Below are 55,346 nucleotides of genomic sequence, written 5' to 3'. Positions count from 1 at the left end.
CATCGCGAGCGCCAGCCCGTCAGCCTGCGGGAACCTGCGCCCGGTTCGCGCGCTGAAGAGGATGTACGCCGCCCAGCAGCCACCGGCGGCGACCGCGTACGCCGCGCCGACCGGATCCAGCCGGTCGAAACCGCCCCCACTGAGCAGCGCGACGCCGCCGAGCGCGAGCGCGGCCCACACGATGCTCATGGCACGGCGGGACGCGAACACGGAGAGCGCGAGCGGGCCGAGCACCTCAAGGGTCACCGCCACGCCCAGCGGGATACGGTCCAGCGCCTGGTAGAAGAGGCCGTTCATGCCCGCCATGGCGAGGCCGAAGGCGGCGATGGTGCCCCAGTCCGCGCGTGCGTACCCGCGCACTCGCGGTCGGCAGACGACCAGCAGGATCACGGCCGCGACGGCGAGGCGCAGGGCGACGACACCCGCCGCTCCCGTGCTCGGCATGATCGTGACCGCGACAGCGGACCCGAACTGCACGGACAGCCCACCGGCCACCACCATCGCCACCGGCCCGAGCCGAGCCCCGAGACGCCCTCCAGTGCCCTCAGTGGGGGCGGGGGCGGGGAGGGCGCCGGGTATCGACGGAGCGGGGGCAGGGGCGGGCGCGTCGCCGGGGGCGGCGGAGGTGGGCTGATCCATGCGCTCCACGGTAAGTGGACCAGGACCGTTTCCGGCCCACACCCCTGACCGAGGTGGCGCGCATTACACCACCTTCCGGTCTCCCTCCGGCGGCTCCTCCACCAGCCCGTCCGCCAGTACCTCCGCCAGGTGCCTCGCTCGGCGGCCCGCCAGGTGTTCCAGCTGCGTACGGCAGGAGAAGCCGTCGGCCAGGAGCTCCGTTCCCGGGGCGGCGTCGCGCACCGACGGAAGCAGCTGTTCCTCCGCGCAGGCGACCGATACGTCGTAGTGGCCGCGCTCGAAACCGAAGTTTCCGGCGAGGCCGCAGCAGCCGCCGCTCAGTGCGCCGGTGAGGCCGGCCTTCTCGCGCAGCCGCCGTTCCGCCGCGTCGCCCAGTACGGCGTGCTGGTGGCAGTGCGTCTGGCCCGCGACCTGGCGGCCGATCCGGGGTGGCTGCCAATGCGGGGCGTACTCCTCCAGTACCTGCGCGAAGGTGCGTACCGAGGAAGCGAGAGTGGCCGCTCTCGGGTCGTCCGGCAGGAGCTCGGGGAGGTCCGTCTTGAGGGCGGCCGCGCAGCTCGGTTCCAGGACTACGACGGGCAGTCCGGCGGCGCGTTCCATGCCGTCCAGGGTGTGGCGCATGACCGCGCGGGCCCTGGCGAGCTGTCCTGTCGAGACGTACGTCAGACCGCAGCACAGCTGCCGGGGTGGCATCGCGACCCGCAGACCGGCCGCTTCCAGTACGCGCACCGCCGCTCGGCCGACGTCCGGGGAGAGGTGGTTGGTGAACGTGTCGGGCCACAGGACGACCGTTGTGGCCCCCGGCTGCGGCGGTCGTTCACGCTCGCCCCCATTCCGCGCTCGCCACCAGCTCCTGAAGGTGCTCGGTGCGGGGGTGGGCAGGTCGCGTTCCGGTGCGATGCCGCCGAGGCGCTTCACGAGAGCGGTCAGCGGGCGTACCCGGGAAGCGATCCCGACCACACCCGCGAACGGAGCCGCCGCGCGCAGCCACACGGGAAGCCACCCCATCGCGTAGTGCGCCGCGGGGCGCACGCGGCCCTTGTAGTGGTGGTGCAGGAATTCCGCCTTGTACGTCGCCATGTCGACGCCCACCGGACAGTCGCTCCTGCATCCCTTGCACGACAGGCACAGGTCGAGGGCGTCCCGCACTTCCTCGGAACGCCAGCCGTCCGTGACGACCTCTCCGGCGAGCATTTCGTGCAGCAGACGCGCGCGCCCGCGCGTGGAGTGCTGTTCGTCTCCGGTGGCGCGGAAAGAGGGGCACATGACGCCCGCTCCCGACGCCGCCTCGGTGCGGCACTTCGCGACGCCCACACAGCGGCGTACGGCGGCCGAGAAATCGCCCCCGTCCTGCGGGTAGGCGAAGGTGACGTCGACGGGCTCCTTGGGGAGCACCGCGAAGCGGAGGTTCTCGTCCAGCCGGGCGGGGCGGGCGAGCATGCCGGGGTTCATTCCGCCGGCCGGGTCCCACACATCCTTGAAGCGGCCGAAGAGGGCGACGAGTTCGTTCCCGTACATCTTCGGAAGCAGTTCGGCGCGGGCCTGTCCGTCGCCGTGTTCACCGGAGAGCGAGCCGCCGTGCGCGACGACCAGTTCCGCCTGTTCCTCTGAGAACGCACGGAAGCGACGTACGCCAGTCTCGCTGAGCAGGTCGAAGTCGATACGGACATGGATGCAGCCGTCGCCGAAGTGGCCGTAGGGCGTGCCGCGCAGACCGTGCTCGGCGAGCAGGGACCTGAAGTCCCGCAGGTACGCGCCGAGCCGTGCGGGCGGTACGGCGCAGTCCTCCCAGCCGGGCCAGGCCTCGCTCCCGTCGGGCATCCGGGTCGCCGTACCGCTGGCGTCCTCGCGGATGCGCCACAGGGCGCGCTGTCCGGCCGCGTCCGTGACGACCGTTCCGTCGAGCGCCTGGGCGGCCTTCAGCAGGTGCTCGGCGCGGGAGAGGGCTTCGGCCGGCGTATCCCCGCCCATCTCCACGAACAGCCAGGCGGAGCCGCGCGGGAGCAGCGTCCGTTCCTTCTCGGGAACGAGGTCTTCGGCCATCCCTTCCACGGTGAGCGGGCCGTACGGAAGGAGTGCGGGAGCGGCCTCGGCGGCGGCGCTCTCACCGGCGTACCCGAGAACGGCGAGTGCGCGTGCACGGGGTGCTTCCACCAGGCGTACGGTCGCCTCGCTCACCACCCCGAGCGTGCCCTCGCTTCCGCAGAACGCACGGGCGAGGTTCACGCCGTTCTCGGGAAGCAGCGCGTCCAGTGCGTATCCCGAGATGCGGCGCGGCAGTTCGGGGAATCCGGTCCGCAGGAGCGCCAGGTTGCCGTTCACGAGTGCGCGCAGTCCTTCGGGTGCGTCGCTCTGCCAGCCCTGTCCGAGGCGCAGCACGTCGCCGCCGCCGTAACGGACGACCGAGACGTCGTAGAGGTTGTCGGCCGTCGTTCCCCACGCCACCGAGTGCGAGCCGCACGAGTTGTTCCCGATCATGCCGCCGAGCGTGCAGCGGCTGTGCGTGGACGGATCGGGCCCGAAGGTCAGCCCGTACGCCCCCGCCGCGGCCCGCAGGTCGTCGAGGACGACACCGGGCTGAACCACGGCAGTACGGACGTCCGGATCCAGGTCGGTGATGGCGCGCATGTGGCGGGTGAAGTCGAGGACGACGCCCGTGCCGGTCGCCTGGCCGGCGATCGACGTGCCGCCGCCGCGCGGCACGACGGGCACCCCGTGCGCCCGGCAGACGGCGAGCGCGGCGGCCACGTCGGCGGCGTCGTACGGGGCGACGACACCGAGCGGCACGCGCCGGTAATTGGAGGCGTCCATCGTCATCAGGGCGCGCGCCGCCGCGTCGAAGGCGACCTCCCCGCGCACGGCACGGCGCAACTCGCGCGCCAGCGCCGCCGTGTCGTTCCTGGGCCGCGCTTTGCCCTGCCTGTCCCGCCCGTTCCGCTGCTCAGCCATGCGCTCAAGGATGCCGATGACTCACTATTCCCGGCGAGGCCGCAGACGCGCGCTCGGGCTCGGGCTCGGTACGCCGAACGGGTGAAGCTCGGCGCAGCAGCAACGGGGCCGGTGGTGCCTGCGGCGCATTTCCCCTACCCGCCCCTTCCCGCTGTGACACTTTGCGGCTCCGCCGCGTGGGGGCTCCGCCCCAGACCCCGCTCCTCAAACGCCGGAGGGGCTGAAAGGGGTCTCGCATCTCACGGGCCGGAGCACGCGTCTCACCCGCCGGACGCGCACCTCCAGCACCTCCACGGACCGGCTACGCTCCGGAGCGTGGCTGAGATCCAGATTCCCGCTGACATGAAGCCCGCCGACGGCCGTTTCGGCGCGGGCCCCTCCAAGGTGCGTACGGAGGCGCTGGACGCCCTGGCCGCGACCGGCACCTCCCTCCTCGGTACGTCCCACCGCCAGGCCCCGGTCAAGAACCTGGTCGGCTCGGTGCGTGACGGCGTACGCGACCTCTTCCAGCTCCCCGAGGGCTACGAGGTGATCCTGGGCAACGGCGGTTCCACCGCCTTCTGGGACATCGCGACCCACGGCCTGATCGAGCAGAAGTCCCAGCACCTGAACTTCGGCGAGTTCTCGTCGAAGTTCGCGAAGGCCGCCAAGCTGGCGCCCTGGCTGGACGACCCGACCGTGATCGCCTCCGACCCCGGCACGCACCCGGACCCGCAGGCCGAGGCGGGCGTCGACGTGTACGCGTTCACGCACAACGAGACCTCGACCGGTGTCGCGGCCCCGATCAAGCGAGTCGAGGGTGCCGACGCCGGCTCCCTCGTCGTGGTCGACGCCACCTCCGGCGCCGGCGGCCTCCCGGTCGACATCACCGAGACCGACGTCTACTACTTCGCCCCGCAGAAGTCCTTCGCCTCCGACGGCGGCCTGTGGATCGCGGTCTTCTCCCCCGCCGCCCTGGAGCGCGCCGCGCGCGTCCACGCGTCCGGCCGCCACATCCCGGAGTTCTTCAGCCTGCCCACGGCGATCGACAACTCCCTCAAGAACCAGACGTACAACACCCCCGCGCTGGCGACCCTCTTCCTGCTGAACAACCAGCTTGAGTGGATCAACACCCAGGGCGGCCTCGACTGGTCGACCCGCCGCACCGCGACCTCCGCGGCCAACCTCTACGGCTGGGCCGACGAGTCCAAGTACGCAACCCCGTTCGTCACGGACCCGGCGAAGCGTTCGCAGGTCATCGGCACGATCGACTTCTCGGACGAGATCGACGCGACGGCGGTCGCCAAGGCGCTGCGCGCCAACGGCATCGTCGACACGGAGCCGTACCGCAAGCTGGGCCGCAACCAGCTGCGCGTGGCGATGTTCCCGGCGATCGACCCGGCCGACGTCCAGGCCCTGACGGCCTGCGTCGACTACGTGATCGAGAAGCTGTAGCAGCTCAGCAGCTCACGTGTGACACGTGTGAGGGGCCCGTCCGACACCGTCGGACGGGCCCCTTTTCCGCGCTCGGCCGATAACCGCCCTATCCAGGTTCCGCCCCGCTGCCTACAGTCCGAAGGGTTCCGGCGCTTTGAACACCGGCCGACACCGCTTGAATATTTGACATGTACACATCATGTCCCATGACAGTTCCTTCGGTTGAACCCCCCAAGTTCGCCCGACGACCGATCGGAGCACCATGCCCAAACCCACCAGCACGCCCGCACACCGAGCGTTATTCGTCGGCGGTGCGGCCGCCGCGCTGCTCGCCTCCACGCTGTTCGCACACAACGCCTCCGCGGCCACGGACCACGGGATCGTCGCACCGCCCGACAAGATCGTCATCGAGGTCGCGACCGTCAACGGATCGGGCTGCCGCCAGGGGACAGCGGCTGTCGCCGTCTCCCCGGACAACACGGCCTTCACCGTTACGTACAGCGACTACCTCGCCCAAGTGGGCGTGGGCGCGAAGCCGACCGACTTCCGCAAGAACTGCCAGCTCAACCTGATCGTGCACGTCCCGCACGGCTTCACCTACGCGGTCGCCAGCGCGGACTACCGCGGCTACGCCCGCCTCCAGGCGGGCGCCACCGCCGTCCAGAAAGCGTCGTACTACTTCCAGGGCTCCCCCGACACGGCGTCCAGGACCCACCCGTACACCGGGCCGTACGACAACAACTGGCAGGCGACCGACGAAACCGACTGGGGCCAGCTGGTCTGGGCGCCCTGCGGGGTGAAACGGAACTTCAACATCAACACCGAGCTGCGCGTGAGCGCGGGCACCTCCGACCCGACGAAGACGACCAGCTTCATCGCCATGGACTCGACGGACGGCGAGATCAAGACCATCTACCGGCTCGCCTGGAAGGAATGCCCGGCGTAGCCACGGCGGGGTGGGCCCGCCCCCTCCCGGGTCCACCCCCCACTTCCCGCTCCCCCAACGGCCCCCGCTTCAGCGACTCAGCGACTCAGCGACTCAGTGCCTGGAACCGCCGCACAGCCAGCGGCAGGAACACCGCCGTGATCACCACCGGCCAGACCACCGCCATCAGCACCGCGTTCTCCTCGATCCACGTGCCACCGCTCACCGGCTGCCCGAACAGCTCGCGCGTCGCCGTCACCGTCGACGAAACGGGATTCCAGGCCGCGACCGGTCCCAGCCAGCTCGGCATCAGGGACGGCGCCACGAAGATGCTGGAGATCATCGTCAGCGGGAAGGCCACCGCGTAGAGCCCGCCGGCCGCCTCCGCGTTGGGGAGGAGCAGCCCCAGCCAGACCCCCACCCAGATCAGGCTCAGGCGCAGCAGCAGAAGCAGCGCGAAGGCCCCCACGGCGGCGACTGCGCCGCCCTCCGCCTCCCAGCCGATGAGCAGCGCCGTCACCGCCAGGATCGTCAACTCGGCGCAGGCGACGAGCAGATCGGACACGCCGCGCCCCGACGCCACCGCCGACGGCGCCATCGGCATGGAGCGGAACCGGTCGATGACGCCCTTCGAGGCATCGTTGACCACGGCCATCGTCGTACCCATGAACCCGAAGGCCATGGTGGAGGCGAACATGCCGGGCATCAGGAACTCCCGGTAGTCCCCGCCGCCGGGCACCGCCATCGCCTCGCCGAAGACGAACCCGTACAGCAGCACGGAGATGATCGGGAAGCCGAGCTGCCAGATGATGGCGATGGGCTGGCGCTGGTAGTGGGTGAGACTGCGCCTGGTTACGTTCCAGCAGTCGGCCAGCGCCCAGTACAGCCGTCGCTCGGAAGTGCTAGCACTACAACTACTCATGCCGCTGCTGCCTCCAGTTCCGCACGGTGTCCGGTCAAGCGCATGAATACGTCGTCGAGGCTCGGCCTGCGCAGTCCGATGTCCTCCACCGCGATCCCCTCGTCCTGAAGGGTCCGCGCCACCTCCGTCAGAGCCGCCACCCGGTCGCCGACCTGCGCGTGCACCCGCAGCGCCGCGCCGTCCGTCTCCGGTTCGGTTTCCGAGACCCGCGCGATCACCTTCGCGGCGACCGCGAGGTCCGCCGCCTGCGCGACGACGACTTCGATACGGTCGCCGCCGACCCGGTTCTTCAGTCCGTCCGGGGTGTCGTCGGCGATGGCCCGCCCCCGGTCGATGACGGTGATGTGCGAGGCGAGCTTGTCGGCCTCGTCCAGGTACTGGGTCGTCAGGAGTACGGTCGTACCCCCGGCCACCAAGGCCCGTACCGCATCCCACACTTCGCCGCGCCCGCGCGGATCGAGCCCGGTCGTCGGCTCGTCGAGGAAGAGCACCTGCGGGGCGAGGATCATCGACGCGGCGAGGTCGAGCCGGCGCCGCATCCCGCCGCTGTACGCGCCCACGCCCTTGTCCGCCGCCTCGACCAGGTCGAACTGCTCCAGCAGTTCACCGGCCCGCACCCTCGACCACTTCCCGCCCAGGTGGAAGAGGCGGCCGAACATTTCGAGGTTCTGCCGCCCCGTCAGCACCTCGTCGACGGCGGCGTACTGGCCGGTGAGGCCGATCCGGCGGCGTACGAGCCGGGGATCGCGGGTCACGTCCACGCCCGCGACCTCCGCGCGCCCGCCGTCGAACTTGAGCAGCGTGGCGAGAACGCGCACGGCGGTCGTCTTGCCCGCGCCGTTGGGGCCGAGCAGGCCGTGGACGGTGCCGGCGCGGACGGCGAGATCGAAGCCGTCGAGGGCGAGCTTTTCCGCGCCCCCCTTCGCTAGGCCCTTCGCACGCTTCGCGCCCTTTTCGGCGTACCTCTTCTGGAGTCCTTCCGCCCGAACGGCGTAATCGATGGCACTCACAAGGGGCTCCCCTTCCCGTTCACGACTTAACTGAGTACGGCGTACTCTGATGAGAGTACACCGTACTCAGTTCCTGTCCAGAAGATTAGGGTGACCCCATGAAGAAGACGACCGGGACCGGCGAAACGAGCAGCGGCAGCGGCGACATCGGCCGCAGCCTCGAACTCCTCTGGGGTACGGGCGACCGCCCCAGCCGCGGCCCCAAGCCCGGCCTGACGCTGGACCGCATCGTCGCGGCTGCCGTAGCGATCGCGGACGCCGAGGGCATGGACGCCGTATCGATGCGCCGCCTGTCCGCCGACCTCGGGACCGGCACCATGTCGCTGTACCGCTACGTACCGGGGAAGGCCGAGCTGCTCGACCTGATGCTCGACCGCGTACAGGGCGAGCCGCTCGACTCCGTCGACGCCCGAGAGCCGGTGGACTGGCGGACGGCGGTCGAGTCCATGGCCCGCACGCACCTCGATCTCCTGCGGCGCCACCCGTGGCTGCTCAAGATCAACCAGGCGCGTACGGTCCTCGGCCCGAGCGCCGTGCGCGGCCTCGAAGTGTCGCTGGCGGCGATCAAGGGCATGGGGCTACGGGACGCCGAACTGATCTCCGTGATCATCACGGTGCAGAGCTTCGTCATCGGAATCGCCCGCATGGAGGCCCAGTCCGCGGAGGCGGCCAAGGAGACGGGGCTGAGTCACGAAGACTTCTGGGAAGGCCAGCGGCCGTACCTCGAAAGGGCCATGGCGAGCGGCGAGTTCCCGCTGATGGCGGCACTCGCCGAGGACTCGTTCTCCACCGACTTCGACCACTTCGATTTCGGCCTGCGCCGACTGATCGCCGGCTTCGAGACCTTGGTTGCGGAACGCGCGGCACGCGCGGAGGGCGCGGAGGGCGCGGAGGGCGCCGAGAGAAGCTGACCTGACGGGCGACGGGGGCCCCGCCGTCAGTCGCCCCGCCGTCAGTCAGGGCGTGCCGGGCGCCACGGCCGGCTCGCTCTGCCCCTCGTCCCGCTGCGCCACCCGCGCGTTCAAGATCAGCACCACACCCGCCGCCAGAACCCAGAGCCCCAACAGCACAGGCGTGGCCCAGGCGCTGAACGGCGCGCCCAGCGACAGCACCGCCACCACGAACCCGAACCACCCGAGCCACCCCGGCACGGCCCGCGACTCACGCGCCACGCGCCACACCGCGAACAGCAGCACCGCCGCGCCCACCATCGCCGCGATCGTCGCGCCGTACGCCAGATCCAGGAGCAGGATCGCGATGAGCGCCGTCTCGGGGCCGACACGGAACACATCGGAGCTGTTCGCCGTGATCGCGAACATGTTCCCGGCGATCGCCGAAACCATCAGCGAAACGGTGAACACGATGCCGCCCACCAGCACGAGGTGCGAGCGGTTGCCCGCCAGGCGAGACAGGGCGACGAGGAAGAACATGAACAGCAGACCCGCGGCCAGCAGCATCAGGGCCGACGTTTCCGCCAGCACCTGATTGCTGTCCTTCGAGTAGAAGTTCACGACATTCCTGATCGCGCCCCGCCCGCTCGTGTCCGGAGTACGCATCCACAGGATGTGCCCGGCGATCAGCAGCCCTCCGGCCACCAGCCCGGCGATCCCTGGCCACAGGTCGCGGTGCGGGGCGGGTTCCGGATGAGAGGCGAAAGGGGAAGGCGAAGAGGAAGGGGTTTGTGCGCTGTGCGACGCCATGATCGTGGCCTCCCACGTGACGTGAGCATCCCCGAGCCGTCCGGTCCCATTTTGTCACCAAGGGCTGCCGACGCACGCGGAGCCGCCAATCAGAACCGTGCGTGAGCCGTGATGTCCGCGTCGAACTGGTCGATCATCGCGGGCGTCACCGTCGGCCGGCACTGCGCGATGGCCGCCAGATAGTCGTCCGTACTCGCGCCGAGCGCGCGCGGATCGCCCGTACCGGCTCCGATCTCCTCCAGATCGCGCTCGAACGCGGCCTGTGCGGCGATACGGGCCGCGTGCTCGATGTCGGCGGGCGTGAACAGCTCGCTCGCCCCCACCAGCCGCGCCACGTCCACATCCGCCCGGCCGTCCGTGTAACGGGCCCAGATCGCCGCCCGCGCCGCCGTGTCGGGCGTACCGATCGGGATCAGGTAATCGAACCTGCCGGGCCGCAGGAACGCGGGATCGAGCGACCGGATGGAGTTGGTGGCGCACACCAGCAGCCGCTCGTCGCCCTCCCGGAAGCCCGGTATGAGCTTGAGCAGCTCATTGGTCACGCCGTGCATACCGCCGGGCTGCGCAGGCTCGGTCCGTACGGGCGCGATCTCCTCCACCTCGTCGATGAAGACGAGCACCCGCTCAAGCTCGGCGATACGGGCGAACGCGTCGCGCAGCGCCGCCGCCAGATTGCCCTCGTCGGCCAGCCGCGACGGCAGCAGCTCGACGAACGGCCACCCGAGCTTGGAAGCGATGCCTCTCGCGAACGTCGTTTTGCCGGTCCCGGGAGGCCCGAAAAGCGCAACGGCGCGCGGCGGCCGGACCCCGTGCCGGGCGGCTCGCTCCGGCTGCGCGAGCGGCAGTACGACGCGCCGCTCGATCAGGTCCTTCTCCGCCTCCATGCCAGCCACCTTGGCCCAGAGGTCGCTGGGCAGGAAGCGCCCGCCGAGATCCTCCAGGAGGCTGGCGGACGGCCCGTGGAGCGGCTCGACCTTCTCGAAGTACGCCACGGCGGGCTGGCGCGTGTATCCCGCGTTGAGCAGCCCCTCGCCGAGCAGATCCTCTTCGGGCAGTACGTACGCGATACGCCCCACCCGGGCGGCGACGAGCCGCCGCTCCAGCTCCACGAGGAGCGCGCTCGCCAGGCCCCGGCCGCGCCACGCCGAGGAGATCGCGATACGCATCACCCAGGCACGCTCGCCGGCCACGCACGCGAGCGCCGCGCCGATGGGAACGCCCTGGTGCACGGCGACGACGGCGGGCTGCCGTGAGGTGAGCGCACCGATGCACTCGGCGAGCGAGAAGACGGACTCCTGCCCGAGCTCGGCCGTGGTGTCGATCAGGTGGACCACTGCGGCGAGATCGCTCTCGCGGTAGTCGTGGATGAGCCAGTTCACCGATACCGCCCCTCGTAGGTGCTGGTGCTGTTCCGGTGAGGCTAGGGGCGACGGTGCGGCGGGTCGTGCGCCACTGTGCACAATCCAGGGCGAGAAGTCGGACGATCCGTCCGTAGCCAGGACTGTGGACTGCACGAGTACAAAAAAACCGATGGCCCCCCGGCCCGCTTTCGCGGGACGGAAGGCCATCGGCTCGTGATGATGCCGGTCATACGACCGAGACCGTACGACTACTCAGGCAGGTACCCCTGCTGACCGCCGCCGCTCATCTTGCCCTCCTGCTGGCTCTGATCCCGCAGCCGGTCGGCCTTGTCGATCAGCTTCTGCCGTTCCTGCGGATCGGTCGCGCGCTCCGCGGCCTCCCTCAGCTGGTCGGCCTTCTGGCGCATCTGCTCCACGCGGCCACGGGAATCGCCTGTAACGCTCATCGTCACTCCTTGACGGTAGGAAGAGCGGGTCCCCTTCAGCGAAACAGGGCATGGTCACCCCCGCACGTCGAACGGTCACGCTGCGTTACGCCACCACCTATGACCGCCGCCGCAGCAGCCGCCTGAGCCCGACAAACGCGGCAATCACACCACCGAGCACAACGACCCCAAGAGTGACGTCGCCGCTACCAGCACCGTCACCATCCCCACCACGGCCACCGCCACCGCCACCGCCCCTTTCGCCGTCATCGGAACTCCCCCCTTCCCCCGACGGCGACTTGGCTCCGGACTCCTTCTTCCCCTTGACCTCCACCCGCTCGACGTCACTCCCGACGCCCTCCGAGCCGAACATCATGGCCGTGCCGTCGGCCGTGTACGTCACCGACTCGGCCTGCCCCTGGAACGGCGCGCCCACCCCCCGGTCGGCCCCGAGCCGCCCGCTGTCCTTCCAGTCGTACGCACGGGCGCTGAAGTAGGAGCGCAGCACCAGCTCCTTCCCGTCCGGCGAGAACGCCCCGTCCGTCACCCAGGGCACCTTGCCCACCCGCCGGAAGACGTTCGTGCCGCCGGCCGACAGCCGGGCGGGCCCCTCGTACAACCCGCCGCCGTCCTCGTTCTTGCTGGCGATGTAGACGCGGCCGGTCTTGGGATGCACCATCAGCGCTTCGGCGTTGCGGGGCCCGTCGGCGTACTTGACGGTGAACTGGGCAGCGTCGACCGTCGCGTTGGTGAGCCGCTTGGGCTCGGGGAAGCGGTAGATCCACACGTGGCTCCAACTGCCGTCGAGGTTGTCGCCGATGTCACCGACGTACACGTTCCCGTCGGGCCCGATGGAGATCGCTTCGACGTCGCGCGGCGCGCCGACCCCGCGCATGGTGAGGGTCGCGACCGTATCGCCGCTCTTGGAGTCCACTGCGTAGATGAACGCGCCGTCGTCGCTGTCGTTGTGCGTCCAGTAGATGCCGGGGTGGATGCGGCTGGCGGCCAGGCCACTGGACTCGGTGATCCGTGGGTCCTTGATCGTGAAGCCGTCGTCGGCGGTGGCGGTGGCGGTACCGGCCGCCGCGAGGAGGAGAACGGCAGCGGCGGCACTGGGGGCGACGACGTACGCGAGCGGGCGGTACGAGAGCAGGCGGTACGAGAGCAGGCGGTACGAGAGCAGGCGCATGGCCCCAAGTGTTCATCATCACGTCGCAGGCCACGGCGGTGATCCGGGATGATGGCGCAATGCGCTTCCTGTTCGTCGGCGACTCCATGACCATCGGGCGCGCCGGCGACTTCACGTGGCGCTATCGCATGTGGCAGCACCTGGTGACGTCGTACGGCGGCCCCTTCCAGATCGTCGGCCCCCGCACTGAGCTGTACGACACTTTCGCGAACGCACCGCTGTCGTACGAGTACGCCGACCCGGCCTTTCCGGCGCACGCCCGCCGCCACCTGTCGGGGTGGGGGGAAGGCTGGCTGCACATGGCGCCGTTGATAGGGGAGACGGTCGCGTCGACGAAGGCGGACGTGTTGCTGGTCTCGCTGGGCCTGATAGACCTCGGCTTCTACACGGACGCGGCCCAGACCGCCGACAACGCGGAACGCTTCATAGCGGAGGCGCGCGCGGCCAATCCGGGGGTGCGGATGGTGATCCACCCGGTGATTCCCAACGTCCGGGCGGAGTCCGACGCCCCGTTCGCGGCGGAGTGCGACCGCTTCAACGAGCTTCTGACGAAGGCGGTAGCGAATCTGGACGCGCCCGGCACGTCCCCGCTGCTGCTGGCGGCACCTCACCCGACGTACGACATCCACCAGGACACGTACGACGGCACGCACCCGGGCCCGACGGGCGAACACAAACTGGCGGCGGCTTTCGCGGACGCGATGTACGGGGGGTGGGGGTTGGGAGGGCGGTACGCCTGCGCGCCCGCTGGTTTGTTGAGCGGGGCGTAGCGCGGTCGCCTTGCGTATCCGGGGGCGTTGGGTTGCTTCTGCTGGTGGGGCCGCCCTTTTCGGGAGTTTCGCGGTTCCGGGCCGGGTGTAAAGGGCGCTCCTGCGTCGCGTCGCCTGCGGCGATTACGCTCCGCTCCACCCTTGACACCCACCCCTCCACCGCTGGTTCTTTACGGGGGGCGGCCCCCGGGGGCGGGCCCGGCGCAAGCTGATCTGCTGGCTCGACTATCACTGCCGAGTGGCGGGCTCGGTGAGTGGGGCGCACCACGTCTAGGGGACGGTGCGGCCCCAGACTCAGCGACTGCGGGAACGGCCGTTGGTGTGACACCCCCATCCCGGACGCACACGACCACCCACGACGGCGGCCGATTGGCGTGTCCGGTCGACCTGCGGACTGGCCGGTCCGCAGGCGGGGCGCATGAGTTGAATGGGGTGACTCGGGCAGGTGTGGCGTCCACCCCGGCCAGTGGCCGGTTGGACCGCAAGCACGTTGCTGGTGTGGGTGGGTGGTGATGGCGTCCGAGCCACGGGTGTGGGTTGAAACGCGCCCGTGAGGGCGGGAAGCGATACAACTGAGGCAGGTGGGGCTGGAGTGGCGTTGAGGCTCATCAAGTGCCGGGTTAATAGCGCTCAAGGGCCACGATCCGTCGGCTGAGGCGACCGAGCCCCCGCCAGCGACGAGGGTGGGGCCGCCAACCGAGCTCCCCCCGGCCACTCCGATGGCCCGCCACCCCAGCGGCACCTGCCCCACCGGCCGCCCCAACCGTCGTCCGTTCAGTCTCACCACCCTTCCCGCCTACGGGTGGAAACGCTCCACTGATAGCTGGAAGCGATACGGCAGGGACTAGTGAGGTTGGAGGGGCAATGGGATTCATCAAGTGTTGAGTTAGTCGCGTTCCCCCGCCCGCAACGGACCGTTGAAGGGGTGGAAGCCCACAGAAGCCGCCCCAACCGAGGTCGGCCGGGGCGGGTGGGACTGGCGGGGCGTCGGGAACCGACATCCGCCGGATTAGTCGCACTCCCAAGCCCATACGGACCGTTGAAATGCGATCAACCATCGCCTTCTTCCGGGTTCGTCGCGCCCGCCATACCAACGGCATCAACGGTGCAAGCGGACCCAGTTGAATGGCTCGCGCTGACCGCCGAAGGCACCATTCCGCGCTTTTCGGTTGCATGGACGGGGGTCAGCCGGTCTGGAACCACGTACAGGTCGCGAGCACTGTGGGGACCGGGCATGCCAGGGCGCCCACGAGAAGCAGGCGGCTCGCCGTAGACAGCCGGCGGATGCCGGGTGCGAAAAACACAGCGACAAGTGCGGCAGCAGAGCCGGTGACGGTCAGGGCACATCGCAGAAGGAAGCTCCCGACGTGTGCACCGGCCGCCAGGCTCATGAGACACATCAGCCAGGCCAGCGACGCAAAAGTGACCGCCCAAAGGACGCTTGCCAGCACAGCGACGACGGGTCGCCCCTTGCGAAGTTGCTGTGCCGGCTGCCGTGGCCCGTAGAGGGTGGCGTACGTGTGGGGGTTCACCGTCGGTTCCTTCCGGTGAGGGTATGCACGATCCTCACTTCACGGACACCGCCATCGTATGGGCACTGGTTCGTGGTCTAACTCCCGACCGTGGCGGCCGTTACCAGGGTGACCGCGACCATCGCTGCCTGCATGTCGCGGATAGCAGCGCGGACGCTCTCGGCCGCCCATTGCCCGGCGGCCACCTCCGCCATCCGCGTGGTGACCTGCTTGCGCGGGCTGTCGGGAAAGGCCAGGCGGTGCAGCTTGGCGGAGTGGATCAGCGCGATCAGGCCCGCCGTCCGTGTGTCGGGCTCGGCGCCGCCCAGTACGACGGCACGGAGCCGTTCCCGCAACTCAGCCTCGACGGCGCCATCGGCCTCGGGATAGCGGCGTATCGGGAACACTCCGAGTGTCTTGCGCTTCTCCTCCCCGACCACTCCGCGCTCGCACAAGCTCTCCAGAGCCGCACCGACGGCCTTCGTTTGGTCCTTCGCGAGCCACTCCGTCACCCGTCGCTTCTTGCGCCCGCGCAGCCAGGTCTCGATCAGTGCCGTCCGGCTGTCGAGCAGTTGCTCCCCGGTCGGCTTCGTGTCTGTCAGTTCGAGGTACTTATCTGCAACGGATACCCGTCCGGCCAGGACCAGTTCCAGCAGGATCCCTCCTGAAACTGCCCACCCAGCGGCTTGCCGTTGCTTCGCCGACCCGGACTCGTCGTCCAGAGACAGCAGCATGATTTCCTCGGCCAGTGTGATCGCCACAGCCCTACCCCCGTTTACGCCCAGTGATCGCCTTCTCACGAGAAGACGCCCGTAACCGCTAAGGGGTTCCGGAACTCGCGGCCATGGGGGCCCAACTCCGCGCACCGGCTGCGGTTCGGCTCGGTTCAGCCTGATGAAGAATGGGAGCATGCTGCCTCCACGACTGTTGTGGCGTGACCCTCGGCCCATCCCCCGGTTCAACCGGCAGGAGCCGTTGACGGAGATCGTCCGTGATCCAGACTTCTACGAGGCGACCGATGAGGACGACTGCTCGGCGTACCGATACTTCTGCCAGGCCCATGACCGTTACTACTCGCACGAGGCCTGTGGGGAAGGCCCACACCTCATCGCCCTGCGCTGTGAAGATCACGGCCTTGAGAACATGTGGCCGCAGCCGCTGATGCTGAGGTTCTGCGAGGGGTTCACGCCCTCGCTGAGCGAAGCGCAATTGGCCTGGGCGCGGTCGGAAGATGACGCTGCCTAAGGTTCCCCGTAACGGCTGGTCACTAGCTGTCCCCTCCGGGGCGGCCCTGGTCACGGCCGATGGAGGACCAGTGCAGGATCTGGACCAGGCCGACCCAGTTCTCCTCGTTCGCCTCGGTGTGGACGGCGCGGACCCTCCAGCGGCCGGCGGGCAGTGAAACCGGTGCCTGCGCGGGCAACCCGCCACCGGGGTACTCGACGTTCAGTTCGGCACCTGCCTCGGCGGAGTCCATGAGCACGGCCGGGCCGTCCGTCACCCATGTGCCGCACTCCTCCCACTCGGTGGCGGGATCCGCGAGAACGGCCTCGGCCGCGGCCTTCAGCCCAGCCTCGGAGTCGGCCGCAAGCCAGCGGAGGAAGGCCCGATGCTCGGGCAGATAGCAGCTGTTAGCGGGCTCGTCACCCAACACCAACGCCTGCGCACCGCTCTCACCAACGGTGATCACACCGGCTAGATCGTCCACAGCACAGGCCCGGTCGTAATCGTCCGCCGCCGTCGCGTCCCCCGCGAACACCCCGTTCTCCGTGCCCCCGCGCCATGCGTCCAGCGCGGAGACGGGGATGACGATCAGAGGGCCGCCCATCGACTCCACCCAGACAGGAGGGGCGTGGACCGTATCGGCTGCGTTGGACGAGGAGGAGCTCATGCCGCCAGTGTGCCCTCGGCCACTGACAACGCCTCGCCGCTGGCGGAGATGTCCCTCTGTGGTCGGGCTGGAACGCTGCCTGGCGGTCGCAGCCGGGCCACTGCCTCCCGCCTGTTCGCTGCGAGAATGCCGTCCATGCCTTACAAAGACCACGCGACCCCGGAGCAACTCACGGAGAAGTTCCGGGACTTGGGCGATGAGCCCTGGCACCGTGCATTGCGTGACTACGTCCTGATGGTGCTCGAAGCGAACCCGTCTCTGAAGGCGTACATCCGCAAGGAGTACGAGCGGATCAGTGACCCGCTCGTACCGCAGCCGTTCCCACTCCGCATCACTCAGATCACCCCGCCCCATGACAGGCGGAACGAGCCGGAGACACGCGAGTCACAAGATCATACGAACTCTGATCCTCAGTCCGCGATGAAGGGTGCGTATCCGACCGGGACCTCACTTACCTGAAGGTCCGAGAAGAGCAAGGTCAGGTCGTGCGCGTTGGTCTCAATGTGAACCTCATGGAAGTTGATCCCGACAGCCTTCGTCCAGCGGCGGGCAGCCTCCGACTCGGGACGAAGCTCAGCTCCGTACAGCTCATGAAACTTCACGCCCCACACGTAACCGCCGAGGTCGGGGTCAGCGGTTTCGTGGTTGAGGAGACGGTCGTCCAAGGAAGCCCGCCAGGTCTCCGCGGGCAGGAACGTCTCGCATCGAGCCTCGACGCAGTACCGGAAGAGATACCGCAGGTAGGTCGGCGCCACGCCGTTATGGGTGGCAAACCCCACATTGATGATGACCTCGTAGTCGCGCATGTAGTTGGAGTATCCGTGGTGCACAACAAGGGGATCGACAGCTTTGTTCAGCTGCTGAAGAATTGTGGTCTCCATGCCGCCCTTCTACCTCACTTGACAAGCCCTTCGACAGCGAGATTCACGCGTCAGGCACCGTCGCCTCAGAGATCGCCCGGACAAGTCCTAACCCAGCATGTGACGCCAACCGAGTCTTGCCATACCGGAGGAAATGCCGCATAAGGGGTGCTCAGGTTCGTCTTCTGTTGGGTTCGTCGCATTCCGCCCCCGGCCGACCGCGTCGACAGGACCACTTGCTACTGAGCGCCCCTCCACCCGCTCACATCAGCAACGCGCTTGTGGTTCGGCTGATCACCGGTGGGGGTGGACGCCGAACCGGCCGGAGCCGCCCCATTGAACTGTCGCGCCCCTCCCGCGCGCAGGCATGAGGCCGCAGGTCGACCGGACACACCAACCGTCCACCGGCGTGGGTGGTCGTGTGCGTCCGGAATGGGGGTGTCGCACCAGCGGCCGTCGCCGCACCCGCCGAGCCAGGGGCCGCACCACCCCCTCAACCTTCCGCGCCCCATCCACGCACCCGCCACTCGGCAGCGATAGCCGAGCCAGCAGATCAGCTTGCGCCGGGCCCGCCCCCGGGGGCCGCCCCCCGTAAAGAACCAGCGGTGGAGGGGTGGGTGTCAAGGGTGGAGCGGAGCGTAATCGCCGCAGGCGACGCGACGCAGGAGCGCCCTTTACACCCGCCCCGGAACCGCCACACTCCCGAAAGGGCGGCCCCACCACCAGAAGCAATCGAAGCCCCGGGACCCGCCCTCCCTCATGGCATGGCTGCGGTGGCCTCCGTGATCCGTTCCCGCCATGGCGGCAGTGCGGTCGCGGCGTGCAGCGCCTGGAGGTCGAAACCCGCCGCTTTGGCCGCCGCCGCCCTTCGGCACTCCCCGCACTCCGTCTCCGCCCCCATCGGCCGGAACGCGTGGTCGTCGCCCGGCCCCGCGCACAGCACCACATCACCCCGGATCCGGTCCGGTGGCACTTCCGCCGTGGCGAGGATGCGGGCGAGAGACGGCACCTCGGGCAGCTTCTGCACCAGCCGGTGCCGCAGGAAGCCGACCACCGACCTCACGCCGTTCGGCGGCAGTCCCGCACTCAGCGCCTGCCGCAGCTCCCCCGGCGAAACCCCACGCCTCAGCCACTCGACCGCCATCTCCGCCAGTCCCCTGGCTTCCCGTACGCCCAGATGCAGGCTCCGGTCGACGCGACGCAGCGACAGCAACACGCGCTCCGCCTCCGCGAGTTCCCCGGTGAGCGGTTCGAGCGGTTCGAGCCGCTCGCCTTCGGGTGGTGGGTGGGGAGTGTTCTTCTTCTCTTGTTCTTCATCTTCCGTAGGAGAGCCGACGGCCACCCGAACGGTCGAATCACCGACCGCCGGAATCCGCACACTCGGTGACGCCATAACGTCGTTCGTCAGCGTCTGTTCAGTGACCCAACGCCCGCGCTCGTTCTGCCACTTCCGCTCCCGCAGAAACCCGCACTCGACCAGCAGCGCCTTGGCCTTCTGGTACGCCCGTGGCTTGATCCCCAGCCGGGTGGCGTGCTCGCCGAGGGGCTTGGCGCACCTGCTCTCGGGCAGCCCGAGGACGTACAGCAGGAGCATTTTCGCGTCGTTGTTGAGGCGTGAATGCCGCACGATCGCGTGCGGAGCCTTGAGGTAGTCGCGCGAGGGCGCGATAGCATGCCGAAGCATCCCGGTGGATACCTTTCATCCAGTCGGTGTGTAGGTCCTCGGCCGGTGTCGTAAGCACCGCCGGGGACCGCTCGCTCCCCATAACGGAGCGTGATGACGCGGTCACCGTACAGCACGAACCGCCCGCTCGACCATTTCGTGCAACAACCCGCCGTCCACGAACGGCACTTCCGCCGTCGGCCGCGATTGCCACCCCAGCGGCCAGGTGGCCCCATCCAGCGCCGGTACGCCTACGAACGCCGCGCACCCCGCGTTACGGCTCAGCGCGCGTACGCCTGCCGGCCAGCGGTAGGCGGCGGCAGTTTGCGGTGGCAACAGGAAGTACATGTTCCGCGCGCCGGTGTCCTCACGGACGATCGGCCCGGCCTGGAAGTCCGTGAACTGGAGCAGTTCGTACGCCGCCTGCTCCCCCAGGATCCCCTCGATACGGACCGCGTCGAAGTGGATTCCGGCATGTCGCAGGGCATGTCCGGACGCGGGCACCCATGAGGGCGCAGTTTCTCTGTTCATGAAACAGACGATTGCGGGTGCGAGTTGAATGTGACCAGCACCATACGAAGACCGTGCACGTCTGTGCACACGGGGAGGATGCTGTGCACAAAGGTGAACGCGGCTCAAAGTCCTTCGGCGCACTGTTGCGTTTCCATCGCGGCCGAGTCGGCATGTCACAGGACGCGCTGGCCGGTCACGTCGGATTCTCCAAGTCACAAGTAGCCATGGTGGAACGAGGAGAGCGCCCGCCCAGAGGCAACTTCGTCGCCAAAGCAGACGAGGTACTGGGTGCACAAGGTGCACTACTGGTCGTCGCTGAGAAGGAGTTCGACGACAGCGGCATCCCGCCGTGGACAGAGGATTACTTGGCTGAGGAGCAGAGGGCGTCGTCCGTCCACTCGTACCAAGACCATGTGGTCCCAGGGTTGCTCCAGACCGAGGCGTACGCACGGGCAGTCTTCAACTGCAACTACTTCCCGTCGCTGGACGACGAGGAGATCGAGAAGCGAGTAGCAGCGCGACTGGAGCGTAAGCAACTGTTTCACCGCAAGCCCATGCCAAACCTGGGCTTTGTGATCGAGGAGAGCACGTTGACCCGTCCGCTCGGCGGCCCCTCGGTCCTCAAAGAGCAGCTGCACGCCATCGTCGACATCGGTCGACTCCGTTACGTCGAGATTCAGGTCATGCCTCACAACCGGCAGACACATGCCGGGCTCATGGGTCCAATGATCCTGCTGGAGACAGCCGAACGCCGTCGACTCGCCTACATCGAAGGACATAGGGGCGGCTACTTCGTCAGCGAACAGCCTGACCTAGGCAACCTGTTCGGCAAATATGGCATTCTGCGGGCGCACGCCCTGACGCCCGAAGAGTCCGCGAAATTGATCGAACAGGTGGCACAGGAACTATGAGCTCACACCTCAACTGGTTCAAGAGCAGCTACAGCGGCGAAGAGGGCGAATGCGTCGAGATCGCCGTCTCCTGGACCAAGTCCAGCTACAGCGGCGACCAGGGCGGAGCCTGCGTCGAGGTCGCCGCCTGCCCCCACACCATCCACGTCCGCGACTCCAAAGACACCACCCGCCCCGCCCTCACCCTCTCCCCCACCACCTGGTCGGCCTTCGTAGCGACGTACCGCAACGTCCGCTAATCGCCCGCACATTGTGGCCGATTGGTGCTCTTGGCCTCCCGCGCCCGCCTCCTTAGCGTGGGCGCGTCGCTCATTGACCCGGGCGACGGGGGAAATCCCTTGAGGGAGAGGAAGTACTGCATCATGCCCAAAATCCGTACGGCGCTGGCCGGACTCGGCACAGCCGCCCTCCTCGCCACCGTAGCCGTCCCCGTGGCATCCGCCGCGCCGGCCGACGAGCAGGCGTGGGGGGCGTGCGCCAGCGGGAACGTCTGCTTCTACACGGGGGCCAGCGGCACCGGTTCCAAGTGTTCCTGGAGCGTCGCCGACGAGGACTGGACGCAAGGCTCCATTCGTTGCTCCTGGTCACAGACCACGAACGTGAAGTCGGTGTGGAACCGGGGCACCAGCTCAGCCAGCGGTGTCGCCTACTACCAGTGGCGCAACTACAACACCCGCATGGGCTGCACGCCTCAGGGCCAGCGGGGCAACCTGGCCGGGACGTACATGCTCAAGTCGCACCGCTGGATCAGCGGCTCCTGCGGCTGATCTCACCACACCGCTGCCCCGCCAGGACCTGGCGGGGCAGCCAGTTCTAAGCCTTCCGTCGGAACAGCGCCGTCCAGAGGAAGGGTTCGCCGAAGGCCGACGACTCGGCCGGTTCGTCGCGCATGCGGCGCAGTTCGATCTCCGTCAGGCCGTCGTCGGAGAAGATCCACCGCAGCGACTCCGCCGTGTACGCGAGGCCGCCGTGCAGCCTGGACTCGCGGTAAAAGTCCGCGTCCGGGACTTCCGAGCCCATGCCCGCCTCGCCCGCCTCGCCCGCCGCGAAGCAGGTGAGGGCGAAGTGCCCGCCCGGCGCCAGCGCCCGGTCGAGAAAGGCCAGGTAGCTGATGCGGCGGTGCGGCGGCAGGTGGTGGAAGCAGCCGGAATCGTAGATGAGGTCGTACGGGCCGCCCAGTTCGGCCAGGTCGCCGTCCGTGAGCGCGAAGGCGTCGGCGCACCGGAACCGGACCTTCGCCCCCGCCTCCCTGGCGCGGTCCTCGGCCCAGGCGATGGCCGCCGGGGACAGGTCGATCGCGTCCACCTCCCAGCCCAGCGAGGCCAGGTGGAGGGCGTTCCGGCCCGGCCCGCAGCCCAAGTCCAGTGCGCGGCCACGGCCGCGGCCGCGGCCCGGGGTGATCAGACCTCGCTCGGCGTACGAAACCAGGTTCTCGTCCGGCTTCGCCACGAAGAACGGCACCGGCTTGTCGCGGTCCGCGTAGAAGCCGTCCCACCACTCCGCCGCGTCGGCCGTCCAGCGGTCGGCCTCCCGCGCGAACAGGCCGTCCAGGAGGGTCAGTACGTCGTCCACGGTGCGTATGTTCCGGTCCATCCGGCTCCCCTTTCCCGATGGGGAAATCGTAGGCCTGCGTGGCACAAAAGCCCAGGTCAGACCGTATGGACGGACAGCGCAGCCAGCCGCCTGAGCGGCTCCGCGAGGAAGAAAGATCTCCCCCCACCCGCCGTCCGTCGCAGACCCCCCCCACCACCCCACCGAACAGCGCCACGGGCCAATTCGAGCCGCCCCGAGCGGAGCTAAAGCGAGCGAGGCGAGCAGGGCGGTGGCCGTGGCACGGCGCGCCCGCACCGGCGGATCCGCCCAAAGTCGCTTCGTGGCCGCTGACTTCAGCTACCTGATAGGTACACGCCCCGTACACGACCCCTAGATGCCCTTGCTTCGAGCGCGCTCGAAGGCGTTGGCTTGTCCCCCATGAAGTACACGCAGCTCGGACGCACAGGACTCAAGGTCAGCCGCCTCGTCCTCGGCACGATGAACTTCGGGCCCCAGACCAGCGAGGCCGACAGCCACACCATCATGGACGCCGCCCTCGCGGCGGGCGTCAACTTCTTCGACACCGCCAACGCCTACGGTTGGGGCGCCAACAAGGGACGTACCGAGGAGATCATCGGCTCCTGGTTCGCGAAGGGCGGCGACCGGCGGGACAAGACGGTCCTCGCCACCAAGGTCTACGCCAACATGTCACTGGACGGCACGCCACCCTGGCCCAACCACGACCGCCTCTCCGCCCTCAACATCCGCCGGTCCGTCGACGCCAGCCTCAAGCGGCTGAAGACCGACTACATCGACCTCTACCAGTTCCACCACGTCGACCGGCACACGCCGTTCGAGGAGATCTGGCAGGCCGTCGACGTACTCGTCCAGCAGGGCAAGATCCTTTATGCCGGTTCGTCGAACTTCGCCGGCTGGCACATCGCCCGCGCCAACGAGACCGCGCGGCGGCTCGGGTCGTACGGGCTGGTCAGCGAGCAGTGCCTCTACAACCTGGCCGAGCGGCGCGCCGAGATGGAGGTCATTCCGGCCGCGCAGGAGTATGGCCTCGGGGTCGTCCCGTGGTCGCCGCTGCACGGCGGGCTGCTCGGCGGCGTACTGCGCAAGGAGCGCGAGGGCGGGGCGGCCCGCTCCGCGTCCGGGCGGTCGGCGGACGCGCTCGCGAACACGACCGTCCGCGCGCAGGTGCAGGCCTACGAGGACCTGCTGGCCAAGCACGGTCTTGAGCCCGGCGAAGCGGCCCTGGCCTGGCTGCTCACCCGGCCGGGTGTCACGGGGCCGATCGTCGGGCCGCGTACCGCCGAGCAGCTGGAATCGGCGCTGCGCGCGGTCGAGCTGGAGCTGACGGAGGAGGTGCTGGCGTCGCTGGACGAGATCTTCCCGGGGCCGGGACCGTCTCCTGAGGCGTTCGCCTGGTAGGCATGCCGCCTGTTACGTCGCCGTGGCGGCCGCAGCCGGCGCGGCTTGCGCGGCTAGCCGCCGAACGCGGCCGCCACGGCGACGACGACAAACATCAGCACGAGTACACCGGCCATGATCTGGTTTCTGCTTTTCGGGTCCACGCATCGAGCGTAACCGGACACCGCGCCCACTCCTCCCCCTCCCCCACCCCGCGTCACCGCCTCAGCACGCCAGCGCCTCAGCGCCCCAGCGGCCAGATCCGCACCGCCTCGTACCGCGGCTGCGCGCCCGGCACGCCGGCCACCGGCGGGTTGCTGCGCATGAGAGCGAGCTCACCCACCGTCCACGGGCCGCCCTCGAAGGTGTCCAGCGCCTCGACGTACGGCCGCAGGTCGGTGTCGAAGCCGGTGCGGCCGCGGGCGATCGTCAGGTGCGCCTTGTACGCCCGGTGCTCCTCCATCGCCACCCCGGCCCGCCGCGCCGCCGCGTCCGCGCGGTCGGCGAGCAGCCGCATCTCGTCGATGCCGCCTGCCGCGCCGGCCCACAAGGCGCGCCGGCCGAAGTGGCCGCCGCCGTGGATGCGCAGGGGGAAGGGGGCCTGGCGGGCGGCGGCGCGGCCGAAGCGTTCCTCGATGACGGGGAGGAGCTCTTCGTCCACCTCCCCGAGGAAGGCGAGCGTGAAGTGCCAGCCGTCGCGGCCCGTCCAGCGGAGTCCGTCCGTGCCGGGGAGAGTGTGCAGTCGGTCGACGGCGAGGCCGAGCTCGTCGAGGGCCTTTTCGGGGGGCAGTACGGCGGCGAAGAGTCTCATACGACCATTTTCCGGCACTGGGTGATCGACTGCGGTCCCCGCCCACTCGAAGGTGCCGTTCCACTTTCACCTGCGCAGACAGCATGCAAACATGGCCGCATGGCTACCAGGATGCTCAGCGTGCGCATAGACAGTGACACCCTCGCGTCGGTCAAGGAGCAGGCTGCGGCTCGCGACATGTCCGTGCAGGACTACGTCGTCTCGACCCTCCAGCGAGAAGGCTTCCACCAGCGGTACATGGCAGCGGTCAAGGAGACCATCCACGTGTACCACGACGTTCTCGCCGAGGCCGACGCCAAGTGGGACGCCGACCGGCCTCACGCGGACGCCGCCGAGGAGCGCGTGTGATCCATCACCCGGAGCTCGCACAGCTGCTCCACATCGCGGAGAGCATCCCCGGAGACCCTCAGGTGGACGATTACGGCGCGCTGGTCACCGCCGTAGCGCGCCCGTCGGCCGCCGTGGGTGGCATCGAGTGCTACCAGACCCTGACGGGCAAGGCAGCCGTGCTCCTCCAGACCCTCGCGTTGCTGGGCCCGCTCGAGCACTCGAACCTGAGGTTCGGGTGGTACGCGGCCGTCGGCTTCCTCGAAGCCAACGGCGTGCGCCTCAAGCCGGACCCCGCCAGAGCGACGGCACTGCTCTCCCAGGTGGCTCCCGGCATGCCAGGTGTACGTGCACTCGCGCGCGACCTGCGCGAGTGGGCCGAATCCTGAGCAACGTGCGACGACGTACGACGGGGCCCGAGCGCACGCCGCCCGGGCCGTGATCATCGCGTCACATCGACCGCGTCACGCCACCGTCGCGAGCTCCTTCGGGCGTACGGCGGTGTCGTCCTCCCGCTGGACCGGGACCTTCGCGACGAACGCCACGTGCTGGTGGCCCCGGCGCAGGTCCAGCTTCAGGCGCAGGCCTCCGAGGCGCGCCAGTACGACCGCCACTCCCACGCCCGCCAGCAGCGAGATCACGCCGCCCGTCGCGAAGCCGACGCGGGCGCCGTAGGTGTCGGTGACCCAGCCCAGGAGGGGCGCGCCCACCGGCGTACCGCCGGCGAAGACCATCATGTAGAGGCTCATCACGCGGCCCCGCATCGCCGGGTCGGTCGCCATCTGGACGCTCGTATTGGCGGTGATGTTGACCGTCAGGCCGAGCATGCCGATCGGCACCAGCAGCAGCGCGAACAGCCACAGGACGGGCGAGAACGACGCCGCGATCTGGAGCAGGCCGAAGGCCATCGCCGCGGCGACCAGCATCCGCAGCCGCGAGGAGCGGCGGCGGGCGGAGAGCAGGGCTCCGACCAGCGAGCCGGCCGCCATCAGGATGTTGAAGACGGAGTACAGCCCGGCTCCGCCGTGGAAGACGCCGTCGGCGAAGGCGCTGAGCCAGATCGGGAAGTTGAAGCCGAAGGTGCCGACGAAGCCGACCAGGACGATCGGCCACATCAGCTCGGGGCGGCCCTTGACGTATCGCAGGCCCTCCCGCAGCTGGCCCTTGCCGCGCGGGACTCTCTCGACCTTGTGCATCTCGCTCTGGCGCATCAGCAGCAGACCCGCGAGCGGGGCGAGGAAGGACAGGCCGTTGAGCATGAACGCCCAGCCGCTGCCGATCGTCGTGATCAGGACACCCGCGACGGCGGGGCCGATCAGGCGGGCGGACTGGAAGTTCGCCGAGTTGAGGCTGACCGCGTTGCGCAGCTGGTCGGGGCCGACCATCTCGGACACGAAGGACTGGCGGGCCGGGTTGTCCACGACCGTGACCATGCCGAGCAGGAAGGCGATCAGGTAGACGTGCCAGACCTGAACGTGGCCGGAGAGGGTGAGCGCCGCCAGGGCTACGCCGCACAGGCCCAGGGCGGCCTGGCTGAAGAGCAGCAGGGTTCGCTTGGGGTACCGGTCGGCGATGACACCGCCGTACAGGCCGAAGAGCAGCATCGGAAGGAACTGGAGGGCCGTCGTGATGCCGACGGCCGCCGCCGACCCGGTGAGGTCGAGGACCAGCCAGTCCTGGGTGATGCGCGACATCCACGTGCCCGTGTTGGACACGACGGCGCCGGTGGCGAAGAGCCGGTAATTGCGGATCTTCAGGGACGAGAACATGCCCGTCCCGTTCTTGTTGTGCGTGTTGTTCTTGTCGTGCTTGTTGTTCTTGTTGAGGTGGGTGTTCGGTGCGGGGGCGGAGTCTGCTCCGGATCCCGTACTCAAAGTGGGTTCGCCTCCTTGGCGGCGCGCGGGGTCAGAGGTATGCGTCAGAGGTGCGCGAGCTTCTCCAGAACGGGGGCGGCAGCGCGCAGCTTCGCCCATTCGTCCTCGTCCAGACCGCTCGCGAGGTCGGCCAGCCAGGCGTTCCGCTTGCGGCGGCTCTCTTCGAGCATCGCCTCGGCGGTCTCGGTCTGGCTGACCACCTTCTGCCGGCGGTCGTCGGGATGCGGCTCCAGCCTGACCAGTCCCTTGGCTTCGAGCAGCGCCACGATGCGGGTCATCGAGGGCGGCTGCACATGCTCCTTGCGGGCCAGCTCACCGGGGGTGGCCGAGCCGCATCGGGCGAGGGTGCCGAGCACCGACATCTCGGTCGGGCTCAGCGATTCGTCGACGCGCTGATGCTTCAGGCGCCGGCCCAGCCGCATGACGGCCGAGCGCAGGGAGTTCACAGCGGCAGCGTTGCCGGCGTGCGACAGGTCAGGCATGTATTTAGCGTAACTCATTACCCACACTAAAGACCAGCCGGAACGGCCCGTCACCCGTACGAGTGAGATCACTCCGGAAAGTGACGCGCTGCCGGGGGCCGGGCCGCGACGCTGTCCCCCATGGGATCGACAGTGCTCAGCCTGCGAATAGACGGTGAGCTGCACGACCGTCTCCGGGACCATGCCGCCAAACGCGGAATGAGCGTCCAGGACTATGTGATCCGGACGCTCATTCGCGACGACTTCGACGAGCGCTTCAAGACGGCGGTCGACGAAACAGAGAAGTTCTACGGCCTTACGTGACTCACGTGACTCACGTGAGGTGCAGCGCCGGCATCAGGTAGTAGAAGGCGAAGACCGCCGACACCGCGTACATCGCCACCGGCACCTCGCGCCCGCGCCCGGCCGCCAGCCGCAGCACGCAGAAGGCGACGAAGCCGATGCCGATGCCGTTCGTGATCGAGTACGTGAACGGCATCATCACCATGGTCAGGAACGCCGGGATCGCGAGCGTGTAGTCGCTCCAGTCGATGTCCTTGACCGAGCCCGACAGGATCAGGAAGCCGACCGCCAGCAGGGCCGGCGTGGCGGCCTGCGACGGCACCATGGTGACCAGCGGCGTCAGGAACAGCCCCACGGCGAAGAGGCCGCCGGTGACGACGTTCGCCAGACCCGTGCGCGCGCCCTCGCCGACACCGGCGGTGGACTCCACGAAGCAGGTGGTGGCGGAGCTGGAGCTGGCGCCACCGGCGGCGACGGCGATGCCGTCGATGAGCAGCACCTTGTTGACGCCGGGCAGGTTGCCCTTCTCGTCCAGCAGCTTGGCCTCGTCGCTGACGCCGAGGATCGTGCCCATCGCGTCGAAGAAGCAGGACAGCAGCACGGTGAAGACGAAGAGGACGCCGGTCAGCAGGCCGACCTTCTCGAAGCCGCCGAACAGGCTGACCTGGCCGACCAGACCGAAGTCCGGGGAGGCTACGGGGTTGCCGGGCCACTCCGGGGTCGTCAGCCCCCAGGAGGGGATGTCGGCGACGGCGTTGATGACGACGGAGACGACGGTCATGACGACGATCGAGATGAGGATCGCGCCCGGCACCTTGCGGACGATCAGCGCGAGCGTCAGCAGCACACCGACGATGAAGACCAGCACCGGCCAGCCGTTGAGGTGACCGTCGGCGCCGAGCTGGAGCGGGACGGTGGTGTGCGCGGCGTCCGGCATGCGGGAGACGAAGCCCGAGTCGACCAGGCCGATCAGCATGATGAAGAGGCCGATACCGATGGCGATGCCCTTGCGCAGGCTGATCGGAACCGCGCTCATCACGCGCTCCCGCAGCCCCGTCGCGACGAGCAGCATCACCACGAATCCGGCGAGTACGACCATGCCCATCGCATCGGCCCAGCTCATGCGGGGCGCGAGCTGGAGCGCGACGACGGTGTTGACGCCGAGGCCGGCGGCGAGGGCGATCGGCACGTTGCCGATGACGCCCATCAGCAGCGTGGAGAACGCGGCGGTCAGCACGGTGGCGGTGACCAGCTGGCCGCCGTCGAGCTGGTGCCCGTACATGTCCTTCGCGCTGCCGAGGATGATCGGGTTCAGCACGATGATGTAGGCCATCGCGAAGAAGGTCGCGAGACCGCCCCGGATTTCGCGGGCGACGGTGGAGCCCCGCTCGGAGATCTTGAAGAAGCGGTCGAGACCGTTCTGCGGCTCCGAGGGAGACGGCGGCTGCTGGGCGTCGACCGTAGCCGTGGCCGAGGGAGACATGCGTGACCTCATGCGAGAGAAGGGAAGTGGTCGACCTTGGATGCTCTTGGGACTTTCTTGGACGTTCAGACGAACAAAAGCGGTCATACCAAAGCCGTTTCAGTATGAATGCATAGGGGGAAGATCGGTATCTCCGCGCGTAGAGCCATGGGGCGACTGGGCCGACGACGCCCAGGTATGTGCCGCCTACACTGTCCTCATGGCGAAGTGGACCCCCAAGCACGAGGCACCCGAGCCCCTTGAAGGGCCCGTAGTCGCCACCATCGTCGGCGGCACGATCCTCTGGTTCGTCCTCTTCCTGGTGCAGCTCCCCTTCTACGGCTGGTTCGACGACCGGGACGCGTCGTGGTGGGTGTGGACCTGCCTGGCCGGCGCCGGACTCGGGCTCATCGGCATTTGGTACGTGCGCGGACGCGATCGGGCGATCAAGCGCGCGGAGGCGGCAGCGGCAGCGAAGGCGGCAGAGGTGGCGGACCGGACCGGAAAGCCCTCCCCGGACGCGTAACCCCCGAGCGGAACGGCCCGTACAACCACAGGCCCATCTCCGTCATACTCCGGTCCGATCTTCCGCCACTCGACGGGTCAATCAGCCCGTCCGGTCGTACCGTCGAATTCATGACGCAGCGGGCAGAGATCCATACCGACGGGACCGACGGAACCGACGGGGGGACCCGGCCCACCGGGCTCACCACCGCCGAGGTCGCCGAGCGGGTCGCCCGGGGTGAGGTCAACGACGTACCGGTGCGCAGCTCGCGCTCCGCCGTCGAGATCGTCCGGTCCAACGTCTTCACCCGCTTCAACGCGATCATCGGCGTGCTGTGGGTGATCATGCTCTTCGTCGCGCCGATCCAGGACAGCCTCTTCGGCTTCGTCATCGTCGCCAACACCGCCATCGGCATCGTCCAGGAACTGCGGGCCAAGAAGACGCTCGACAGCCTCGCTGTTATCGGTGAGGCCAGGCCAAAGGTGCGCCGCGACGGTGTCTCCGCAGAGGTGTCGACCTCCGAGATCGTCCTCGGCGACCTGGTGGAGCTCGGGCCCGGTGACAAGGTCGTCGTCGACGGCGAGGTCGTCGAGACCGACAGCCTCGAGGTCGACGAGTCACTCCTCACCGGTGAAGCCGACCCGGTGCTCAAGCAGCGCGGCGAGCAGGTGATGTCCGGCAGCTTCGTCGTCGCGGGCGGCGGCGCGTTCACCGCCACCAAGGTCGGCCGCGAGGCGTACGCGACCCAGCTCGCCGAGGAGGCGTCCCGCTTCACGCTCGTCCACTCCGAGCTGCGCAGCGGCATCAACCAGATCCTCAAGTTCGTGACGTGGCTGATGGTCCCCACGTCCATCGGCCTGATCATCAGCCAGCTGGTCGTCAAGCAGAACGAGCTCAGGGACTCCATCGCACGCACCGTCGGCGGCATCGTCCCGATGATCCCCGAGGGCCTGGTACTGCTCACCTCGGTCGCCTTCGCGGTCGGCGTGATCCGGCTCGGCCGCAAGCAGTGCCTCGTGCAGGAGCTGCCCGCGATCGAAGGCCTCGCGCGGGTCGACGTGGTCTGCCTCGACAAGACGGGCACGCTCACCGAGGGCGGCATGGACGTCACCGAGGTACGACCGCTGAACGGCTCGGCCTCCGGCTCCGGCTCCGGCTCCGGCTCCGGCTCCGACGAGGCGTACGTACACACCGTGCTCGCCGCCCTCGGCGAGTCCGACCCACGGCCGAACGCCAGCCTCCAGGCGATCAGGAACGCCTACCCGCACACCGACTCCTGGCGCTGTACGCAGGCGCTGCCCTTCTCCTCCGCCCGCAAGTACAGCGGGGCGAGCTTCACCGAAGGCGACGGCGGCAGCAGCTCGTGGCTGCTGGGCGCGCCCGATGTGCTGCTGCCCGAGGGCGACCCGTACCTCGACGAGATCGACCTGCTCAACAAGCAGGGCCTGCGCGTCCTGCTGCTCACCCGCGTCACCAAAGAACCCGGCGCGCTCGACGACCCGCAGGTCACGAACGGCTCGCTCCCGGCCGCCCTGGTCGTCCTGGACCAGCGGCTGCGCCCCGAGGCCGCCGACACCCTCCAGTACTTCGCCGAGCAGAACGTCGCCACGAAGGTCATCTCCGGCGACAACGCGGTGTCCGTCGGCGCGGTGGCGGCCAAGCTCGACATGCCGGGCGCCGCGAACACCATAGACGCCCGTACGCTCCCCGCCGAGCGCGCGGACATGGCGGACGCGCTGGACGAGAACGCGGTCTTCGGCCGGGTCACCCCGCAGCAGAAGCGCGACATGGTCGGGGCGATGCAGTCGAAAGGCCACACGGTCGCGATGACGGGCGACGGCGTCAACGACGTACTCGCGCTCAAGGACGCCGACATCGGGGTCGCGATGGGCTCGGGGTCGGAGGCGACGCGGGCGGTCGCGCAGATCGTGCTGCTCAACAACAGCTTCGCGACGCTGCCGTCGGTGGTGGCCGAGGGGCGCCGGGTCATCGGCAACATCACGCGGGTCGCGACCCTCTTCCTGACGAAGACGGTCTACTCGGTGCTGCTGGCGATCCTGGTGGTCTGCTCGCAGGTCGAGTACCCGTTCCTGCCACGGCACTTGACCCTGCTGTCGACGCTGACGATCGGCGTCCCGGCGTTCTTCCTGGCGCTGGCGCCGAACAAGGAGCGGGCCCAGCCGAACTTCGTCCGCAGGGTGATGCGGTACTCGATCCCCGGCGGCATCATCGCCGCGACCGCGACCTTCTGTACGTACCTGCTCGCCCGCAGCCACTACCGGGGCCCGGACGCCCTGTCCGCCGAGACGAGCGTGGCGACGCTGACGCTCTTCCTGGTGTCGATCTGGGTACTGGCGATCATCGCCCGCCCGTACACCTGGTGGCGTGTCGGCCTGGTCGCCGCGATGAGCCTCGGCTTCGTGCTCGTTCTCGTGGTGCCGTGGCTCTCGGAGGTCTTCGCCCTGCGGCTGGTCGGTACGACCATGCCGTGGACGGCGGTGGGTGTCGCGGCGGTGGCGGCGGCCGCCCTGGAGCTGGTGTGGCGCTGGGTCGGCCGCCGCTTTCCCGCTTAGCGGGGGGTTTCACTTCGGGTGCTTAGCTGCTCAGTTGCTTAGCGCACGTCGAGGTAGTCGCCGGCGGCCGTGACCGGGGCGGTCGTCGACGAACCCGCGAAGCTCCAGCGCCAGTAGCCGTCCGAGGCGGCGGTGACGGTGGTGCTCAGGTTGCCGGTGCTGTTCGTGTTCACCGTCTTGACGGTGGTGTACGTGGTGGTGCCGGCCTTGCGGAACTGGAGCTTCGCCGGCTGGGCCGAGTAGCCGGCGTAGACGCCGGTGTCCCAGTTGGCGCGGGCCAGCTTGCCCGTGATCGTGATGGTCTTGCCCTTCACGACCGGCTCCGGGGAGGCGTTGGCCGTCAGCGTCGAGGCGCGCAGGATCTTCGTCGTACCGGCGACACCGTTCGTGTGGGAGTCACCGTCGTTGCCGATGGCCGAGGCCCACAGCTTCCAGGTGCCGGCGATCTTGTTCTCCATGCCCGCCGGGTCGATCTCGATGCTGTACTTGCACGTGGTCGTCGTCGCGTTGACCACGGTGCAGGTGCCGGTCGGGTTGTCAGGACCGAAGAAGCCGATGGCGTCTTCCTCGGGCTTGTCGCCCGGACCGTTCCACAGGAACGAGTGGATCTCGTAGATGTTCTCGGCGTCGGTCGCGGTGACCTCGGCGGTGATGGTCTTCTTCGCCGTGGTGCCGAGCGAGAGAGCCTTGCCGCCGTTGACGACCACCTTCGTGATGCGGGTGTCGCCTTCGATCTCGTCGGCCGGCGCCTGGGCGGCGAAGGCCGCCGCGCGGTCGGAGGCCGGCTTGGGCTCGTAGTCGGCCTGGGCGGCCGGTACGGCGAAGGCGGAGAGAGCCAGGGCGCCGGAAACGGCAGCCACAGTGGTACGAATGCGCATGAAAGTCCCCATGTTTTTTATGCGACCCCGCCGTGTTTTCCCCCCGGCGGGATCTTGGAATGCTCGGTTGAGCAAGAGACGGCGGCCGCCTTGAGCCGAGCTGGCTCCGGGGCGGCCGCCGGTTGTTTCAGTGCTGCTCGATCAGTGCTTAGCGCACGTCGAGGTAGTCACCGGCCGCGGAGACCGCGGGGGTGGTGGACGTACCCGCGAACGACCAGCGCCAGTAACCGTCGGACGCCGCGGTGACGGTCGTCGACAGGTTGCCGGTGCTGTTCGTGTTCACCGTCTTGACGGTGGTGTACGTGGTGGTGCCGGCCTTACGGAACTGGAGCTTCACCGGCTGGGCGGAGTAGCCCGCGTAGGTGGAGGTCTCCCAGTTGGCGCGGGCCAGCTTGCCCGTGACCGTGATGGTCTTGCCCTTGACGACCGGCTCGGGAGAAGCGTTGACCGTCAGGGTCGAGGCGCGCTGGACGCGGTGCGTCTTGTACGCGTCCTTCCACATCATGTCGCCGTCCTTGCCGAAGGCGGCGGCCGTGACCTTCCAAGTCCCCGCGAGGGAGTTCTTGTACAGGTCGAGCTGCGGGTCGACCGTGATCGTGAGCTTGCACGTCGACGTCGTGGCGCTGGACGCCGTGCAGGTGGCCACGTCCTCGTTCGGGAGGAGCCAGCCGTCGGGGTCGTCGACCGACGCGCCGTGCCAGAGGTCGATGTACGCGTCCTCGATACCGGCCGGGTCGGTCGCGGTCAGCGAGACCGTGATGGTCTTGGCTGCCGTGGTGCCGAGAACGATGTCCTTGCCGCCGTTGACGACGACGTTGGAGATCGTGGTGTCGCCGACGATCTCGTCGGCAGGGGCCTGTCGGCCGGAGGCCGACAGGCTGCCCGCCTTCGGGGAGTCCTCGGCCTGAGCGACCGGGACAGCGAAGGCGGACAGAGCCAGGGCGCCCGAAACGGCAGCCACAGTGGCACGAATGCGCATGTATGTACGTCCCCACATGAATGCGACCCCGCCGCGTTTCCCCCCGGCGGGATCTGGAGTGTCGAACGAAGTGTAGGTAGCCTGCGGAGAGTTCGTAAACAATAAAATCAGTCGAACCAGCGATCCCGCGCCAATTCTTCCGTCCGCGAGGGGTCTTCGATCAGTGCCGCCACCTCGAATCGGCGCGGCCACTGGCCCGCCGACCAGGCAAGACCCGCCGCCACACCCTCCAGGGTGGCCGCGTGGACGACACCGTCGGGCGTGCGGCGCCAGTCCAGCTCGACTCCGCCCGCGAGAAGCTCTTCATGTTCGATATACGTCGCCGGGGTGCCGGCACCGAGCAGGACCCGTACCGCTTCCGGAACCTCTCGTTCCACACCCTCGGACGTCACCTCGGCCTCCGCCGACTCGCTGAGGCGGCGTACCTGAAGGAGCTCCGCCAGGTCGGCGGCCCTGGACGGGGCCACCGGCAGCAGCGGCAGCCCCGAGGTGAGCGGCAGCAGGTCGGGGGCGTCCGTGACCACCGCGTCCGCCGCGTCGACCACCCGCACCTCGCCGTCCACGACCGCGCGCAGCTCGTCGGGGAGGGTGACCTGCTCGGGGTCGAGGTCGGCCAGCGCGCCGTACAGCGCGTGGAGTTGGGGCGCGGTGACCGTACGCTCCGGGTCCGCGAGGCGGCCGAGGAGCTCCGCGGCGCCGCCGGGCTCGTCCAGCAGCGCCGCGACGGACGTCCGTACGCCGAGCGCCCTCAGCACCTGCTCGTCGTCGAAACCGGTCGCGTTGGCGGAGGTGTAGAGCCCTTCGAGGAGCGGGTCGCCGCCCGCCGAACGCAGACCGGCCGGGCGGCGGCCGTCGAGCACGGGGTGGTCGCGCAGCCACCACGCGGTGTACGGGCGTACGGACTGCGTCGTGCCGTCGGGCAGCAGTACGCGCACGGGCTGGGTCAGCGCGTCCCGCAACGGCGGCTGCGCGAGCAGCGCGAGGGCCTGCGGCCACTTGTCGTCGTCGACCAGGTCCAGGTCCCGTACGGCGACGATCTCGGTGGCGACCGGCGGCACCGAGGTCTCCGGCAGCTGGTCGAGGATGTCCTCGCACCACACGTCCACGGCGTCGAGCAGCCCGGCGTCGTCGGGCTCGGCGAAGTCACCGTCGCGCGGCTCGAATTCGTCGGGGTCGAGGACGATGTCGGTGGTGCGTACGAGCGCGAACGTGGCCAGGACACCGCAGGCGGTGAGCGGCTGCTCGCCCCAGCGGTCGGCCAGCTCGGCGTCGCACAGGGCCAGTTCGTCCTCGCGCATGATCTGGGCGAACGGGCTGCCGGGCAGGACGAGTTCGCCGGCGGGCGAGAGCTCGCCGTCCTCGTCGGGGAGGGCGAGGGCGCCGAGCCAGGGCTCGTCGCCGGGCGACAGGTCGGCGTCCCGTACGAGGGCCAGGACGGTTTCCGCCAGCTCCTCGGCGTCCGGGGCGTCCTCGTCCCAGACCATGCCCCCCTCGTCCATGGAGGCGGCGACGGCGGCCCTGACCTGAGGGGTGGTCAGGACGGCGCGGGGGGTGGCGGGGAGCGCGCCGAGCTTTTCGAGGAGGGGATGGGTGGCGTCGGGGTGGGCGACCTTGAGACCGAGGCGGGCGAGCTGCTCGGCGGCGGCGGCGTCCGCGTCGCCGGCCAGGGGCAGGAGCACCTGGCGGGGACCGATGACCGTACGGCCGCTTGCCAGCGGAACCGGCAGCCCGGACAGGCGGTCCGGGTCTACGCCCGCCAGGGACTCGTACAGCCGCCGCCACCAGGACGGCTCGCGCTCGGCGCCCGCGAGGCGCTCGATCGCGTCGCCGAGCGGGAGGCGGCCGACGCCGAGGGTGCGCAGCTCGGCGCGGCGTTCGAGGCCGGCGGGCAGCAGGGTCGGCAGCACTTCGGCCATGACACGGACGGTGTCGGCGCCCGCGCCCTCGACGACCTCCGCCTCGAAGGGCCGCAGGGCGGTGAGTTCCTCGGACGGTGCGGCCGGGGCGAGGAAGGCGACGCGGGGCAGCCGCTCGATGACGGCGGCGCGCAGGGCGCCGTCCAGCTCCCCCTTGCCGAGCGGGCCCGGCACGAGGTCGACGGTCCCGGTGGAGACGGGCTCCCAGTCGCCGAGCAGTTCGGCGTACGCGTCGGCGGCGCGCTGCACGAGGAAGTCGGTGAGCGGGCCGGGCGCGGGGTGGCGGCGGGTGGTGTCGAGCGGCAGCGAGGCGATGAGGAGTGCGGGTACGCCGAGGGGTTCGTCGGTCGGCGTCGGGGCGTGCACGACGGGCGCGGTGGTGGGCCGCTGCGGCGCGCCCTCGCTGTCCACCGGGACGGCCCAGGTGACGGCCCAGTGGGGGCGCAGGCGCTCCTCGACGGGCCGGTCGGCGAGGAGGGCGGGCTGCAGGGCGCCGGAGCGGGTGACGGTGCGCCAGCGGGTGGTGCGGGTGGTGGTCCGGGTGGTGGTGCCCACGGTGTCGTCGATGTGCACGTACGCGTCCTGCTCGGCGCGCGTGAGCGTACGGGTGGCGCCGTCCGGGGTCTCGACGACGATCTCGGCGAGGCCGGGCAGCGTGAGCAGCAGCGCGTCGTCGATGGCGTCGAGCAGGTGCTGCGCGAGGTCCACGGCGCCGCCGTCGCGCAGGGGCAGGACGACGACGGTGTCGTAGCCGGCGGGGGCGGAGCCTTCCGCCGGGAGCGGGAGCCGCAGGAGGGGCACGTGGCCGTCGCGGCGGCGCAGTTCTTCGCCGAGGCCGGGGGCGGTCTGGGCGGCGTCCACGGCCAGTTCCCTGGCCTCGGCCAGGGACCAGCGGACTCCGCCGTGGCGGCCGAGGACGGCGGGCTCGTCGCTGACGGCGAGAACGGCGGCGAAGCCGACACCGAAGCGGCCGACGGCGCCGACTTTTTCTTCGCGCTTGGCGGATGCGCGCAGTGTGCTGAGCGATTCGACGCCGGCGGCGTCGAGGGGGGCGCCGGTGTTGGCGGCGGCGAGGATCGCGGGGGCGTCGGCGGTGGCGGCGTGCAGGGTGAGGCGCAGGCGGCCGGTCACGCCGGCGCGGGCGGCGGCGTCGGCGGCGTTCTGGGCGAGCTCGACGACCAGGCGGTCGCGGTAGCCGCCGAGGGCGAGGTCCTCCTCGGCGTTGGCGTCCTCGCGGAAGCGGGCGGGGCTCGCGCTCCACGCGTCGAGCACGCCGCGCCGCAGCCGCGCGGTCCCGAAGGGGTCGGCCTCGTCGGTGGCCCTGACGCTCACGCTTGTCTCCGCTCGTCCTGAGGTACGGCTCGCTGGCCGTGGCTGATCGCCAATGACGCCTACCCGCGTCTACGGGGCGCAAGTATCGCGCGCGAACGGCCCTGCGGCGGCTACCCGCCTGGCCGGGTCGCTGCGCTGGGCTTTCCCCGACCCGCCCCTTCCCGAACTGGGGGCAAGCCCCCAGCCCCCGCAGCCCACGCAGACGCCCTTCGGGCGTGTCCTCAAGCGCCGGACGGGCTGGATTTGCCGCGCAGCGGCAACTCTCAGCCCCTCCGGCGCTTGAGGAGCGGGGTCTGGGGCAGCGCCCCAGTTCGGCACCGCCCACCGCGGGGCCCGGGGCCTCAGGAGTGGCCCAGGTCCTCCGTCGGGTCCGGGATCGCCGGGACCGAGCCGCCCTCCGGGTCGGGGCGGAGCGGAAACGCGTCCGTGGCCATGGAGTCCAGCACCGGCGGCGCAGGCCGCAACGGCTTCGGCATGACCGCCGCCTCCGAATGCCCGCCACAGCCATAGGCGAGCGAAACGACCCGCCCGTCCGCCGGCGAGAACTCGTTCGCGCAGACACCGAACGCCTGCCGCAGCGACCCTGCCAGCGGGACGAGGAACGCACATGAGACACAGGTCGCCGGCGCTGCCTGCGCCATCGGGGTCTTCGCGCCGTACGCCTCGTCCCAGCGGTCCGCCGCGATGTGCAGCCCGTACCGCGACAGGACACGCGCCCGCCGCATCCCGAGCTCTTCGGCCACCGCCGCGATCGAACCCCGCGAAGGAACCAGCGGCAACCTCGCCGGCGGCCCGTTCATGACCTCGGCGTCCTCCGCCTCGACGAGCTCCGCCATCTCCTCCGAGACGGCCGAGTCCGGCGGCGGCGCGTCCTCGCCCGTGTAGCCGGGCTCCAGGCGCAGATCCTCCGCCTCGGTGGGGAGCAGGTCGCCGGGACCCATGTCGCCCGGGCGCAGTCGCTCACTCCACGGCACCCACTCGGGCGCCAGCAGCGAATCCGGCCCCGGCAGCAGCACCGTCTCGTTGAGGGTGACCAGCTTGGCCCGCGACGCGCGGGTGACCGTCACCGCCCAGCGCCAGCCCCGGTAGCCGGGCTCCTTGCATTCGAAGAGGTGGGTGACCACCCGGTCACCCTCCGCGAAGAGGGAGACATGCTCGCCGACCACCCCGGGAAAGGCGGCCTCCTCGGCCGCCCTGCGGGCAAGGTCTACCGCCTCGGCGCACAGGCGGTCAGGGGTTCGGCTTCGCGTCGTCGCAGCACTCACAGGTCTCGCTTCTCTCCTACGCCGTCTCACGGGTGCGCCAACGGATGCCCGTACGAGGTACGAGATACGAGGTGCGAGCTGCGGGCGGAGCGGACCAAAGGGCCGCGTCGACGTCCGCGCCCGACCTGGTCTCGGTCTCGGGCGCACTTTCCAACACCCATTCTGCGGGATGACGGAGAGGCGCGCGGCCGAGGACAACCGCCGGTGGCGCGCTACGCACGCTACCCCCTCCGCCGCCCCCGGCCCACCTGCACGCCCGTCTTTAGGACGGGAAGGCCCGCGAGAAAGCCGCAGAGAGTCGGCAGAGCGTCCCAAATGCCCGGAGTGGTGGTTCACCTGCGCCGTCCGCCACGTTTCCCGTTCGACCCGGGGAGGCTTGGGGCACTATGGCGGAGTGGCTGCCGCAAAGTCGTCTGACGGATCCGGTCCACTGAGCAGGAAGGGCCGGGCGGTCGGCCGTGCCCTCCACCTGCCCTTCACTGGTACGGCGAAGGGAATCCGCCGCGCCACGCACGCGCACGGCGCGGGCGAGTCGGGTCTCGGCAAGCTGATCGAGCTGCACGCCGTCAACGGCGCGGGCGACGTCATGGTCACGGTCGCCCTCGCCTCCACCGTTTTCTTCTCCGTACCCACGGACGAGGCGCGGGGCCGTGTGGCCCTCTATCTCGCCGTCACCATGGCGCCCTTCACTCTCCTCGCGCCTGTGATCGGCCCGCTCCTGGACCGGATCCCGCACGGCCGCCGCGCCGCGATGGCCGGCGCGATGCTCGCCCGCGCGCTGCTCGCACTCGCGATGTCGGGCGTGGTGGCGACGGGCGGACTGGAGCTCTATCCGGCGGCCCTGGGCGTATTGGTGTCTTCGAAGGCGTACGGCGTCGTACGGAGCGCCGTCGTCCCGCGCCTCCTCCCGCCCCGCTTCTCCCTCGTGAAGGCGAACTCTCGGGTGACCCTGGCCGGGTTGCTCGCGACGGGCGCGGCCGCGCCGATCGGGGTCGGCCTGCAGCAGATCGGTCCGGCGTGGCCGCTGTACGGGGCGTGCGCGCTGTTCATCGCCGGTACGGTCCTGGCCTTCACGATGCCGCACAAGGTGGACTCCGCGAAGGGCGAGCGGAAGGCCATGCTGCTGGAACACGCGCTCCGGCACGGACACGGGAAAGGGCCGCGCCGTCCCGGCCTGCGGACCGTCGGCCCCTCCGTACTGCACGGTCTCCAGGCCAACGCGGCGCACCGCATGCTCTCCGGCTTCCTGATCTTCTTCCTGGCGTTCCTGATCCGCGAGCATCCGCTCTCCGGACAGAGCGCGGCCGTGTCCCTCGCGATCGTCGGCGTCTCGGCCGGCGTGGGCAACGCCTGCGGTACGGCCATCGGCGCCTGGCTCAAGGCCCGTGGCCCCGAGGTGATCATCGCGACGGTGCTGATGCTCACGCTGGGCGTGGCCGTCGGCGCGGCCCTGTTCTTCGGCGGACTGATGGTGGCGGTGCTGGGCGCGACGGCGGGCCTGTGCCAGGCGCTGGCCAAGCTGTCGCTGGACGCGCTGATCCAGCGGGACGTGCCCGAGGAGGTGCGTACGTCGGCGTTCGCGCGCTCCGAGACGCTGCTCCAGATGGCCTGGGTGGTGGGCGGCGCCATCGGTATCTCCCTGCCGCTGAACGGCTCCCTCGGCCTGGCGGTCGCCGCCGGCCTCCTCGCCACGGGTGCGGCCCTGTCCGTACGGGGCCTCCTGAGTGCGGCCCGGCGCGGCACGCCGCACCCCCGCGTCGCGTGAGGCCGAGCGGGCGATAGCCTTCGCCCCATGACCGTTGCGCTCCTCTCTGGTAAGGCCCGCCGCACCGCCACCGTGATCGGTGCCGTGTCGGCCGGACTCCTCGTCCTGTCCGCCTGCGACAAGCCGACGCCGCTCGCGACCGTGACGGTCGGCACGAACTCGGTGAACACCGAGGCCTCGTGCTACAACGACGGCTCCCCGATCAAGGAATCCCTGCTCCAGGGCTGCCTGAACAAGAAGGCCGAGAAGACCGTCAAGGTCTCCATGGACGACAAGGTCCGCTTCGGCGTCGACCCCGAGATCGCCGACAAGGGCTGGACGCTCTTCATCAACGGCCAGCAGGCCGAGCAGGAGCCGTTCAAGAAGACGTACCGGACCATTCCGGGCAGCGCCTTCTTCGCCCAGCAGCAACAGCAGCAGCAGCCGGGCGCGCCGAGCCCCGACGAGGCGCAGGTCAGCGTCGTCGAGACGAAGGGCAAGAAGCTCACCGGCATCTGGCACTTCAAGCTGGAGAAGACCTCCTGACGATGCGCGTACTGGTCGTGACCGCGGTTCCCGCAGAGCGGGACGCGGTCACGCGCGCGTTTACGGGTGCTTCCACCGACGTCGATGTCGTCGCCGCCGGAGTCGGGCCCGCCGCCGCTGCCGCCGGGACGGCCACCGCGCTGGCGCTGGTGTCTGCGAACCGCCCGTACGGGCTGGTGATCTCGGCGGGTATCGGCGGCGGGTTCGACCCCGTGGCCCCGCTCGGCTCGCTCGTCGTCGCCGACGCGATCGTCGCCGCCGATCTGGGTGCCGAGACCCCCGACGGCTACCTCCCGGTCACCGCTCTCGGCTTCGGCGCCGTGGAACACCTGCCGCCCGCCGCTCTCGTACGGGCCGTGGCCGACGCGACCGGGGCGGTCACCGGCACCGTGCTGACCGTCTCCACCGTGACGGGGACCGCCGCCCGCACCGCCGAGCTGCGCGCCCGGCACGCGTACGCCGCCGCCGAGGCGATGGAGGGGTTCGGGGTCGCCGAGGCCGCCGCCCAGCACGGCGTGCCGGTGCTGGAGATCCGTGCGGTGTCGAACGCCGTGGGGCCCCGCGACCGGGCGGCCTGGCGCATCGGGGAGGCGCTGGAGGCGCTCACCGGGGCGTTCGGGAAGCTCGTGCCCGTACTGGAAGGTTGGGATGGAAATGACCGCTGAGACGCTGAAGATCGCTTACTCGCCCTGCCCCAACGACACCTTCGTCTTCGACGCCTGGGCGCACGGCCGCGTGCCGGGGGCGCCCGCGCTCGATGTGACCTTCGCGGACATCGACATCACCAACGGGATGGCCGAGCGCGGGGAGTTCGACGTACTGAAGGTCTCGTACGCCGTGCTGCCGTGGGTCCTGGAGGAGTACGCGCTGCTGCCGTGCGGCGGGGCGCTCGGGCGGGGCTGCGGGCCGCTGGTGCTGACGCGGGAGGCCGGGGTCGACCTCACGGGGAAGCGGGTCGCGGTGCCGAGCGAGCGCTCGACGGCGTATCTGCTGTTCCGGCTGTGGGCGGCGGATGTCGTGCCGGGCGGGGTCGGCGAGGTCGTCGTCATGCCGTTCCACGAGATCATGCCGGCGGTGCGCGACGGCAAGGTCGACGCGGGGCTCGTCATCCACGAGGCGCGCTTCACCTACCAGGACTACGGGCTGCATTCGCTGGCCGACATGGGCCACCACTGGGAGGACACAACCGGCCTCCCGATCCCCCTGGGCGCGATCATCGCCAAGCGCTCGCTGGGCGCGGAGCGGCTGCGGGGGCTGGCGGAGGCGGCGCGGGAGTCGGTGCGGATGGCCTGGGACGATCCGCTGGTGTCGCGGCCGTATGTGCTGGAGCACGCGCAGGAGATGGATCCGGCGGTGGCTGATCAGCACATCGGGCTGTACGTGAACGAGTTCACGGCGGATCTGGGCGAGAGCGGTTACGCGGCGGTGCGTGGACTTCTCACGCGTGCCGCTGCCGAGGGCCTGGTTCCGCCGCTCGGCAGCGGTGCGCTGGAGTTCTTTTAGCCCCCACCCCGCCCCTTCCCGAGACTGGGGGAAGCCCCCAGCCCCCAGTCAACACAGACGCCCTGCGAGCGTGTCCTCAAACGCCGGACGGGCTGGAAATGCTCCCGCACCCACCCAGCCCCTCCGGCGTTTGAGGACGAAAAAGGGGTTACACGTCCAGCTGGTCGGCCACCGCGCGCAACAGGCCGGCGATCTTCGCGCCCGCCGCCTTGTCCGGGTAGCGGCCGCGTTCCAGCGCCGGGGTGATGTTTTCCAGAAGCGTCGTCAGGTCCTGGACGATCGACGCCAGTTCGTCGGGCTTGCGGCGCTGCGCGGCAGCGACGGACGGGGTCGGGTCGAGGATGGTCACCGAAAGCGCCTGGTCGCCGCGCTGTCCCGCAACGACGCCGAATTCGACACGCTGGCCGGGCTTCAGGGCGTCGACTCCGGCAGGGAGCACCGACGAGTGAACGAAGACGTCGCCGCCGTCGTCGCGGGAGAGAAAGCCGAAGCCCTTCTCACTGTTGAACCACTTGACCTTGCCGGTAGGCACGTCTGTCCTCGTCCTCGTACTTGTCGGTGAAAACGGCTCTGGATAGCACTACAGCGGGTCGTAGGACCCGCCACCACCAAGGCTAATGGTCCAGGGGCTGGTGACAAGACGTCGCCGGGCGGTTCCTCCGGGCAGGGAACTACCCTGAGCGGGTGATGACTGAAACCCAATCGGCCGAGGCCGGCGCCGGTGACCGGCTGGTACGTACCGGCGCGATCGTCTTCTTCGTCGGCGCACTGGCCACACTGGTCACTGTGGCCCCGCTCTTCCTCGGCACCGAGCCCTTCCCCCCGATCGCGTACGCCGTCTGCATGCTCATGGGCGTCGGCTTCGTGATCGCCGCCGCCGGAGTGCTCAGGTCGATCGCCGCGCAGCGCCGTCAGGCACGTTCCGCGCAGTAGGCACGGAGCCAGGCCGGGAAGGCCGTGAGGTCCGCCAGGACCACGTCCGCACCGGCTTTCCGCAGCTCAGCCGCATCGCACGGCCCGGTCGGCACGGCGACGGACAGGGCGTCCGCCGCCTGCGCGCCGCGTACGTCACCGACGTGATCCCCGACGTACACCGAGGCGCCGTACTCGCGCAACGCCTCCGCCTTGGCCTCCGCCCACAGCCAGCCGATGACCGCGTCCGGCTCGATGCCGAGGTGCGCGAGGTGGAGCTTGGCGTTCGGCTCGTGCTTGGCCGTGACGACGATGGCCCGGCCACCCGCCGCCCGTACCGCGGCCACCGCCTCGCGGGCGCCGGGCAGCGCGGGAGTTGGCGTGATCGCGTACGTCGGATAGATCTCGCGGTAGCGGTCGCCCATCTCCTGAATACGCCCCTCCGGGAACCAGTGCGCCAATTCCTGCTCCAGCGGCGGACCGAGCCGGGTGATCGCCAGGTCGGCGTCGATGTACGCACCGGTCTCGGCGGCGAGCGCCTCGTAGGCGGCCTTGATGCCGGGCCGGGAGTCGATGAGCGTCATGTCGAGGTCGAAGCCGACCGTCAGCGGGAGCGTAGGCATGCAGGCCATTGTGCCTGCGGGGGCCTCAACGCCCACCCGTACACTTAGCCAAGCCTTACCAACCTCCGGACGCGGAATGGGTCAGATGCGAGCCGCCACCAGCCACTCCAGACGCGCGCTGGTGACCCGCCGCATCGGCTGGACGGCCGTCGCCGTCGCCGCCCTGCTGCTGTCCGTCCTCCTCAGCCTCGCCGTCGGGGCGCGTTCCATCGCGCCGTCCGAGGTCTTCGACGTACTGCTGCACAACGACCACAGCGACGCGGCCGAAGTCGTACGCACCATGCGGGTGCCGCGCACGCTGATCGGTCTGATGGTCGGCGTCGCCCTAGCACTGGCCGGGACCGCCCTCCAGGGCATCACCCGTAACCCCATCGCCGACCCAGGGATCCTCGGAATCAGCCAAGGCGCCTCAGTGGGCGTGGTCCTGGCGATCGCCTTCGCCGGAATCCATTCGCTCTCCGGATACGTCTGGTTCGCCTTCGCGGGCGCGGCGCTCGCCTCGGTCGCGGTGTACGCCATCGCGGCGAGCGGGCGCGGCGGCGCGACCCCGGTGAAACTCGCGCTGGGCGGGGCCGCGATCAACGCACTTCTCGCCTCCGTCACGATGGCGGTCCTGACCACCCAAGCAGCCGCGCTCGACGAGTTCCGCTTCTGGCAGGTCGGTTCCGTGGCCGGCCGTGACGCGCAGGTCGTAGGCCAGATCTGGCCCTTCCTGCTCCTGGGAGTCGTTCTCGTACTCGCCGTGGCGCGCGGCCTGGACGCACTCGCGCTCGGTGAGGACGTCGCGAAGGGCCTTGGCCAAAACATCGCGACCGTACGGATCGTCGGCGGCATCGGCGCGACGATCCTGACCGGCGCGGGCGTCGCGGCGGCCGGCCCGATCGCCTTCGTCGGGCTCGCGGTCCCGCACATCGCGCGGGCGATCGTGGGCAGCGACCACCGGTGGGTGCTGCCGATGGCGGCGCTGATCGGCCCCGTGATGCTGCTGGTGTCGGACGTCGTCGGGCGGGTCGTCTTCCCGCCGAGCGAAGTACCCGCGGGCGTGATGACAGCACTGATCGGTGTGCCGTTCCTGGTCGCCCTCGTACGACGAAAGGCGGTGCCGGCGTGACCAGCGACGCCATGGCCGGGGTCCGGCCGGCGGGTTACGCACTCGTCCGCGTCGGGCAGGGGCGGTTCCTGCTGCACCGGCGGGCCGCCGTAATCGCCGGGGGGCTCGCACTCGCGCTGGCCGCCGCCTGCGTCGCGTACCTCTGCACCGGCGAGAGCTACGTCCCGCCCACCGAAGTCCTGAAGGTGCTCTTCGGACAGCCGTCGGCGAACGAACTGGTAGTCGGCACACTGCGCCTGCCCCGCATGACCGTCGGCCTGCTGGTCGGTGCCGCGTTCGGCGTGGCGGGTGCACTCATCCAGACCGTCGCACGCAACCCCCTCGCCAGTCCCGACATCATCGGCATCAGCCAGGGCGCGAGCGCGCTCACGGTAGGCGCGATGACCTTCGGGATCACGTCGTACGCCGTACTCCCGTACCTCTCCGTCCTGGGCGGCGTCCTGGCCTCCGCTCTCGTCTACGCCTTCGCCTGGCGCGGCGGCCTGCACGCCACTCGTTTCGTACTGATCGGCATCGGCTTCGCGATCGCCCTGCGCTCCATCACCCACCTCTTCCTGACCAAGGGCGACTATCTCGTCGCCCAGCAGGCGCAGATCTGGATGACCGGCTCCCTGAACGGCCGCGGCTGGGACGAGGCGGCTCCGTTGGCCTGGGCGCTCCTCGCACTACTGCCCGCCATGCTCTGGGCCGCCCGCGCCCAGCGCACGGTATCGATGGACGACGACACCGCGACGGCATTGGGCGTACGCCTGGGCCGGGTGCGCCTCGGCCTGGTCTTCACCGGCGTAGTGCTCGCCTCCGTGGCCACCGGAACCGCCGGCCCCGTCGACTTCGTAGCCCTGCTGGCACCGCAAATCGCCCGCCGCATGACCCGCGCCGCGCAGATCCCGCTCCTCTGCTCGGCGCTCATGGGCGCACTGATCGTCGTACTGGCAGACCTGCTGGCCCGGCGGCTCCTCTCTCCCACCGAACTGCCGGTCGGCGTGCTGACGGCAGCGGTCGGCGCCCCGTACCTGATCTGGCTGATCATCAAAGGCCGCACTGGAGGCAAGGCGTGAGCAGGCTCACCGCTCGCGAGCTGACGCTCGCCTACGAGGACCGTACGGTCGTGCACGAGCTCGACCTGGCCGTACCCGACGGCCAAGTGACCGTAATCGTCGGCCCGAACGCGTGCGGCAAATCCACCACCCTCCGCGCGCTGGGCCGACTGCTGAAGCCGAAGAGCGGCGCGGTGCTCCTGGACGGCGCGCAACTGTCGAAAACCCCCACCAGGAAGATCGCACAAGCCATCGGCCTGCTCCCCCAGACCCCCGTCGCGCCCGAGGCCATCACCGTCGCCGACCTGGTAGCGCGCGGCCGCCAACCCCACCAGCACTGGTGGCAACAGTGGTCCGACGAAGACGAACGCGCAGTGACGGACGCCATGGCGCGCACCGACATCACCGCACTCGCCGACCGCCCCGTGGACGCGCTCTCCGGCGGACAACGCCAGCGCGTATGGATCGCGATGGCACTGGCCCAGGAAACGGATCTCCTCCTCCTGGACGAGCCGACGACGTACCTGGACATCTCCCACCAAGTCGAGGTACTCGACCTGGTACGCCAGCTCAACCACGACCGAAACCGCACGGTCGTCGCCGTCCTCCACGACCTCAACCAGGCGGCCAGGTACGCCGACCACCTGGTCGCGATGAAGGAGGGCCGCATAGTCGCTGAGGGCCACCCCACCGACATCGTCACCGCCGACCTGGTACGCGAGGTCTTCGGCCTCACCGCGATCGTCATCCCGGACCCGGTGACCGGCTCTCCCCTCGTCATCCCCGGCGCACCGTGGAGCCCCGTTTCGCGGACCGACGTGCCAGGAGGGGACGTGCTGGGGCGCTCCCCGCAGGGTGTCGAACGCAACCACGCCGAAGAAAAGGCAGTGCCCGAACGTTCGGCACCCGAGGAGACGCCGCAGCGCGGGACCGACCCCGAAGCCACAGCTACGCCCGTTACCCCCCGGCCACCCCGAAAGGCACCCACCTCATGACCGAACCGTCCCGCAGCCGCAGCCGCCTCGCCGCCGGCTCCCTCGCCACCGTGACCGCCGCCCTCGCGCTCTCCGCCTGCGGCTCCTCCAGCTCGGACAAGCCGTCATCCTCCGACGCACCGGCCGGAGACAAGACCCACACGGTCAAGACCGCCATGGGCGAAGTGAAGGTCAAAAACAACCCCCAGCGCGTAGTAGTCCTCGACACCGCCGAACTCGACTCAGCAATCACGCTCGGCGTGAAGCCGGTAGGCGCGACGCACACCACCGCCGAGCCCGGCTTCCTGAGCTACCTGCCCAAGGACAAGGTCTCCGGCATCAAGGACGTAGGCGAGATGATGACCCCCAACCTGGAGGCCGTCGCCGCCCTCAAGCCGGACCTGATCCTCACGAGCAAGGTGCGCCACGGCGCTCTGTACGACGAGCTCAAGGCGCTCGCGCCGACCGTGATGACGGAGAACACCGGCTACCCCTGGAAGGAGAACTTCCAGCTCCACGCCGACGGGCTCGGCAAAAAGGCCGAGGCAAAGCAGGTAGTCGCCACCTACACGACGCACGCCGCGAAGGTCACCGAAGCGATCGGCGGCAAGGACAAGGCCGCGAAGACCAACGTGAACGTGGTGCGCTTCATCGAAGGCGCGGACATCCGCATCTACGGCAAGCAGAACTACATCGCGACGGTCCTGGCCGACGTCGGTCTGGGCCGCCCGGCCATCACCGACAAGGCGAAGGACGGCTTCTCGTACGACGTGAGCCCCGAGAAGATCAACCTCGCGGGCGACGACGCCGACGTCGTCTTCCACTCGACGTACGGCGACCCGAAGAAGGCCAAGCAGACGCAGACGCTGAACAGCGGCCTGTGGAAGAACATGCCCGCCGCGAAGGCGGACAAGGTCTTCGGCGTCGAGGACGAGCTGTGGATCCAGGGCATCGGCTACACCGCCGCCGACAAGATCCTCGACGAGATGCAGAGCCACCTCACCAACAACTAAGAAGTCCCCCTATCGCCTCCGCGCCCGCCACACCAGGTAGAGCGCGGAGGCGACGGCCGCCGTCCGCAGGACCACGGGCCACACGCCCGAAATCGCGTCACCCATCGCGCCCTGCGCGATCGGCTCGCCCCACCGGCCCTCGGTCCGGCCCCACAGCCACACGAAGCCACCCAGAGCGACGAGACCGGGCAGCCCGAGCACCGCCCACTTCGCCTGGGCGCGGCTGATGCGCTGCGAGGCGTACGCGAGGAGCCAACCGCCGCCCAGCGCGATCAAGTTGCCGATGACGGCGCCCACGACCAGCAGCCCGGCGGCGAGCAGCAGCAGGAGACTGACCGGCGGGCGCACCGCGTCCGGCTGCACGGCGGTACGACGCCGCAGGCGCAGCAGGCGGCGCCGCTGGGGGACTTCCGCCTCGACGACCACATCTTCTCCGGCGTCGGCGTCGGCGTCTTTGCCGTCCTCCTCCTCCACGGGCGGTGGCTTGAGTATTTCGGGAATCTCCACGCCGCCGGTGAATCCCGGCACGGAGACGCCCAGCCCGAAGGGCCCAGGTTCGACGCGCCACCAGTCGGGTTCGCTGCCCTGCGGCCCGAGTTCGTCGGACCCGGCGAGGTGCGGCGGAGAAGCGCCGACAGACTGCTCCACGTGGTCGCTGCCGCGGTCGCGGTCGCGGGGCCGCGGAATCCGCAGTCCGCGCCCCTTCGACTTGTCACGCTGCTCCGGCAGTACGACGTGCTGCGCCGCCACGGGCTCAGGCAACGCCCCGCCCGAAGCCACCCCCGCCACCAACTCGGCCGGCGACCCGATCCGGCCCAGGATGCGGCGTACCGCAGCCGGGGAGTCGGGCGTACCGAACTTGGAGCGCTGCCGGTCGATCTCGTCGCGCAGCCCGGCCACGAGCCGCATCCGCGTAGCTGAGGGCAGCTTGTGCTGCTGCGCCAGGTCGCCGACCCGGCTCAGATAGTCGTAGACGAGCTGATCGCTCTCGATCCCCACGGCCGGTCCCGTCCCCTTCCCCTCACCCTCCAACCTCCAACTGCCTGCACCGACGGTAGCGCCACACCGGCTACCGTGGGGCGGATGGGGACCGGCGAGCGCAACCAGGAGGCGCACGTGTCCGAACGATCAGGCGCAACGCCACCACGCACGCTCGCGGAAGCCCTGCGCACCCGCGGCGACGCGTCCCTGGCCGCGCTGCTGCGTGCCCGGCCCGACTTGCTCTCGCCCGTGCCGAACGACTTGTCACAGCTCGCGACCCGCGCGGCGACGCGCGCTTCCGTCGTACGGGCCCTGGAACGGCTCGACCGGTTCACGCTCCAGAGCGCCGAAGCGCTGGCGGTGGCACCCGACCCGGCTCCGTACGAGGCGCTGCGCGCGCTGATGACCGGCGACGAGGGCGACCCGGCGATCGAGGCGGCGCTGCCGGGGGCCGTCGCCACCCTGCGGGACCAGGCGCTGCTGTGGGGCGCCGACGACCGGCTGCGCCTGGTGCGTACCGCCCGCGAGTTGCTGGCCCCCTCTCCCGCGCACCCGTCCCCCACCGGCCTCGGCCCGACGGTCGCCGAGGCGACGGCCGGGATGTCGCCGGGGCGCTGGCAGGAGACCCTGGCGGCGGCAGGCCTGCCGCCCACCCACGACCCGGTATCGGCGGTGACGGCCCTCGCCGCGCTCTTCAACGACCGCACCCGCATGTCCGAGCTGCTCGACACCGCGCCGCCCGAGGCGCTGATGGTGCTGGAGCGGCTGGTGTGGGGTCCGCCGTACGGCGAGGTGACCCCGGACCCGGCGCCGCCCGTCCGCTGGCTGCGCGACCGCGGGCTTCTGCTGCCGACGAGTCTGCGTACGGTCGTGCTGCCGCGCGAGGCGGCGTTGCATCTGCGCGGCGGACGCGCGCACCGGGCGGTGGAGCCGGTGCCGCCCGCCGTCGTGCCGGCGCACGAATACCGTCCACAGGTTGTGGACGGCACGGCGGCCGGCCAGGCGTACACGGCGCTGGCCACCATCGAGGAGCTGCTCAAGGACTGGAACGAGGGCGGCCCGGCCGTCCTGCGCTCCGGCGGTCTGAGCGTGCGCGACCTGAAGCGGACGGCCGCCGCGCTCGACGTGCCCGAGCACACGGCCGCCTTCTGGGTCGAACTCGCCTACGCGGCAGGGCTGCTGGCCCCCGACGGCGAGACTTCGGAGCGGTACGCCGCGACGCCCGCGTACGACGAATGGCTCGATCTCCCGCCGCAGGACCAGTGGACCCGCCTCGCCACCGCCTGGCTGCGTGCCACCCGTACGGCCGGCCTGGTCGGCGGCCAGGACGCGAAGGGCCGCGTCCTGGCGGCGCTCGGCCCGGACCTGGACCGCTCGGCGGCCCCGGAGGTACGCCGCCGGGTCCTCGCCCTCCTGGCCGAGCTCCCGGAAGGCGCCGCGCCGGCGCCGGAGCGGCTGCTGGCGCGGCTGCGGTGGGAGCGGCCGCTGCGGGGGGCGGGGTCCGGGGCGTCCGGCGAGAGCGGGGGCACCGCCACCTCCCCCGGCGACCTGCGGTCCCGTATCGCGCTGTGGACCCTCACCGAGGCGGAACTCCTGGGCATGACGGGGCGCGGGGCACTGTCCTCCCACGGCCGGGCGCTGCTGGAGGGGTCGGCGGAGGCGGCGTCCGAGGCCGCCGCGCTCCTCGCGCCGCTGATTCCGGAGCCGCTGGACCACGTACTCCTCCAGGCCGACCTCACGGCTGTCGCGCCGGGCCCGCTGCGACGGCCGCTGGCCGACACGCTCGACGTACTCGCCGATGTGGAGTCGAAGGGCGGGGCGACGGTGTACCGCTTCACGCCCGCGTCCGTACGGCGCGCACTGGACGCGGGACGGGCGGCGTCCGACCTGCACGCCTTCCTGGCCGAGCACAGCCGTACGCCAGTGCCGCAGCCGCTCAGCTACCTCATCGACGACGTGGCGAGGAAGCACGGGCATCTGCGGGTCGGCGCCGCTTCCGCCTACGTACGCTGCGACGACGACGCGATGCTCGGCGAGATCCTCGCCGACAAGCGGTCGCAGCCGCTGGGCCTGCGACGCCTCGCCCCGACGGTGCTGGCCGCGCAGAGCGACCCAGCGACGCTGCTCGAAGGCCTGCGGGGGATGGGCTTCGCGCCCGCGGCGGAATCGGCGGCCGGAGACGTACTGATCACCAGGGCCCACGCCTACCGCACACCCCCGCGCACCGCACCCGTCCCGGTCCCCGAGGGCCCGCCGACGCCGGACGACACGCTGCTGGGGGCGGCGCTTCGGGCGATCCGGGCCGGCGACATGGCGTCCACGGCGGTACGCAAGGAGGTCCCGGCGGCGGCTGCTCCGGGCACCACGCCGGGCGAGCTGCCGCGCACGACGTCCGCCGAGACCCTGGCAACGGTCCAGGCCGCGGCCCTCACCGGCTCGGCGGTCTGGATCGGTTACGTCAACGCGGACGGCGCGGCGAGCCAGCGGGTGATCGCGCCGGTACGGGTGGAGGGCGGCTTCGTCACGGCGTACGACCACACGGCGGACGAAGTCCGGACGTACCCACTGCACCGCATCACGGGGGTGGCGGAACTGGCGGACAGCCCTTAGCCACTTGGCGGCCCCGCCGCATACGGGGCTCCGCCCCGGACCCCGGACACCGCCCGGAGGGCGGTCGGGGTCTGGGGGCCTGCCCCCAGAAAAACCCCCGTACCGTGGGGCACATGAAGCGTCCGAAACCGCAGCTCGAACCGCTCAATGTCACCGACGAAGAGCGCACGACGCTGGAAAGCTGGGTCCGACGGCGCCAGGCCGCCCACCAGGACACCAGAACCGCCAAAGACATCGCCCTGCGCGCGCAAATCGTGCTGGCCTCCACGCGCCCCGGCGACGACGACCTCCCCGTGTCCCCGCACACCGTGGCCGACCGCCTCGGCATCTCCTACGAGACCGCCGCGAAGTGGCGCAGCCGGTTCGCCAAGGACCGCCTCGACGGGCTGACCGGCCCGGACGCACCGTTCGACCCCGCCAAAGAAGCTCCGCACCGACCGTGAAGAACTGACCGCGCACCGGCGCCGGCCCGTCAGCGGCGGCGGTCGACGAGCCCCGTGTCCGGCGCCGCCGTCAGCTCCGCCGACCACGTACCCTCGCCGTCGCACTCCTTGCCGTTGGCCCAGCTGGGCGTCATGCTGACCCTCGCGCTGTCCTTCATGATCACGCGGCCGTCATCCACCACGGTGACCGAGAACCGCACGTCGAGTTCCTCGCCCCGTACGTCGTCGGGCGTACGCACATACATCCTGATCCCGCCCGCCGCCGTAGACGCTTCCGTACGGTCCTCCGTACGCTCCTCGCACTCCCCGTCCACGCACAGCCGGAGAACAACGGGACCCGCCGGCCCCGCCGGGGCCGCCGTCGCGCCGCCACCCGGTTCGTAGATCACAGTGACCCCCGGAACACCGCCGATCATCGTGCAGATCCGGGGTCCGTCGCCCAACCCGCAGCCCGCGAGACCCAGCGTCGCGACCAGCGCGGCACCCACCCGCCGGGCCGCAGCCGTACCTGTCGCCCGCACCATCAAGTCCGCCCCCGGCTCCGCCCACTCGTCACTTGCCGGAAGGCACCGTATCCCCCTCCTCGCGCGACCCACGCGGCCCGCGCCTCGCATGCACCGCCCGCCCGATCCGTCGGCCGAGGAGGAAGTAGCCGATGAGCGCACCCGTCGTGTTGAGGATCACGTCGTCGACATCGAACGCCCGCCCCTCGACAATCGCCCCCTGCGCCAGCTCCACCAGCACCATCACCACCACCGTGAGAGCCACCACACGCAGCAGCCGCAGTGAGCGCGGCACGAGCACCGGCAGCAGCAGCCCGAACGGCATGCCCAGCAGCAGATTGCCGCCGATCTGCTTGCACGCGGCGAGGAAGGTGTAGTCCTCGGCGTACTGCCGCAGCGAGGCACCGGGCCGCAGATTGGTGGTGACCAGCGCTTCCGAGGCGTGCGAGGGAGCGAGCGTCAGCCGCGCCAGTACGGCCGAGAAGAGTACGAGCCCGACAAAGGCCAGGGCGACCGCGAGCGCCCGCAGCAAGGCCCTCCCCCAAGACCGACGGGGTTGCGCCTGATCCGCTTCATCCGCTTCATCCGCTTCAGCTGTCATGGACACCCGCCTACCCCGACTCCCGACCCGTATCGCACGCGATGCGGCACACTGGACGTTTGGCCGTACGGGCCGAGCTGCCGCAGAAAGGGCCGAAACACGCGTGAACGGACCCCTCATCGTCCAGAGCGACAAGACGCTCCTCCTCGAAGTCGACCACGAGCGCGCCGACGCCTGCCGTCGCGCCATAGCGCCCTTCGCCGAGCTGGAGCGCGCCCCCGAGCACATCCACACGTACCGCGTGACGCCGCTCGGCCTCTGGAACGCCCGGGCCGCCGGACACGACGCCGAGCAGGTCGTCGACGCGCTCGTCGAGTTCTCCCGCTACCCCGTCCCGCACGCGCTCCTCGTCGACGTCGCCGAGACGATGGCCCGCTACGGCCGCCTGACCCTCTCCAAGCACCCCGTGCACGGTCTCGTCCTGACCTCCACGGACCGCCCGGTGCTGGAGGAGATCCTGCGCTCGAAGAAGGTCCAGCCGCTGGTCGGCGCCCGGCTCGACGCGGACACGGTCGCCGTCCACCCCTCCGAGCGCGGCCAGATCAAGCAGACGCTGCTCAAGCTGGGCTGGCCCGCCGAGGACCTCGCGGGTTACGTCGACGGTGAGGCCCACGCGATCGAGCTCGCGGAGAACGGCTGGGCCCTGCGCCCGTACCAGAAGCAGGCCGTAGAGGGCTTCTGGCACGGCGGCTCGGGCGTGGTGGTCCTCCCCTGCGGCGCGGGCAAGACGCTCGTCGGCGCCGGCGCGATGGCCCAGGCCAAAGCCACCACCCTCATCCTCGTCACGAACACCGTCTCGGCCCGCCAGTGGAAGCACGAGCTGGTGAAGCGGACGTCGCTGACCGAGGACGAGATCGGCGAGTACAGCGGTACGCGCAAGGAGATCCGCCCGGTCACCATCGCGACGTACCAGGTCCTGACGACGAAGCGCAAGGGCATCTACCAGCACCTGGAGCTCTTCGACTCTCGCGACTGGGGCCTGATCGTGTACGACGAGGTGCACCTGCTCCCCGCGCCCGTCTTCAAGTTCACAGCCGACCTCCAGGCGCGGCGCCGCCTCGGCCTGACGGCGACGCTCGTGCGCGAGGACGGCCGCGAGTCGGACGTCTTCTCCCTCATCGGCCCGAAGCGTTTCGACGCGCCGTGGAAGGAGATCGAGGCGCAGGGCTACATCGCGCCCGCCGACTGTGTAGAGGTACGGGTCAACCTCACCGACAGCGAGCGTCTGGCGTACGCGACGGCCGAGGCGGAGGAGAAGTACCGCTTCTGCGCGACGACCGCGACGAAGCGGAAGGTGGCGGAGGCACTGGTACGGAAGTTCGCGGGCCAGCAGATCCTCGTCATCGGCCAGTACATCGACCAGCTCGACGAGCTGGGCGAGCACCTGGACGCGCCGGTCATCAAGGGCGAGACGTCGAACGCGCAGCGCGAGAAGCTTTTTGAGGCGTTCCGGCAGGGCGAGATCAGTGTCCTCGTCGTCTCGAAGGTCGCGAACTTCTCGATCGACCTGCCCGAGGCGACGGTCGCCATCCAGGTGTCGGGTACGTTCGGCTCCCGCCAGGAGGAGGCACAGCGCCTCGGCCGGGTGCTCCGCCCGAAGGCGGACGGCCACCAGGCGCACTTCTACTCGGTGGTCGCGCGCGACACGATCGACCAGGACTTCGCGGCCCACCGCCAGCGCTTCCTGGCCGAACAGGGTTACGCGTACCGCATCGTGGACGCGGACGAACTGATGGCGGAGGACGGCACGGCATAACCCCGTGGCCCCCTGGCCCGCTCGGTAGGCTGCGAGAACAACCCACGGAGGAGAGCGCCATGGCTCACCAGGACGTGTACCAGGTGCTTTACACCGAGCCTGCGGCCTATCACCGCGACCGTCTGGACCCCACGCGCAGGGCGTCGTTCGACAAGGCGATCGAGATCCTGGCGCGCGATCCGTACACGGAGCTCTCGCGACCGGTCGGCCCGGGCGAGCAGGACCGGGAGATCAGGCTCACCTCGCAGATCATGGCGGAGTACGTGGTGTCGCGCGGCCGCCTGCTCCTCGTCGTCCTGCGGATCTTCGACGACGCCGACATCCTGCTGGCCGACAGCTGAAGGCTCCTCCCCCTCGGAAGGGCGTCAGTCGTCGCTGGCACCCGTCTTGGAAGGTCGGCTCAGCGGGCCTTCCTGCCGCTCCGTGCGCTCGGTGAGCTCCGTGCGCGGCATCGGAACTGCCGCCGCCTGTGCCGGAGGAGCCAGGGCCGGCCGCCGGGCCGCGTACACCAGCAGGGCGAGGGTGAGCAGGGGGTAGGGGGAGGCGAAGGGCTGCTGCCACCAGGGGATGTGCAGGTCCTGGGGGCCGTCGTGCGGCACGATCCACATGCTTCGCGCCATGAAGAGCAGCCCCACCGCCCAGGCCATCCGTACCCGCCGCTCCGCTACGAGCACCGCGATCAGCGGCACGCACCACACC

54 protein-coding genes and 1 pseudogene (2 of these 55 only partly in view) are annotated in these 55,346 nt (G+C 70.1%); 27 read left to right on the top strand and 28 right to left on the bottom strand.

Annotation, left to right across the window (positions count from 1 at the left end; all coding sequences use genetic code 11):
* Together ABZX79_RS10130 and ABZX79_RS10125 are read right to left on the bottom strand one after the other, a co-directional pair.
* Positions 1–639 carry the 5' portion of an EamA family transporter gene (locus ABZX79_RS10130; protein WP_355254111.1) on the bottom strand. Its footprint begins 342 nt before the window's first position, so 639 of the gene's 981 nt are visible here — the first part of the coding sequence; it begins with the start codon at positions 637–639; its stop codon lies off the left edge, out of view.
* Positions 640–702: 63 nt separating this feature from the next.
* A complete protein-coding gene (locus ABZX79_RS10125) occupies positions 703–3,588 on the bottom strand; it encodes an FAD-binding and (Fe-S)-binding domain-containing protein (protein WP_355254109.1) in 2,886 nt (961 codons plus the stop codon).
* A 315-nt stretch (positions 3,589–3,903) separates the two neighbouring features.
* On the opposite strand from ABZX79_RS10125, the gene serC reads away from it, so the two are divergent.
* Positions 3,904–5,022: a phosphoserine transaminase gene (gene serC / locus ABZX79_RS10120; protein WP_355254107.1), complete on the top strand. Its 1,119-nt coding sequence runs from the start codon at positions 3,904–3,906 to the stop codon at positions 5,020–5,022.
* Between the two features lie 244 nt (positions 5,023–5,266).
* On the top strand, positions 5,267–5,950 hold the full coding sequence (locus tag ABZX79_RS10115; protein WP_355254105.1) for a DUF4360 domain-containing protein: 684 nt from the start codon (positions 5,267–5,269) through the stop codon (positions 5,948–5,950).
* 85 nt (positions 5,951–6,035) lie between these two features.
* Here ABZX79_RS10115 and ABZX79_RS10110 read toward each other — a convergent pair whose 3' ends face one another.
* Together ABZX79_RS10110 and ABZX79_RS10105 are read right to left on the bottom strand one after the other, a co-directional pair.
* Positions 6,036–6,851 carry an ABC transporter permease gene (locus ABZX79_RS10110; RefSeq protein WP_355254103.1) on the bottom strand — a complete coding sequence of 272 codons (816 nt, stop codon included), beginning with the start codon at positions 6,849–6,851 and terminating at the stop codon, positions 6,036–6,038.
* Positions 6,848–7,852, bottom strand: a complete 1,005-nt coding sequence (locus ABZX79_RS10105) for an ATP-binding cassette domain-containing protein (protein ID WP_355254304.1) — start codon at positions 7,850–7,852, stop codon at positions 6,848–6,850. The genes ABZX79_RS10110 and ABZX79_RS10105 overlap by 4 nt, the downstream gene beginning before the upstream one ends.
* Before the next feature lie 107 nt (positions 7,853–7,959).
* Between ABZX79_RS10105 and ABZX79_RS10100 the strand changes: the two genes are divergently transcribed.
* Positions 7,960–8,772 (top strand): TetR/AcrR family transcriptional regulator C-terminal domain-containing protein, encoded by an 813-nt coding sequence (locus ABZX79_RS10100; protein ID WP_355254101.1) that lies wholly within the window; start codon positions 7,960–7,962, stop codon positions 8,770–8,772.
* A 45-nt stretch (positions 8,773–8,817) separates the two neighbouring features.
* Here ABZX79_RS10100 and ABZX79_RS10095 read toward each other — a convergent pair whose 3' ends face one another.
* From ABZX79_RS10095 to ABZX79_RS10080, 4 genes are all read right to left on the bottom strand, one after another.
* Positions 8,818–9,456 carry a hypothetical protein gene (locus ABZX79_RS10095; protein WP_355254099.1) on the bottom strand — a complete coding sequence of 213 codons (639 nt, stop codon included), beginning with the start codon at positions 9,454–9,456 and terminating at the stop codon, positions 8,818–8,820.
* Between the two features lie 194 nt (positions 9,457–9,650).
* Positions 9,651–10,940, bottom strand: a complete 1,290-nt coding sequence (locus ABZX79_RS10090) for a bifunctional GNAT family N-acetyltransferase/ATP-binding protein (protein ID WP_355254097.1) — start codon at positions 10,938–10,940, stop codon at positions 9,651–9,653.
* Positions 10,941–11,170: 230 nt separating this feature from the next.
* A complete protein-coding gene (locus tag ABZX79_RS10085) occupies positions 11,171–11,368 on the bottom strand; it encodes a DUF6381 family protein (RefSeq protein ID WP_355254095.1) in 198 nt (65 codons plus the stop codon).
* Between the two features lie 97 nt (positions 11,369–11,465).
* Positions 11,466–12,536, bottom strand: a complete 1,071-nt coding sequence (locus ABZX79_RS10080; RefSeq protein WP_355254093.1) for a WD40 repeat domain-containing protein — start codon at positions 12,534–12,536, stop codon at positions 11,466–11,468.
* A 59-nt stretch (positions 12,537–12,595) separates the two neighbouring features.
* On the opposite strand from ABZX79_RS10080, the gene ABZX79_RS10075 reads away from it, so the two are divergent.
* On the top strand, positions 12,596–13,306 hold the full coding sequence (locus ABZX79_RS10075) for a GDSL-type esterase/lipase family protein (protein ID WP_355254091.1): 711 nt from the start codon (positions 12,596–12,598) through the stop codon (positions 13,304–13,306).
* Positions 13,307–14,915: 1,609 nt separating this feature from the next.
* Here ABZX79_RS10075 and ABZX79_RS10070 read toward each other — a convergent pair.
* The gene (locus ABZX79_RS10070; RefSeq protein ID WP_355254089.1) at positions 14,916–15,578 is read right to left on the bottom strand and encodes a GPP34 family phosphoprotein; all 663 of its coding nucleotides are present in this window, start codon (positions 15,576–15,578) and stop codon (positions 14,916–14,918) included.
* 214 nt (positions 15,579–15,792) lie between these two features.
* Between ABZX79_RS10070 and ABZX79_RS10065 the strand changes: the two genes are divergently transcribed.
* A complete protein-coding gene (locus tag ABZX79_RS10065; RefSeq protein ID WP_355254087.1) occupies positions 15,793–16,062 on the top strand; it encodes a hypothetical protein in 270 nt (89 codons plus the stop codon).
* Positions 16,063–16,084: 22 nt separating this feature from the next.
* On the opposite strand, the gene ABZX79_RS10060 is transcribed toward ABZX79_RS10065, so the two are convergent.
* The 4 genes from ABZX79_RS10060 to ABZX79_RS10045 all read right to left on the bottom strand — a co-directional run bounded on the left by ABZX79_RS10060 (position 16,085) and on the right by ABZX79_RS10045 (position 19,762).
* Positions 16,085–16,708 (bottom strand): immunity 21 family protein, encoded by a 624-nt coding sequence (locus ABZX79_RS10060; protein ID WP_355254085.1) that lies wholly within the window; start codon positions 16,706–16,708, stop codon positions 16,085–16,087.
* Positions 16,709–17,118: 410 nt separating this feature from the next.
* A complete protein-coding gene (locus ABZX79_RS10055; RefSeq protein WP_355254083.1) occupies positions 17,119–17,589 on the bottom strand; it encodes a hypothetical protein in 471 nt (156 codons plus the stop codon).
* Between the two features lie 736 nt (positions 17,590–18,325).
* Positions 18,326–19,252 carry a hypothetical protein gene (locus ABZX79_RS10050; RefSeq protein ID WP_355254081.1) on the bottom strand — a complete coding sequence of 309 codons (927 nt, stop codon included), beginning with the start codon at positions 19,250–19,252 and terminating at the stop codon, positions 18,326–18,328.
* 102 nt (positions 19,253–19,354) lie between these two features.
* A complete protein-coding gene (locus ABZX79_RS10045) occupies positions 19,355–19,762 on the bottom strand; it encodes a hypothetical protein (RefSeq protein WP_355254079.1) in 408 nt (135 codons plus the stop codon).
* A gap of 83 nt (positions 19,763–19,845) precedes the next feature.
* On the opposite strand from ABZX79_RS10045, the gene ABZX79_RS10040 reads away from it, so the two are divergent.
* From ABZX79_RS10040 to ABZX79_RS10030, 3 genes are all read left to right on the top strand, one after another.
* Complete coding sequence (locus ABZX79_RS10040) at positions 19,846–20,655, top strand: helix-turn-helix transcriptional regulator (RefSeq protein WP_355254077.1); 810 nt, start codon at positions 19,846–19,848, stop codon at positions 20,653–20,655.
* Complete coding sequence (locus ABZX79_RS10035; RefSeq protein WP_355254075.1) at positions 20,652–20,894, top strand: DUF397 domain-containing protein; 243 nt, start codon at positions 20,652–20,654, stop codon at positions 20,892–20,894. The genes ABZX79_RS10040 and ABZX79_RS10035 overlap by 4 nt, the downstream gene beginning before the upstream one ends.
* Positions 20,895–21,017: 123 nt before the next feature.
* Positions 21,018–21,422, top strand: coding sequence for a peptidase inhibitor family I36 protein (locus ABZX79_RS10030; protein ID WP_355254073.1), 405 nt, complete (start codon positions 21,018–21,020; stop codon positions 21,420–21,422).
* Positions 21,423–21,468: 46 nt separating this feature from the next.
* Here ABZX79_RS10030 and ABZX79_RS10025 read toward each other — a convergent pair whose 3' ends face one another.
* Positions 21,469–22,248: a methyltransferase domain-containing protein gene (locus tag ABZX79_RS10025; RefSeq protein WP_355254071.1), complete on the bottom strand. Its 780-nt coding sequence runs from the start codon at positions 22,246–22,248 to the stop codon at positions 21,469–21,471.
* Positions 22,249–22,626: 378 nt separating this feature from the next.
* Between ABZX79_RS10025 and ABZX79_RS10020 the strand changes: the two genes are divergently transcribed.
* Complete coding sequence (locus ABZX79_RS10020) at positions 22,627–23,625, top strand: aldo/keto reductase (protein WP_355254069.1); 999 nt, start codon at positions 22,627–22,629, stop codon at positions 23,623–23,625.
* Positions 23,626–23,845: 220 nt separating this feature from the next.
* Here ABZX79_RS10020 and thpR read toward each other — a convergent pair whose 3' ends face one another.
* Complete coding sequence (gene thpR / locus ABZX79_RS10015) at positions 23,846–24,415, bottom strand: RNA 2',3'-cyclic phosphodiesterase (protein ID WP_355254067.1); 570 nt, start codon at positions 24,413–24,415, stop codon at positions 23,846–23,848.
* 99 nt (positions 24,416–24,514) lie between these two features.
* Between thpR and ABZX79_RS10010 the strand changes: the two genes are divergently transcribed.
* Complete coding sequence (locus ABZX79_RS10010; protein WP_355254065.1) at positions 24,515–24,763, top strand: ribbon-helix-helix protein, CopG family; 249 nt, start codon at positions 24,515–24,517, stop codon at positions 24,761–24,763.
* Entirely contained in the window at positions 24,760–25,131 is a 372-nt protein-coding gene (locus tag ABZX79_RS10005) for a fic family toxin-antitoxin system, toxin component (RefSeq protein ID WP_355254063.1), read from the top strand. The genes ABZX79_RS10010 and ABZX79_RS10005 overlap by 4 nt, the downstream gene beginning before the upstream one ends.
* Before the next feature lie 75 nt (positions 25,132–25,206).
* On the opposite strand, the gene ABZX79_RS10000 is transcribed toward ABZX79_RS10005, so the two are convergent.
* Entirely contained in the window at positions 25,207–26,616 is a 1,410-nt protein-coding gene (locus ABZX79_RS10000) for an MFS transporter (RefSeq protein ID WP_355254061.1), read from the bottom strand.
* 44 nt (positions 26,617–26,660) lie between these two features.
* On the bottom strand, positions 26,661–27,098 hold the full coding sequence (locus tag ABZX79_RS09995; protein ID WP_355254059.1) for a MarR family transcriptional regulator: 438 nt from the start codon (positions 27,096–27,098) through the stop codon (positions 26,661–26,663).
* Between the two features lie 120 nt (positions 27,099–27,218).
* Between ABZX79_RS09995 and ABZX79_RS09990 the strand changes: the two genes are divergently transcribed.
* On the top strand, positions 27,219–27,401 hold the full coding sequence (locus ABZX79_RS09990) for a toxin-antitoxin system HicB family antitoxin (protein ID WP_355254057.1): 183 nt from the start codon (positions 27,219–27,221) through the stop codon (positions 27,399–27,401).
* Positions 27,402–27,411: 10 nt separating this feature from the next.
* On the opposite strand, the gene ABZX79_RS09985 is transcribed toward ABZX79_RS09990, so the two are convergent.
* Entirely contained in the window at positions 27,412–28,863 is a 1,452-nt protein-coding gene (locus ABZX79_RS09985) for an NCS2 family permease (RefSeq protein WP_355254055.1), read from the bottom strand.
* A 199-nt stretch (positions 28,864–29,062) separates the two neighbouring features.
* Here ABZX79_RS09985 and ABZX79_RS09980 point away from each other — a divergent pair, with 199 nt between their 5' ends.
* Together ABZX79_RS09980 and ABZX79_RS09975 are read left to right on the top strand one after the other, a co-directional pair.
* Positions 29,063–29,368: a DUF2530 domain-containing protein gene (locus ABZX79_RS09980; protein WP_355254053.1), complete on the top strand. Its 306-nt coding sequence runs from the start codon at positions 29,063–29,065 to the stop codon at positions 29,366–29,368.
* 110 nt (positions 29,369–29,478) lie between these two features.
* Positions 29,479–31,920 carry an HAD-IC family P-type ATPase gene (locus ABZX79_RS09975; RefSeq protein ID WP_355254051.1) on the top strand — a complete coding sequence of 814 codons (2,442 nt, stop codon included), beginning with the start codon at positions 29,479–29,481 and terminating at the stop codon, positions 31,918–31,920.
* A gap of 38 nt (positions 31,921–31,958) precedes the next feature.
* Here the strand turns inward: ABZX79_RS09975 and ABZX79_RS09970 are convergent, their stop codons facing one another.
* From ABZX79_RS09970 to ABZX79_RS09955, 4 genes are all read right to left on the bottom strand, one after another.
* Positions 31,959–32,798: a calcium-binding protein gene (locus ABZX79_RS09970; RefSeq protein ID WP_355254049.1), complete on the bottom strand. Its 840-nt coding sequence runs from the start codon at positions 32,796–32,798 to the stop codon at positions 31,959–31,961.
* Positions 32,799–32,946: 148 nt separating this feature from the next.
* Positions 32,947–33,777 carry a DUF5707 domain-containing protein gene (locus ABZX79_RS09965; RefSeq protein ID WP_355254047.1) on the bottom strand — a complete coding sequence of 277 codons (831 nt, stop codon included), beginning with the start codon at positions 33,775–33,777 and terminating at the stop codon, positions 32,947–32,949.
* Between the two features lie 107 nt (positions 33,778–33,884).
* Positions 33,885–37,025: a molecular chaperone Hsp90 gene (locus tag ABZX79_RS09960; RefSeq protein ID WP_355254045.1), complete on the bottom strand. Its 3,141-nt coding sequence runs from the start codon at positions 37,023–37,025 to the stop codon at positions 33,885–33,887.
* A 341-nt stretch (positions 37,026–37,366) separates the two neighbouring features.
* Positions 37,367–38,290, bottom strand: coding sequence for a DUF3027 domain-containing protein (locus ABZX79_RS09955; protein ID WP_355254043.1), 924 nt, complete (start codon positions 38,288–38,290; stop codon positions 37,367–37,369).
* A 394-nt stretch (positions 38,291–38,684) separates the two neighbouring features.
* Here ABZX79_RS09955 and ABZX79_RS09950 point away from each other — a divergent pair, with 394 nt between their 5' ends.
* From ABZX79_RS09950 to ABZX79_RS09935, 4 genes are read left to right on the top strand one after another with little or no spacing between them, the layout of a single operon-like run.
* The gene (locus ABZX79_RS09950) at positions 38,685–40,055 is read left to right on the top strand and encodes an MFS transporter (protein WP_355254041.1); all 1,371 of its coding nucleotides are present in this window, start codon (positions 38,685–38,687) and stop codon (positions 40,053–40,055) included.
* A gap of 27 nt (positions 40,056–40,082) precedes the next feature.
* Entirely contained in the window at positions 40,083–40,580 is a 498-nt protein-coding gene (locus ABZX79_RS09945) for a DUF2771 domain-containing protein (RefSeq protein ID WP_355254039.1), read from the top strand.
* A gap of 2 nt (positions 40,581–40,582) precedes the next feature.
* Entirely contained in the window at positions 40,583–41,245 is a 663-nt protein-coding gene (locus ABZX79_RS09940) for a futalosine hydrolase (RefSeq protein WP_355254037.1), read from the top strand.
* Entirely contained in the window at positions 41,235–42,083 is an 849-nt protein-coding gene (locus ABZX79_RS09935; RefSeq protein ID WP_355254035.1) for a 1,4-dihydroxy-6-naphthoate synthase, read from the top strand. The genes ABZX79_RS09940 and ABZX79_RS09935 overlap by 11 nt, the downstream gene beginning before the upstream one ends.
* A 148-nt stretch (positions 42,084–42,231) precedes the next feature.
* Here the strand turns inward: ABZX79_RS09935 and ABZX79_RS09930 are convergent, their stop codons facing one another.
* Positions 42,232–42,615 carry a cold-shock protein gene (locus tag ABZX79_RS09930; RefSeq protein ID WP_028811088.1) on the bottom strand — a complete coding sequence of 128 codons (384 nt, stop codon included), beginning with the start codon at positions 42,613–42,615 and terminating at the stop codon, positions 42,232–42,234.
* Positions 42,616–42,770: 155 nt separating this feature from the next.
* Here ABZX79_RS09930 and ABZX79_RS09925 point away from each other — a divergent pair, with 155 nt between their 5' ends.
* Complete coding sequence (locus tag ABZX79_RS09925) at positions 42,771–43,016, top strand: hypothetical protein (protein WP_355254033.1); 246 nt, start codon at positions 42,771–42,773, stop codon at positions 43,014–43,016.
* Here ABZX79_RS09925 and ABZX79_RS09920 read toward each other — a convergent pair.
* The gene (locus ABZX79_RS09920; RefSeq protein WP_355254032.1) at positions 42,995–43,627 is read right to left on the bottom strand and encodes a haloacid dehalogenase-like hydrolase; all 633 of its coding nucleotides are present in this window, start codon (positions 43,625–43,627) and stop codon (positions 42,995–42,997) included. The genes ABZX79_RS09925 and ABZX79_RS09920 overlap by 22 nt on opposite strands.
* A gap of 76 nt (positions 43,628–43,703) precedes the next feature.
* Between ABZX79_RS09920 and ABZX79_RS09915 the strand changes: the two genes are divergently transcribed.
* The 4 genes from ABZX79_RS09915 to ABZX79_RS09900 are packed head-to-tail and all read left to right on the top strand — an operon-like array spanning position 43,704 to position 47,753.
* On the top strand, positions 43,704–44,729 hold the full coding sequence (locus ABZX79_RS09915; protein WP_355254302.1) for an iron ABC transporter permease: 1,026 nt from the start codon (positions 43,704–43,706) through the stop codon (positions 44,727–44,729).
* Positions 44,730–44,740: 11 nt separating this feature from the next.
* Positions 44,741–45,787 carry an iron chelate uptake ABC transporter family permease subunit gene (locus tag ABZX79_RS09910; RefSeq protein WP_355254300.1) on the top strand — a complete coding sequence of 349 codons (1,047 nt, stop codon included), beginning with the start codon at positions 44,741–44,743 and terminating at the stop codon, positions 45,785–45,787.
* Positions 45,784–46,761 carry an ABC transporter ATP-binding protein gene (locus tag ABZX79_RS09905; protein WP_355254031.1) on the top strand — a complete coding sequence of 326 codons (978 nt, stop codon included), beginning with the start codon at positions 45,784–45,786 and terminating at the stop codon, positions 46,759–46,761. Before ABZX79_RS09910 ends, ABZX79_RS09905 begins: the two co-directional genes overlap by 4 nt.
* Positions 46,758–47,753 (top strand): iron-siderophore ABC transporter substrate-binding protein, encoded by a 996-nt coding sequence (locus ABZX79_RS09900; RefSeq protein WP_355254030.1) that lies wholly within the window; start codon positions 46,758–46,760, stop codon positions 47,751–47,753. Before ABZX79_RS09905 ends, ABZX79_RS09900 begins: the two co-directional genes overlap by 4 nt.
* A 9-nt stretch (positions 47,754–47,762) precedes the next feature.
* On the opposite strand, the gene ABZX79_RS09895 is transcribed toward ABZX79_RS09900, so the two are convergent.
* Entirely contained in the window at positions 47,763–48,752 is a 990-nt protein-coding gene (locus tag ABZX79_RS09895) for a hypothetical protein (RefSeq protein ID WP_355254028.1), read from the bottom strand.
* An 84-nt stretch (positions 48,753–48,836) separates the two neighbouring features.
* On the opposite strand from ABZX79_RS09895, the gene ABZX79_RS09890 reads away from it, so the two are divergent.
* A complete protein-coding gene (locus tag ABZX79_RS09890; protein ID WP_355254026.1) occupies positions 48,837–51,344 on the top strand; it encodes a helicase C-terminal domain-containing protein in 2,508 nt (835 codons plus the stop codon).
* A gap of 113 nt (positions 51,345–51,457) precedes the next feature.
* Positions 51,458–51,787, top strand: a complete 330-nt coding sequence (locus tag ABZX79_RS09885; protein ID WP_355254024.1) for a helix-turn-helix domain-containing protein — start codon at positions 51,458–51,460, stop codon at positions 51,785–51,787.
* Between the two features lie 29 nt (positions 51,788–51,816).
* Here ABZX79_RS09885 and ABZX79_RS09880 read toward each other — a convergent pair whose 3' ends face one another.
* Both ABZX79_RS09880 and ABZX79_RS09875 read right to left on the bottom strand, forming a co-directional pair.
* Complete coding sequence (locus ABZX79_RS09880) at positions 51,817–52,311, bottom strand: hypothetical protein (RefSeq protein WP_355254022.1); 495 nt, start codon at positions 52,309–52,311, stop codon at positions 51,817–51,819.
* 103 nt (positions 52,312–52,414) lie between these two features.
* A pseudogene (locus ABZX79_RS09875) lies at positions 52,415–52,891 on the bottom strand (VanZ family protein); the annotation flags it as partial.
* Between the two features lie 103 nt (positions 52,892–52,994).
* Here ABZX79_RS09875 and ABZX79_RS09870 point away from each other — a divergent pair.
* Together ABZX79_RS09870 and ABZX79_RS09865 are read left to right on the top strand one after the other, a co-directional pair.
* Positions 52,995–54,647, top strand: a complete 1,653-nt coding sequence (locus tag ABZX79_RS09870) for a DNA repair helicase XPB (RefSeq protein WP_355254020.1) — start codon at positions 52,995–52,997, stop codon at positions 54,645–54,647.
* A 59-nt stretch (positions 54,648–54,706) separates the two neighbouring features.
* Positions 54,707–54,988, top strand: coding sequence for a hypothetical protein (locus tag ABZX79_RS09865; RefSeq protein ID WP_355254018.1), 282 nt, complete (start codon positions 54,707–54,709; stop codon positions 54,986–54,988).
* A 24-nt stretch (positions 54,989–55,012) separates the two neighbouring features.
* On the opposite strand, the gene ABZX79_RS09860 is transcribed toward ABZX79_RS09865, so the two are convergent.
* On the bottom strand, positions 55,013–55,346 hold the end of the coding sequence (locus ABZX79_RS09860) for a glycosyltransferase 87 family protein (RefSeq protein ID WP_355254298.1). 863 nt of this gene lie beyond the right edge of the window; the window shows 334 of its 1,197 coding nt (coding positions 864–1,197); its start codon lies beyond the right edge, outside the window — the gene reads right to left on this strand; the stop codon is at positions 55,013–55,015.

Source organism: Streptomyces sp. NPDC002994, from assembly GCF_040611155.1.
In the GTDB taxonomy this organism is placed as follows: domain Bacteria; phylum Actinomycetota; class Actinomycetes; order Streptomycetales; family Streptomycetaceae; genus Streptomyces.
The sequence above is the reverse complement of the archived record's forward strand: the minus strand, read 5'-3'. Positions and strand labels throughout refer to the sequence as shown.

What these genes read in the sequence shown, in the direction of transcription:
- ABZX79_RS09940 (WP_355254037.1), top strand. Translation starts at nt 40,583, where the DNA reads ATGCGCGTACTGGTCGTGACCGCGGTTCCCGCAGAGCGGGACGCGGTC.
- thpR (WP_355254067.1), bottom strand. Translation starts at nt 24,415, where the DNA reads ATGAGACTCTTCGCCGCCGTACTGCCCCCCGAAAAGGCCCTCGACGAG.
- ABZX79_RS09925 (WP_355254033.1), top strand. Translation starts at nt 42,771, where the DNA reads ATGACTGAAACCCAATCGGCCGAGGCCGGCGCCGGTGACCGGCTGGTA.
- ABZX79_RS09880 (WP_355254022.1), bottom strand. Translation starts at nt 52,311, where the DNA reads ATGGTGCGGGCGACAGGTACGGCTGCGGCCCGGCGGGTGGGTGCCGCG.
- ABZX79_RS09890 (WP_355254026.1), top strand. Translation starts at nt 48,837, where the DNA reads ATGGGGACCGGCGAGCGCAACCAGGAGGCGCACGTGTCCGAACGATCA.
- ABZX79_RS10055 (WP_355254083.1), bottom strand. Translation starts at nt 17,589, where the DNA reads ATGGAGACCACAATTCTTCAGCAGCTGAACAAAGCTGTCGATCCCCTT.
- ABZX79_RS09980 (WP_355254053.1), top strand. Translation starts at nt 29,063, where the DNA reads ATGGCGAAGTGGACCCCCAAGCACGAGGCACCCGAGCCCCTTGAAGGG.
- ABZX79_RS10110 (WP_355254103.1), bottom strand. Translation starts at nt 6,851, where the DNA reads ATGAGTAGTTGTAGTGCTAGCACTTCCGAGCGACGGCTGTACTGGGCG.
- ABZX79_RS10050 (WP_355254081.1), bottom strand. Translation starts at nt 19,252, where the DNA reads ATGCTTCGGCATGCTATCGCGCCCTCGCGCGACTACCTCAAGGCTCCG.
- ABZX79_RS09975 (WP_355254051.1), top strand. Translation starts at nt 29,479, where the DNA reads ATGACGCAGCGGGCAGAGATCCATACCGACGGGACCGACGGAACCGAC.
- ABZX79_RS09970 (WP_355254049.1), bottom strand. Translation starts at nt 32,798, where the DNA reads ATGCGCATTCGTACCACTGTGGCTGCCGTTTCCGGCGCCCTGGCTCTC.
- ABZX79_RS10060 (WP_355254085.1), bottom strand. Translation starts at nt 16,708, where the DNA reads ATGAGCTCCTCCTCGTCCAACGCAGCCGATACGGTCCACGCCCCTCCT.
- ABZX79_RS10115 (WP_355254105.1), top strand. Translation starts at nt 5,267, where the DNA reads ATGCCCAAACCCACCAGCACGCCCGCACACCGAGCGTTATTCGTCGGC.
- ABZX79_RS09900 (WP_355254030.1), top strand. Translation starts at nt 46,758, where the DNA reads ATGACCGAACCGTCCCGCAGCCGCAGCCGCCTCGCCGCCGGCTCCCTC.
- ABZX79_RS10045 (WP_355254079.1), bottom strand. Translation starts at nt 19,762, where the DNA reads ATGAACAGAGAAACTGCGCCCTCATGGGTGCCCGCGTCCGGACATGCC.
- ABZX79_RS09995 (WP_355254059.1), bottom strand. Translation starts at nt 27,098, where the DNA reads ATGCCTGACCTGTCGCACGCCGGCAACGCTGCCGCTGTGAACTCCCTG.
- ABZX79_RS09965 (WP_355254047.1), bottom strand. Translation starts at nt 33,777, where the DNA reads ATGCGCATTCGTGCCACTGTGGCTGCCGTTTCGGGCGCCCTGGCTCTG.
- ABZX79_RS09990 (WP_355254057.1), top strand. Translation starts at nt 27,219, where the DNA reads ATGGGATCGACAGTGCTCAGCCTGCGAATAGACGGTGAGCTGCACGAC.
- ABZX79_RS09915 (WP_355254302.1), top strand. Translation starts at nt 43,704, where the DNA reads ATGCGAGCCGCCACCAGCCACTCCAGACGCGCGCTGGTGACCCGCCGC.
- ABZX79_RS10100 (WP_355254101.1), top strand. Translation starts at nt 7,960, where the DNA reads ATGAAGAAGACGACCGGGACCGGCGAAACGAGCAGCGGCAGCGGCGAC.
- ABZX79_RS09865 (WP_355254018.1), top strand. Translation starts at nt 54,707, where the DNA reads ATGGCTCACCAGGACGTGTACCAGGTGCTTTACACCGAGCCTGCGGCC.
- ABZX79_RS10125 (WP_355254109.1), bottom strand. Translation starts at nt 3,588, where the DNA reads ATGGCTGAGCAGCGGAACGGGCGGGACAGGCAGGGCAAAGCGCGGCCC.
- ABZX79_RS10080 (WP_355254093.1), bottom strand. Translation starts at nt 12,536, where the DNA reads ATGCGCCTGCTCTCGTACCGCCTGCTCTCGTACCGCCTGCTCTCGTAC.
- ABZX79_RS10030 (WP_355254073.1), top strand. Translation starts at nt 21,018, where the DNA reads ATGCCCAAAATCCGTACGGCGCTGGCCGGACTCGGCACAGCCGCCCTC.
- ABZX79_RS09885 (WP_355254024.1), top strand. Translation starts at nt 51,458, where the DNA reads ATGAAGCGTCCGAAACCGCAGCTCGAACCGCTCAATGTCACCGACGAA.
- ABZX79_RS10085 (WP_355254095.1), bottom strand. Translation starts at nt 11,368, where the DNA reads ATGAGCGTTACAGGCGATTCCCGTGGCCGCGTGGAGCAGATGCGCCAG.
- ABZX79_RS09945 (WP_355254039.1), top strand. Translation starts at nt 40,083, where the DNA reads ATGACCGTTGCGCTCCTCTCTGGTAAGGCCCGCCGCACCGCCACCGTG.
- ABZX79_RS09910 (WP_355254300.1), top strand. Translation starts at nt 44,741, where the DNA reads ATGGCCGGGGTCCGGCCGGCGGGTTACGCACTCGTCCGCGTCGGGCAG.
- ABZX79_RS10010 (WP_355254065.1), top strand. Translation starts at nt 24,515, where the DNA reads ATGGCTACCAGGATGCTCAGCGTGCGCATAGACAGTGACACCCTCGCG.
- ABZX79_RS09920 (WP_355254032.1), bottom strand. Translation starts at nt 43,627, where the DNA reads ATGGCCTGCATGCCTACGCTCCCGCTGACGGTCGGCTTCGACCTCGAC.
- ABZX79_RS10035 (WP_355254075.1), top strand. Translation starts at nt 20,652, where the DNA reads ATGAGCTCACACCTCAACTGGTTCAAGAGCAGCTACAGCGGCGAAGAG.
- ABZX79_RS09985 (WP_355254055.1), bottom strand. Translation starts at nt 28,863, where the DNA reads ATGTCTCCCTCGGCCACGGCTACGGTCGACGCCCAGCAGCCGCCGTCT.
- ABZX79_RS10025 (WP_355254071.1), bottom strand. Translation starts at nt 22,248, where the DNA reads ATGGACCGGAACATACGCACCGTGGACGACGTACTGACCCTCCTGGAC.
- ABZX79_RS09935 (WP_355254035.1), top strand. Translation starts at nt 41,235, where the DNA reads ATGACCGCTGAGACGCTGAAGATCGCTTACTCGCCCTGCCCCAACGAC.
- ABZX79_RS10020 (WP_355254069.1), top strand. Translation starts at nt 22,627, where the DNA reads ATGAAGTACACGCAGCTCGGACGCACAGGACTCAAGGTCAGCCGCCTC.
- ABZX79_RS10075 (WP_355254091.1), top strand. Translation starts at nt 12,596, where the DNA reads ATGCGCTTCCTGTTCGTCGGCGACTCCATGACCATCGGGCGCGCCGGC.